Annotated in this window: 55 protein-coding genes and 1 riboswitch (1 of these 56 cut by a window edge); of the genes, 36 read left to right on the forward strand and 19 right to left on the reverse strand. The window is 74.9% G+C overall.

Annotated elements, in window-relative coordinates; all coding sequences use genetic code 11:
* The first annotated feature begins 163 nt into the window (after positions 1-163).
* The 6 genes from ACGF7U_RS21090 to araB all read left to right on the forward strand — a co-directional run bounded on the left by ACGF7U_RS21090 (position 164) and on the right by araB (position 6927).
* Positions 164-1384, forward strand: a complete 1221-nt coding sequence (locus tag ACGF7U_RS21090) for a cytochrome P450 (protein ID WP_393109037.1) — start codon at positions 164-166, stop codon at positions 1382-1384.
* The gene (locus tag ACGF7U_RS21095; protein ID WP_393109039.1) at positions 1381-2343 is read left to right on the forward strand and encodes an alpha/beta hydrolase; all 963 of its coding nucleotides are present in this window, start codon (positions 1381-1383) and stop codon (positions 2341-2343) included. The genes ACGF7U_RS21090 and ACGF7U_RS21095 overlap by 4 nt, the downstream gene beginning before the upstream one ends.
* Entirely contained in the window at positions 2336-3469 is a 1134-nt protein-coding gene (locus ACGF7U_RS21100; protein WP_393109041.1) for an alpha-hydroxy acid oxidase, read from the forward strand. The genes ACGF7U_RS21095 and ACGF7U_RS21100 overlap by 8 nt, the downstream gene beginning before the upstream one ends.
* Positions 3412-4794, forward strand: a complete 1383-nt coding sequence (locus tag ACGF7U_RS21105) for a PLP-dependent aminotransferase family protein (RefSeq protein ID WP_393109223.1) — start codon at positions 3412-3414, stop codon at positions 4792-4794. The genes ACGF7U_RS21100 and ACGF7U_RS21105 overlap by 58 nt, the downstream gene beginning before the upstream one ends.
* Positions 4795-4861: 67 nt before the next feature.
* A complete protein-coding gene (locus tag ACGF7U_RS21110; RefSeq protein ID WP_393109043.1) occupies positions 4862-5122 on the forward strand; it encodes a hypothetical protein in 261 nt (86 codons plus the stop codon).
* Between the two features lie 137 nt (positions 5123-5259).
* Positions 5260-6927 carry a ribulokinase gene (gene araB / locus ACGF7U_RS21115; protein WP_393109045.1) on the forward strand — a complete coding sequence of 556 codons (1668 nt, stop codon included), beginning with the start codon at positions 5260-5262 and terminating at the stop codon, positions 6925-6927.
* Positions 6928-6979: 52 nt separating this feature from the next.
* On the opposite strand, the gene ACGF7U_RS21120 is transcribed toward araB, so the two are convergent.
* On the reverse strand, positions 6980-8419 hold the full coding sequence (locus ACGF7U_RS21120; RefSeq protein WP_393109047.1) for a glycine hydroxymethyltransferase: 1440 nt from the start codon (positions 8417-8419) through the stop codon (positions 6980-6982).
* A 17-nt stretch (positions 8420-8436) separates the two neighbouring features.
* Positions 8437-8526, reverse strand: a riboswitch (ZMP/ZTP riboswitch).
* A gap of 256 nt (positions 8527-8782) precedes the next feature.
* Between ACGF7U_RS21120 and ACGF7U_RS21125 the strand changes: the two genes are divergently transcribed.
* Complete coding sequence (locus ACGF7U_RS21125) at positions 8783-9634, forward strand: metallophosphoesterase family protein (RefSeq protein WP_393109049.1); 852 nt, start codon at positions 8783-8785, stop codon at positions 9632-9634.
* Positions 9635-9676: 42 nt separating this feature from the next.
* On the opposite strand, the gene ACGF7U_RS21130 is transcribed toward ACGF7U_RS21125, so the two are convergent.
* From ACGF7U_RS21130 to ACGF7U_RS21145, 4 genes are all read right to left on the reverse strand, one after another.
* Positions 9677-10177, reverse strand: a complete 501-nt coding sequence (locus tag ACGF7U_RS21130; protein WP_393109051.1) for a hemerythrin domain-containing protein — start codon at positions 10175-10177, stop codon at positions 9677-9679.
* A 114-nt stretch (positions 10178-10291) separates the two neighbouring features.
* On the reverse strand, positions 10292-11758 hold the full coding sequence (locus ACGF7U_RS21135; RefSeq protein WP_393109053.1) for a S8 family serine peptidase: 1467 nt from the start codon (positions 11756-11758) through the stop codon (positions 10292-10294).
* A 146-nt stretch (positions 11759-11904) separates the two neighbouring features.
* The gene (locus ACGF7U_RS21140; RefSeq protein WP_393109055.1) at positions 11905-12774 is read right to left on the reverse strand and encodes an NAD(P)H-hydrate dehydratase; all 870 of its coding nucleotides are present in this window, start codon (positions 12772-12774) and stop codon (positions 11905-11907) included.
* The gene (locus tag ACGF7U_RS21145; protein ID WP_393109057.1) at positions 12758-13489 is read right to left on the reverse strand and encodes a histidine phosphatase family protein; all 732 of its coding nucleotides are present in this window, start codon (positions 13487-13489) and stop codon (positions 12758-12760) included. Before ACGF7U_RS21145 ends, ACGF7U_RS21140 begins: the two co-directional genes overlap by 17 nt.
* A gap of 151 nt (positions 13490-13640) precedes the next feature.
* Between ACGF7U_RS21145 and ACGF7U_RS21150 the strand changes: the two genes are divergently transcribed.
* From ACGF7U_RS21150 to ACGF7U_RS21160, 3 genes are all read left to right on the forward strand, one after another.
* Positions 13641-13847, forward strand: coding sequence for a hypothetical protein (locus tag ACGF7U_RS21150; protein ID WP_393109059.1), 207 nt, complete (start codon positions 13641-13643; stop codon positions 13845-13847).
* Between the two features lie 135 nt (positions 13848-13982).
* A complete protein-coding gene (locus ACGF7U_RS21155) occupies positions 13983-14309 on the forward strand; it encodes a hypothetical protein (protein ID WP_393109061.1) in 327 nt (108 codons plus the stop codon).
* Positions 14310-14361: 52 nt separating this feature from the next.
* Positions 14362-15333: a DNA polymerase domain-containing protein gene (locus tag ACGF7U_RS21160; RefSeq protein WP_393109063.1), complete on the forward strand. Its 972-nt coding sequence runs from the start codon at positions 14362-14364 to the stop codon at positions 15331-15333.
* A 125-nt stretch (positions 15334-15458) separates the two neighbouring features.
* On the opposite strand, the gene ACGF7U_RS21165 is transcribed toward ACGF7U_RS21160, so the two are convergent.
* Entirely contained in the window at positions 15459-15965 is a 507-nt protein-coding gene (locus tag ACGF7U_RS21165) for an Lrp/AsnC family transcriptional regulator (protein WP_393109065.1), read from the reverse strand.
* 105 nt (positions 15966-16070) lie between these two features.
* Here ACGF7U_RS21165 and pdhA point away from each other — a divergent pair, with 105 nt between their 5' ends.
* From pdhA to ACGF7U_RS21190, 5 genes are all read left to right on the forward strand, one after another.
* Positions 16071-17237, forward strand: a complete 1167-nt coding sequence (gene pdhA, locus ACGF7U_RS21170; protein ID WP_393109067.1) for a pyruvate dehydrogenase (acetyl-transferring) E1 component subunit alpha — start codon at positions 16071-16073, stop codon at positions 17235-17237.
* A complete protein-coding gene (locus ACGF7U_RS21175; protein ID WP_393109069.1) occupies positions 17237-18253 on the forward strand; it encodes an alpha-ketoacid dehydrogenase subunit beta in 1017 nt (338 codons plus the stop codon). Before pdhA ends, ACGF7U_RS21175 begins: the two co-directional genes overlap by 1 nt.
* Positions 18250-19617 (forward strand): dihydrolipoamide acetyltransferase family protein, encoded by a 1368-nt coding sequence (locus ACGF7U_RS21180; protein WP_393109071.1) that lies wholly within the window; start codon positions 18250-18252, stop codon positions 19615-19617. The genes ACGF7U_RS21175 and ACGF7U_RS21180 overlap by 4 nt, the downstream gene beginning before the upstream one ends.
* Before the next feature lie 136 nt (positions 19618-19753).
* A complete protein-coding gene (locus ACGF7U_RS21185; RefSeq protein WP_393109225.1) occupies positions 19754-21418 on the forward strand; it encodes a right-handed parallel beta-helix repeat-containing protein in 1665 nt (554 codons plus the stop codon).
* 301 nt (positions 21419-21719) lie between these two features.
* Entirely contained in the window at positions 21720-22985 is a 1266-nt protein-coding gene (locus ACGF7U_RS21190; RefSeq protein WP_393109073.1) for an Ig-like domain-containing protein, read from the forward strand.
* Between the two features lie 83 nt (positions 22986-23068).
* Here ACGF7U_RS21190 and ACGF7U_RS21195 read toward each other — a convergent pair whose 3' ends face one another.
* A complete protein-coding gene (locus ACGF7U_RS21195; protein ID WP_393109075.1) occupies positions 23069-24088 on the reverse strand; it encodes an SMP-30/gluconolactonase/LRE family protein in 1020 nt (339 codons plus the stop codon).
* Between the two features lie 154 nt (positions 24089-24242).
* Between ACGF7U_RS21195 and ACGF7U_RS21200 the strand changes: the two genes are divergently transcribed.
* Positions 24243-24614 carry an STAS domain-containing protein gene (locus ACGF7U_RS21200; RefSeq protein WP_393109077.1) on the forward strand — a complete coding sequence of 124 codons (372 nt, stop codon included), beginning with the start codon at positions 24243-24245 and terminating at the stop codon, positions 24612-24614.
* A gap of 137 nt (positions 24615-24751) precedes the next feature.
* Here ACGF7U_RS21200 and ACGF7U_RS21205 read toward each other — a convergent pair whose 3' ends face one another.
* Complete coding sequence (locus ACGF7U_RS21205) at positions 24752-25144, reverse strand: FKBP-type peptidyl-prolyl cis-trans isomerase (protein ID WP_393109079.1); 393 nt, start codon at positions 25142-25144, stop codon at positions 24752-24754.
* 191 nt (positions 25145-25335) lie between these two features.
* A complete protein-coding gene (locus ACGF7U_RS21210) occupies positions 25336-25911 on the reverse strand; it encodes a hypothetical protein (RefSeq protein WP_393109081.1) in 576 nt (191 codons plus the stop codon).
* A gap of 213 nt (positions 25912-26124) precedes the next feature.
* Between ACGF7U_RS21210 and ACGF7U_RS21215 the strand changes: the two genes are divergently transcribed.
* Together ACGF7U_RS21215 and ACGF7U_RS21220 are read left to right on the forward strand one after the other, a co-directional pair.
* A complete protein-coding gene (locus ACGF7U_RS21215; RefSeq protein ID WP_393109083.1) occupies positions 26125-26823 on the forward strand; it encodes a CBS domain-containing protein in 699 nt (232 codons plus the stop codon).
* Between the two features lie 209 nt (positions 26824-27032).
* Complete coding sequence (locus ACGF7U_RS21220; RefSeq protein WP_393109085.1) at positions 27033-27986, forward strand: TerC/Alx family metal homeostasis membrane protein; 954 nt, start codon at positions 27033-27035, stop codon at positions 27984-27986.
* A gap of 40 nt (positions 27987-28026) precedes the next feature.
* On the opposite strand, the gene ACGF7U_RS21225 is transcribed toward ACGF7U_RS21220, so the two are convergent.
* Positions 28027-28755 carry a helical backbone metal receptor gene (locus tag ACGF7U_RS21225; RefSeq protein ID WP_393109087.1) on the reverse strand — a complete coding sequence of 243 codons (729 nt, stop codon included), beginning with the start codon at positions 28753-28755 and terminating at the stop codon, positions 28027-28029.
* A 130-nt stretch (positions 28756-28885) separates the two neighbouring features.
* Here ACGF7U_RS21225 and ACGF7U_RS21230 point away from each other — a divergent pair, with 130 nt between their 5' ends.
* The gene (locus ACGF7U_RS21230) at positions 28886-29755 is read left to right on the forward strand and encodes a phytanoyl-CoA dioxygenase family protein (RefSeq protein WP_393109089.1); all 870 of its coding nucleotides are present in this window, start codon (positions 28886-28888) and stop codon (positions 29753-29755) included.
* 3 nt (positions 29756-29758) lie between these two features.
* On the opposite strand, the gene ACGF7U_RS21235 is transcribed toward ACGF7U_RS21230, so the two are convergent.
* Complete coding sequence (locus ACGF7U_RS21235) at positions 29759-30352, reverse strand: GNAT family N-acetyltransferase (RefSeq protein WP_393109091.1); 594 nt, start codon at positions 30350-30352, stop codon at positions 29759-29761.
* A gap of 142 nt (positions 30353-30494) precedes the next feature.
* On the opposite strand from ACGF7U_RS21235, the gene ACGF7U_RS21240 reads away from it, so the two are divergent.
* On the forward strand, positions 30495-31379 hold the full coding sequence (locus tag ACGF7U_RS21240) for a hypothetical protein (protein WP_393109093.1): 885 nt from the start codon (positions 30495-30497) through the stop codon (positions 31377-31379).
* Between the two features lie 268 nt (positions 31380-31647).
* Entirely contained in the window at positions 31648-32916 is a 1269-nt protein-coding gene (locus tag ACGF7U_RS21245) for a hypothetical protein (RefSeq protein ID WP_393109095.1), read from the forward strand.
* 124 nt (positions 32917-33040) lie between these two features.
* Here the strand turns inward: ACGF7U_RS21245 and ACGF7U_RS21250 are convergent, their stop codons facing one another.
* Both ACGF7U_RS21250 and ACGF7U_RS21255 read right to left on the reverse strand, forming a co-directional pair.
* The gene (locus ACGF7U_RS21250; RefSeq protein ID WP_393109097.1) at positions 33041-33604 is read right to left on the reverse strand and encodes an NADPH-dependent FMN reductase; all 564 of its coding nucleotides are present in this window, start codon (positions 33602-33604) and stop codon (positions 33041-33043) included.
* Between the two features lie 127 nt (positions 33605-33731).
* Positions 33732-34286, reverse strand: coding sequence for an SRPBCC domain-containing protein (locus ACGF7U_RS21255; RefSeq protein WP_393109099.1), 555 nt, complete (start codon positions 34284-34286; stop codon positions 33732-33734).
* Positions 34287-34428: 142 nt separating this feature from the next.
* Between ACGF7U_RS21255 and ACGF7U_RS21260 the strand changes: the two genes are divergently transcribed.
* Complete coding sequence (locus tag ACGF7U_RS21260; RefSeq protein ID WP_393109101.1) at positions 34429-34854, forward strand: winged helix-turn-helix transcriptional regulator; 426 nt, start codon at positions 34429-34431, stop codon at positions 34852-34854.
* 236 nt (positions 34855-35090) lie between these two features.
* On the opposite strand, the gene ACGF7U_RS21265 is transcribed toward ACGF7U_RS21260, so the two are convergent.
* Together ACGF7U_RS21265 and ACGF7U_RS21270 are read right to left on the reverse strand one after the other, a co-directional pair.
* Positions 35091-35438 carry an Lsr2 family protein gene (locus ACGF7U_RS21265; RefSeq protein ID WP_393109103.1) on the reverse strand — a complete coding sequence of 116 codons (348 nt, stop codon included), beginning with the start codon at positions 35436-35438 and terminating at the stop codon, positions 35091-35093.
* Between the two features lie 145 nt (positions 35439-35583).
* A complete protein-coding gene (locus ACGF7U_RS21270; protein WP_393109105.1) occupies positions 35584-36225 on the reverse strand; it encodes a response regulator in 642 nt (213 codons plus the stop codon).
* Positions 36226-36290: 65 nt separating this feature from the next.
* Here ACGF7U_RS21270 and ACGF7U_RS21275 point away from each other — a divergent pair, with 65 nt between their 5' ends.
* The 5 genes from ACGF7U_RS21275 to lon all read left to right on the forward strand — a co-directional run bounded on the left by ACGF7U_RS21275 (position 36291) and on the right by lon (position 41813).
* On the forward strand, positions 36291-37031 hold the full coding sequence (locus tag ACGF7U_RS21275; RefSeq protein WP_393109107.1) for a sensor histidine kinase: 741 nt from the start codon (positions 36291-36293) through the stop codon (positions 37029-37031).
* A gap of 84 nt (positions 37032-37115) precedes the next feature.
* A complete protein-coding gene (locus ACGF7U_RS21280; protein ID WP_393109109.1) occupies positions 37116-37985 on the forward strand; it encodes a manganese catalase family protein in 870 nt (289 codons plus the stop codon).
* A 69-nt stretch (positions 37986-38054) separates the two neighbouring features.
* Entirely contained in the window at positions 38055-39161 is a 1107-nt protein-coding gene (locus tag ACGF7U_RS21285; RefSeq protein ID WP_393109111.1) for a putative manganese transporter, read from the forward strand.
* 19 nt (positions 39162-39180) lie between these two features.
* Complete coding sequence (locus tag ACGF7U_RS21290; RefSeq protein WP_393109113.1) at positions 39181-39438, forward strand: hypothetical protein; 258 nt, start codon at positions 39181-39183, stop codon at positions 39436-39438.
* Positions 39439-39476: 38 nt separating this feature from the next.
* On the forward strand, positions 39477-41813 hold the full coding sequence (gene lon / locus ACGF7U_RS21295) for an endopeptidase La (protein WP_393109115.1): 2337 nt from the start codon (positions 39477-39479) through the stop codon (positions 41811-41813).
* 63 nt (positions 41814-41876) lie between these two features.
* Here lon and ACGF7U_RS21300 read toward each other — a convergent pair whose 3' ends face one another.
* Positions 41877-42371 carry an SgcJ/EcaC family oxidoreductase gene (locus tag ACGF7U_RS21300; protein ID WP_393109117.1) on the reverse strand — a complete coding sequence of 165 codons (495 nt, stop codon included), beginning with the start codon at positions 42369-42371 and terminating at the stop codon, positions 41877-41879.
* 55 nt (positions 42372-42426) lie between these two features.
* Between ACGF7U_RS21300 and ACGF7U_RS21305 the strand changes: the two genes are divergently transcribed.
* Positions 42427-42891, forward strand: coding sequence for a MarR family winged helix-turn-helix transcriptional regulator (locus tag ACGF7U_RS21305; RefSeq protein WP_393109119.1), 465 nt, complete (start codon positions 42427-42429; stop codon positions 42889-42891).
* 57 nt (positions 42892-42948) lie between these two features.
* Here the strand turns inward: ACGF7U_RS21305 and ACGF7U_RS21310 are convergent, their stop codons facing one another.
* Both ACGF7U_RS21310 and ACGF7U_RS21315 read right to left on the reverse strand, forming a co-directional pair.
* Positions 42949-44751 carry a DEAD/DEAH box helicase gene (locus ACGF7U_RS21310; RefSeq protein ID WP_393109121.1) on the reverse strand — a complete coding sequence of 601 codons (1803 nt, stop codon included), beginning with the start codon at positions 44749-44751 and terminating at the stop codon, positions 42949-42951.
* Positions 44752-44856: 105 nt separating this feature from the next.
* On the reverse strand, positions 44857-45732 hold the full coding sequence (locus ACGF7U_RS21315; protein ID WP_393109123.1) for a hypothetical protein: 876 nt from the start codon (positions 45730-45732) through the stop codon (positions 44857-44859).
* Positions 45733-45865: 133 nt separating this feature from the next.
* Here ACGF7U_RS21315 and ACGF7U_RS21320 point away from each other — a divergent pair, with 133 nt between their 5' ends.
* From ACGF7U_RS21320 to ACGF7U_RS21330, 3 genes are all read left to right on the forward strand, one after another.
* Positions 45866-47023 carry a sensor histidine kinase gene (locus tag ACGF7U_RS21320; RefSeq protein ID WP_393109125.1) on the forward strand — a complete coding sequence of 386 codons (1158 nt, stop codon included), beginning with the start codon at positions 45866-45868 and terminating at the stop codon, positions 47021-47023.
* On the forward strand, positions 47020-47625 hold the full coding sequence (locus ACGF7U_RS21325; protein WP_393109127.1) for a response regulator: 606 nt from the start codon (positions 47020-47022) through the stop codon (positions 47623-47625). The genes ACGF7U_RS21320 and ACGF7U_RS21325 overlap by 4 nt, the downstream gene beginning before the upstream one ends.
* 136 nt (positions 47626-47761) lie before the next feature.
* A complete protein-coding gene (locus ACGF7U_RS21330; RefSeq protein ID WP_393109129.1) occupies positions 47762-48283 on the forward strand; it encodes a 2'-5' RNA ligase family protein in 522 nt (173 codons plus the stop codon).
* A gap of 169 nt (positions 48284-48452) precedes the next feature.
* Here the strand turns inward: ACGF7U_RS21330 and ACGF7U_RS21335 are convergent, their stop codons facing one another.
* Entirely contained in the window at positions 48453-50672 is a 2220-nt protein-coding gene (locus ACGF7U_RS21335) for a family 43 glycosylhydrolase (protein ID WP_393109131.1), read from the reverse strand.
* 129 nt (positions 50673-50801) lie between these two features.
* Between ACGF7U_RS21335 and ACGF7U_RS21340 the strand changes: the two genes are divergently transcribed.
* The 5 genes from ACGF7U_RS21340 to ACGF7U_RS21360 form a co-directional block, all read left to right on the forward strand.
* Entirely contained in the window at positions 50802-51548 is a 747-nt protein-coding gene (locus tag ACGF7U_RS21340; RefSeq protein WP_393109133.1) for an ArsR/SmtB family transcription factor, read from the forward strand.
* A gap of 159 nt (positions 51549-51707) precedes the next feature.
* Positions 51708-52724 (forward strand): cytochrome P450, encoded by a 1017-nt coding sequence (locus ACGF7U_RS21345; protein WP_393109135.1) that lies wholly within the window; start codon positions 51708-51710, stop codon positions 52722-52724.
* Positions 52721-53512: an isocitrate lyase/phosphoenolpyruvate mutase family protein gene (locus ACGF7U_RS21350; RefSeq protein ID WP_393109137.1), complete on the forward strand. Its 792-nt coding sequence runs from the start codon at positions 52721-52723 to the stop codon at positions 53510-53512. The genes ACGF7U_RS21345 and ACGF7U_RS21350 overlap by 4 nt, the downstream gene beginning before the upstream one ends.
* 140 nt (positions 53513-53652) lie before the next feature.
* A complete protein-coding gene (locus ACGF7U_RS21355; RefSeq protein WP_393109139.1) occupies positions 53653-54615 on the forward strand; it encodes a DUF5715 family protein in 963 nt (320 codons plus the stop codon).
* 4 nt (positions 54616-54619) lie between these two features.
* Positions 54620-55455, forward strand: partial view of an asparagine synthetase B family protein gene (locus ACGF7U_RS21360; protein ID WP_393109141.1) — the 5' portion only. Its footprint extends 775 nt past the window's final position; 836 of the gene's 1611 nt are visible here — the first part of the coding sequence; its start codon is at positions 54620-54622; its stop codon lies beyond the right edge, outside the window.

Raw genomic sequence — 55455 nt, forward strand, 5'->3', positions numbered from 1 at the left:
GCCCGGGTTAGTCGGGGGTCCACAAACCCCCCCACCCCGCCGCCCCCACCGTGGTGTGCGCCCCCGGCGGCCCGGGGGGGGGGGGGGGCGTGGGACCGCGGGGGGGGGGGGGGGGCCCCCCCCCCCCCCCCCGCCACCGTTCCTGGGGGGAGACAGATCGACCGTGGACGTCACGCAACTGCTGACCCGGCTCTACAGCGACGAGGGCCGGCAGGACCCGTACCCCTGCTATGCGGGGCTGCACGAGCTGGGGCCGGTCAGTCCGGTGCCCGCGCGCGCCGAGCACCGGACGGTCGCCGCCGTCGCCGTCGGCTACGACCTGGTCAGCCAGGTGCTGCGGGACCCGGAGTGGTACAAGCAGGCGCCGCCGGGCTGGCAGGAGCAGGAGGTGCTGCGCACCCTGCAGACCTCGATGATGTTCGTCAACCCGCCCGACCACACCCGGATGCGGGCGGTCTTCGCGAAGACCTTCACCCCGCGCCGGCTGGGCGCGCTGGAGCCGGCCGTACACCGGGTCGTCGACGGGCTGCTGGACCGGATGGCCGACGCCGGTGACACCGGGTTCGACTTCGTCGCGGAGTTCGCGTACCCGATGCCGGCCCTGGTGATGGCGGAGTTCATCGGCATCCCCGCCGGGGAGCTGGACTTCTACCGGCAGCGCGTGGAGCGGATCGACGAGTTTCTGGACGTGGCGGGCAAGACCCCGGAGCGGCTCGCCGCCGCCAACACCGCCGCCGCCGAGCTGCGTGACTTCTACGCCGACCTGATCGCACACCGGCGCCGGCAGCCGGGCGAGGACCTGATCAGCGGGCTGGTCGAGGCGGTCGACTCCGGCGACGTGGCGCTGACCGCCGACGAGCTGATCAGCAACCTGATCGTGTTGTTCAACGCCGCCTTCGTCACCACCGTCTACATGTTCGGCAACGGGCTGCCGCTGCTGCTGGCCCACCCCGACGTGGCCGCCGCGCTGCCCGGCGACGACGCGCTGGCCCGGGGCGCCGTCGACGAGATCCTGCGGCTGGAGGCCCCGGTGCACTTCCTGGCAAGGGCCGCGCCCCGGGACACCGAGCTGGGCGGGGTGCCGGTCGAGCGGGACCAGAACGTGCTGCTGGTCCTCGCCGCCGCCAACCGTGACCCGGCGCGGTTCCCCGACCCCGACCGCTTCGACCCGCGCCGGTCCGGCCCCCCGTCGCTCGCCTTCGGCGTCGGCCTGCACTTCTGCCTCGGCGCGGCGGTGTCCCGGCTGGAGGGCCGGCTCGCGCTGCCGAAGCTGCTGGCCCGCTTCCCCCGGCTCGCGGTCGCCGAGGCGCCCACGTACAGCGGAAGCCTGTTCCTGCGCGGCATCGACAAGTTGCTGGTGCACACCGGAGGGGAGTCGGCGTGAGCGTCCACCCGCAGGTCGCGGCGTACCGGGCCGCCCGGGAGGCGGCCGGCACCCCGCCGCTGTACACGCAGACCCTCGCCGAGGCCCGCGCCGCCGACCTCGCCGCGATCCGCGCCGGCGGGGGCGCGGTCGAGCCGGTGCACGAGGTGCGTGACACGCACGTGCCCGGCCCGGCCGGCGACCTGCCGGTGCGCATCCACCGGCCGGCGGGGGAGGGGCCGCTGCCCACCCTGGTCTACTTCTTCGGCGGGGGCTGGACGCTGGGCAGCGTCGACACCGCCGACGGCATCTGCCGGCGGCTGGCCAACGCGGTGCCCTGCCAGGTGGTCACCGTCGGCTACCGGCTGGCTCCCGAGCACCCGTTCCCGGCCGCCGTGCACGACTGCCACGCGGCCACCCGGTGGATCGCCGCGCACCCCGAGGAGTTCGGCGCCGACCCGGAGCGGCTGGCGGTCGGCGGGGACAGCGCCGGCGGCAACCTCGCCGCGGCCGTCACCCTGCTGGCCCGCGACGGCGGCGGGCCCCGGCTCGCCGCCCAGCTGCTGGTGTACCCGAACACCGACCAGACCGGTGAGCCGGGCGGCGACGGCGAGGACCCGCTGCTGTTCAACCGCCGCTCGGTCGCCTGGTACCGCGGCCACTACTTCGCCGACCCCGCCGACGCTGCGCACCCGCTGGCCTCGCCGCTGCGCGCCGAGGAGCTGACCGGTCTGCCGCCGGCGCTGGTGATCACCGCCGAGCACGATCCGCTGTGCGAGGAGGGGGAGCGGTACGCCCACCAACTGCGCGACGCGGGGGTGCCGACCACCCTCACCCGGTACGCCGGCATGATCCACGGCTTCTTCGCCATGCCCGGCGCGTTCGACGACGGCCGCCGCGCCCAGGACCAGGCCGCCGCGTTCCTGCGGGCGCGCTTCGGTCTCCCGGCGCCGGCGGGAGAGGAGATCATCGATGGCTGAGACGGTGCTGCCCCGCCACGACGTGCCGGTCGGCGAGCCGGCCGCACCCGCCGGCCTGGCCGACTTCGCCGAGCGGGCCCGGGCGGTGCTCCCCGCCGACGTGTGGGACTTCATCGACGGCGGCAGCGGCACGGAGACCACCCTCGCGGCGAACCGGCGGGCCCTCGACCGGGTGGCGGTGCTGCCCCGCGTGCTGCGCGGAGTGGACGCCGCGCGCACCGACACGCGGCTGCTCGGCTCCCCCTGCGCCATGCCGGTGGCGGTGGCGCCGATGGCCTACCAGCGGCTGGTGCATCCCGACGGCGAGACGGCGCTCGCGGCGGCGGCCCGCGCGGCCGGCGTGCCGTACGTGGCCAGCACGCTGAGCAGCGTGCCCGTCGAGGAGATCACGGCGACCGGCGCGAGGGTCTGGTTCCAGCTCTACTGGCTGCGGGACCGGGCCCTCGTCGCGGACCTGCTGGACCGGGCGCACGCCGCCGGGTGCACCGCGCTGACCGTCACCGTCGACGTGCCTATCCTCGGCCGGCGGCTGCGCGACGTCCGCAACGGCTTCGCCATCCCGCCGCACGTCGTCGCCGCGAACCTGCCGGCCGGCCGGGACGCGCTCGCGCACGCCGCCACGCCGGGCGTCTCGGCCGTCGCCGCGCACACCGGTGAGGTCTTCGCGCCCGCGCTGAGCTGGGCCGACCTGGACTGGCTGCGGGGCCGTACCGCCCTGCCGCTGGTGGTGAAGGGCATCCTGGACCCGCGCGACGCGGAGCTGGCGGCGGCCGCCGGCGCGGACGCCGTGGTGGTCTCCAACCACGGCGGTCGTCAGCTCGACGGCGTGCCGGGCACCGCCACCGTGCTGCCCGAGGTGGTGACGGCGGTGGCCGACCGGTGCGAGGTGCTGCTGGACAGCGGCGTGCGCGGCGGCGTCGACGTGCTGCGCGCGCTCGCCCTCGGCGCGCGGGGGGTGCTGGTCGGCCGGCCGATGCTGTGGGCGCTCGCGGTCGGGGGCCGGGCCGGCGCGGAGAGCGCGCTGGCGCTGCTGGCCGGCGAGTTCCGCGACGCCCTGACGCTGGCCGGCTGCGGCGATCCGGCGGCCGTGCGCGGGCTGCGGGTGCTGACGGAGGCGCAGCGGTGACCGAACCGGTGGACCTGCGCGTCGCCGACCTGCACCCGGCGGTCGACGACCCGGCGCTGAACTCGATGAACTTCCTCAACGAGGTGGCGCAGCACTATCCCGACGCGGTGTCACTGGCGGCGGGCCGGCCGTACGAGGAGTTCTTCGACGTGGCCGCGCTGCACCGGCACCTGGAGACGTTCCGCCGGCACCTGGCCGACGACCTCGGGCAGAGCCCCGAGCAGGTGCACCGGACCCTGTTCCAGTACGGACGCACCAAGGGCGTCGTGCACCATCTCGTCGCCCGCAACCTCGCCGTCGACGAGGACATCACGGTCGACCCGGAGGCGATCGTGGTGACCGTCGGCTGCCAGGAGGCGATGTTCCTGGTGCTGCGGGCGTTGCGGGCCGACCCGCGTGACGTGCTGCTCGCCGTCGCCCCGACGTACGTGGGGCTGACCGGGGCCGCGCGGCTGCTGGACCTGCCGGTGCGACCGGTGGCCGGCGGCCCGGCGGGGGTGGACCTGGCCGACCTGCGCGAGCAGGTGCGCCGGGCCCGGGCGGCGGGGCTGCGCCCGCGCGCGTGCTACGTGATGCCGGACTTCGCCAACCCGTCGGGGACGAGCATCGGGCTGGCCGACCGGCGTCGGCTGCTCGACCTGGCCGCCGAGGAGGACCTGCTGCTGCTGGAGGACAACCCGTACGGTCTCTTCCCGGCCGGGGACGCGGGGCGGCTACCCACGCTGAAGGCGCTGGACACCGGGCGGCGGGTGGTCTATCTCGGCTCGTTCGCCAAGACGGTGCTGCCCGGCGCCCGGGTCGGCTACGTGGTCGCCGACCAGCGCGTCGCCGGTTCCGACGGCGCCGTGGGTCTGCTCGCCGACCAGCTCGCCAAGATCAAGAGCATGGTCACCGTGAACACCTCGGCGATCGCCCAGGCCGTCGTCGGCGGTGCGCTGCTGGAGCACGGGTGCAGCCTGGTCGCGGCGACCGCCCGGGAGCGGGCCGCGTACGGCCGGAACCTGCGCCACCTCGTCGACGGCCTGACCCGCCGCTTCCCGCCGGACGCGTCGGCGGTGCGGTGGAAGGTGCCGGCCGGCGGGTTCTTCGTGGTGGTCACCGTGCCGTTCGCCGTCGACGACGCGCTGCTGCACCGCTCGGCCCGCGAGTACGGGCTGCTCTGGACGCCGATGGCGCACTTCTACGACGACGGCGCCCCGGTCGACGCGCTGCGGCTGTCGGTCAGCGCGGTCACCCCGGAGCAGATCGACCTCGGCCTGGACCGGCTGGCCGCGCTGGTGGCCGACGAGACGGCACGACGGGGGGCGGCCGCGGCCGTGGGATGACACACCGCGTTCACCGCACGGCAATGCGCGACTGCCCGTGTTCCGCCGTCCTTCGTGGACACCCATAATGGACGCCATGGTCGCCTGGGAGTACGCGTTGCTGGTCCGCCGTTATCAGGGGCAGGGCCGCAACTTCCATGTCAGCTTCATCTGGTACGGCCCCGACGGGTCGCGCCGGGACATCACCGCGTACGGCGACACCGCGATCGCGCACCTCAACCGGGCCGGCCGGGAGGGCTGGGAGCTGGTCTCCGCCGCCGAGGACGTCAACAACGTCCAGGGCAGCACGGAGGTGCACCGCTACCACCTGAAGCGGCCCATCCCCTGATTCGCACCCCGCGCGGGCCCGGCCGCCCCGCCGGACCGCCTGCCGTTCACCCGGCGGTGTTGTTAGCGTTGCCCTCCGGCCGCCGCCGACCGACCGCCCACCCCGGGCGGCGGCGCGCCGCGGCGGAAGGAGGAGCGGTGGCGCAGCCGGCAGCGGGGACATCCCGGCACGTCGTCGGGGTCGACTTCGGCACCCTCTCCGGCCGGGCGGTCGTGGTGGACGTCGCCGACGGGGCCGTGCGCGGCGAGGCGGTCCACGCGTACCGGCACGGGGTGCTCACCGAGCGGCTGCCCGACGGGACGCCGCTGCCGCCGGACTGGGCGTTGCAGCACCCGGACGACCACCGCGAGGTGCTCCGGGTCGCGGTGCCCGCCGCGCTGCGCACCGCCGGGGTGCGCCCCGAGGACGTGCTCGGCATCGGCGTCGACGCCACCTCCTGCACGATGCTGCCCACCCGCGCCGACGGCACCCCGCTCTGCGAGCTGCCCGAGCTGGCCGGTCGGCCGCACGCGTACCCGAAGCTGTGGAAGCACCACGCGGCCCACCGGCAGGCCGCCCGGATCAACGACGTCGCCGCCGCGCGCGGCGAGACCTGGCTGCCCCGCTACGGCGGCCGGGTCTCCGCCGAGTGGCAGCTCGCCAAGGCGCTGGAGGTGCTGGAGGACGACCCGGAGATCTTCGATCGGGCGGAGCGCTTCATCGAGACGGCGGACTGGCTGGTCTGGCAGCTCTGCGGCCGCGAGACCCGCAACGTCTCCGCCGCCGGCTACAAGGGGCTGCGGCAGGACGGGCGGTACCCGTCGGCGGAGTTCCTGCGCGCCCTGCACCCCCGCCTCGACGGGCTGCTGCCCCGGATCGACGGGCCGCTCGCACCGCTGGGCGCCCGCGCCGGTGGGCTGACCGCCGAGGCGGCCCGGTGGACCGGGCTGCCGGTGGGGACCGCCGTCGCGGTCGGCTCCATCGACGCGCACGTCACCGCGGCGGCGGCCCGCTCGGTCGAGCCCGGCCGGATGCTCGCCGTGCTCGGCACCTCCACCTGCCTGATCATGAACGCGACCGCGTACCACGAGGTGCCCGGGGTGTGCGGCGTGGTCGACGGCGGCGTCACCACCGGGGCCTGGGGCTACGAGGCGGGGCAGAGCGGCGTCGGCGACATCTTCGCCTGGTACGTCCGCAACGCCCTGCCGGCCGGCTACGCCGACGAGGCGCGCCGCCGCGGGCTGACCCCGTACGAGCTGCTGGACGCGCTCGCCGCCGAGCAGCCGGTGGGCGGGCACGGGCTGCTGGCCCTGGACTGGCACAGCGGCAACCGGTCGGTGCTGATGGACCACGAGCTGAGCGGGGTGCTGGTCGGGCTGACCCTGGCCACCCGGCCGGAGGACATCTGGCGGGCGCTGCTGGAGGCGACCGCCTTCGGCGCCCGGACCGTCGTCGACGCGTTCACCGCCGCCGGGGTGGCCGTCGACGAGCTCACCGTGGCCGGCGGGTTGACCCGCAACCGGCTGCTGCTGCGGATCTACGCCGACGTGGTCGGCCGGCCGCTGCACGTGGTGGACTCCGCCCACCCGGCGGCGCTGGGCGCGGCGATCCACGCGGCGGTCGCCGCCGGGGCGTACCCGGACGTGCCGGCCGCCTCGGCGGCGATGGGCGCCGGCCGCCGCGAGACCTGGCACCCCGACCCGGCCCGGGCGGCCGCCTACGACGACCTGTACGCCGAGTACCGCGCGCTGCACGACCACTTCGGCCGGGGCGGCACCGGCGTCCTGCACCGCCTGCGCGCCCTGCGCCACCGCCGGGCGCGGTGACGGCGACGCCCCCGCGCGGCGGGGCCGGCGGGGGGCGTCGTGGTGCAGCGGTTCAGCCGAGGTCGACGGCCGGGTAGAGCGGGAAGCCGGTCAGCAGGTCGCTGGCCTGCTTGCTGACCCGGTCGGCGACGGTCGGGTCGAGGACGTACTTGGCCTTCGACGGGGTGCCGTCCGGGTTCGCGCCCGGCCGGGTCTGGCTGAGCACGGTGTGGATCAGCTCCGCGGTCTCGTCCATCTGCGCCGGGCCCAGCCCCCGCGTGGTCAGCGCCGGGGTGCCGATGCGGATGCCGGAGGTGTACCAGGCGCCGTTCGGGTCCTGCGGGACCGAGTTGCGGTTGGTGACGATGCCCGAGTCGAGCAGCGCCTGCTCGGCCTGCCGGCCGGTCAGCCCGTAGCCGGTGACGTCGATGAGCACCAGGTGGTTGTCGGTGCCGCCGGTGACCAGCTTGCCGCCCCGCCGCAGCAGCCCCTCGGCGAGGGCCTGGGCGTTGGCGACGATGCGCTGCGCGTAGTCGGCGAAGTCGGGGCGGCGGGCCTCGGCCAGGGCGACGGCCTTGGCGGCCATCACGTGCGGCAGCGGGCCGCCGAGCACCATCGGGCAGCCCCGGTCGACCTGGTCGGCCAGCTCCGGCTGGCAGAGCACCATGCCGCCGCGCGGGCCGCGCAGCGACTTGTGCGTGGTGGTGGTGACGATGTGCGCGTGCGGCACCGGGTCGAAGTCGCCGGTGAAGACCTTGCCGGCGACCAGGCCGGCGAAGTGCGCCATGTCGACCATGAAGGTGGCGCCGACCGAGTCGGCGATCTCCCGCATGATCCGGAAGTTGACCTTCCGCGGGTACGCCGAGTAGCCGGCCACCAGGATCAGCGGCTTGAACTCGCGCGCGGCCTCGGCGACCCGGTCGTAGTCGACCAGGCCGGTGGCGGGGTCGGTGCCGTAGCTGCGCTGGTCGAACATCTTGCCGGAGATGTTCGGCCGGAACCCGTGGGTGAGGTGGCCGCCGGCGTCCAGCGACATGCCGAGCATCCGTTGGTTGCCCAGCTCCCGGCGCAGCGCGAACCAGTCCGCCTCGGTGAGGTCGTTGACCTGCCGCACCTGGGCCTTCTTCAGCGCCGGGGACTCCACCCGGTCGGCCAGGACCGCCCAGAACGCGACCAGGTTGGCGTCGATGCCGGAGTGCGGCTGCACGTACGCGTGGGCCGCGCCGAACAGCTCCCGGGCGTGCTCGGCGGCGAGCGCCTCGACCGTGTCGACGTTCTGGCAGCCGGCGTAGAAGCGACGGCCGACGGTGCCCTCGGCGTACTTGTCGCTGAACCAGTTGCCCATGGCCAGCAGGGTGGCCGGGGAGGCGTAGTTCTCGCTGGCGATGAGCTTGAGCGACTCGCGCTGGTCGGCGAGCTCGGCGCCGATGGCGTCGGCCACCCGCGGCTCGACGGCGCGGATCACCTCGAGGGCGCTGCGGAAGGCGGTGGATTCGGCGTTCGGCGACGACATGCGACCTCCAGTGACGTGCGGAAGGCCCAGGCGCTCGGCATGCGTCCTCATGACGGGACCGCTTCCCGATGGTTCTCCATCCCCACGCGCCAGTCACGGCCCGGGCCGATCCTACCGGGTCGGCCCCGCACACCCCCGGCCCACCTCGCCGCCCCGCCCATCCCGCCACGTCCTCCGCCGGTAGGTCAAGATCCGCTCGCGGGCACCGGTCGCTCCACAAGATCCGCACAACATCCGGGATGTAGTGGCCACAGAGACACAAGGAGACCACTACATCCCGGAAGTTGTGCGGATCTTGACGCGGAACGCGGGGCGTGGGTGTGCGGGCTCGCGGTGGTGGTGACCGATCAATAGGATCGACGCATGGTGGCCGAGGGGAGCGCGGGCGGCAGCCTGCTCGCCATCAGCGACCTGCACGTCGGGCACCCGGGCAACCGGGCGGTGGTGGAGGGGCTGCGTCCGGGGTCGCCGGACGACTGGCTGATCGTCGCCGGGGACGTCGGCGACACCGTGGCCGACGTCGAGTGGGCCCTCGGGCTGCTCAGCGACCGCTTCGCGCGGGTCGTCTGGGCGCCGGGCAACCACGAGCTGTGGACGCCGCCGGCCGACCCGGTGACGCTGCGCGGCGTCGCGCGGTACCAGCATCTGGTCGACCTGTGCCGGCGCCTCGGCGTGCTGACCCCGGAGGACCCGTACGCGCAGTGGCGCGGGCCGGGCGGGCCGGTGCTGGTGGCGCCGCTGTTCCTGCTCTACGACCACAGCTGGCGCCCGGAGGGGTTCGACACCCCGGAGGCGGCGCTGGCCGAGGCGTACCGGACGGGGATCGTCTGCACCGACGAGTTCCTGCTGCACCCCGACCCGTACCCGAGCCGGTCGGCGTGGTCCGCGGCCCGGGTCGCCGAGACCGCCCGGCGCCTCGCCGGGCGGGCGCCGGGGCTGCCGACCGTGCTGGTGAACCACTGGCCGCTGCTGCGCGAGCCGACCCGGATCCTGCGCTACCCGATCTTCGCCCAGTGGTGCGGCACCGAGGCCACCGCCGACTGGCACCTGCGCTTCGACGCCGCGGCGGTGGTCTACGGCCACCTGCACATCCCCCGCACCACCTGGCACGACGGGGTGCGGTTCGAGGAGGTCTCGGTGGGCTACCCCAGGGAGTGGCGGTCCCGCGCCGCACCGCCGTCGCTGCGGCGGATCCTGCCCGCGCCCCCGGCATGACGACGGGCCCCGGCGCACCGGGGCCCGTCGGCGTCGTCCGGCTCAGGCCGTCACGGCGTCCAGCGACTTCTTGATCGCCTTCGGGTCGGTCGGCTTGCGCGGCGCGTCCGCGCGCAGCTCGATCATCCGCTCGCCGATCTCCTGGAGCTGCTTACGGCCGAGCGCCTCGCGCACCTTGGGGAACCACTCCTGCTCCTCCTCCTCGACGTGGTGCAGGACGTTCTCGATCAGCACCGTGGTCTTGGCGTTGAAGCGCTCGTCGTCGGCGTCCATGGTGAACAGCTCGGCGCAGAGCACGTCGGCGACGTGGTGCTCCTCGTACGACTCGAGGATGTCGTCCTCCAGGTCGGGCAGGAGCTTGCGGATCTCCGGGTACATCACCTCGTTCTCGAGGTAGGTGTGCACCGTGAGGGCCTCCAGGATCTCGCTCACCAGCTTCTGCCGCTGCGCGGCCGGCCCCTCCTCGGCATCCTGGAAGGCCTTGAACAGGCGGCGCATCTCCTTGTGGTCCTCTTTCAACAGGACGATGGCATCGGTGGACACCGTTGACCTCCTCGGCTCGTTCGACGCCTCCTCCCGTACCCCCGCCGTGAGCAGCGAAAACAGGTGGGGCCCGGCGGATCACCGCCGGGCCCCACCACGGGTCGTGCCGTGCTGCTACTTCACCACGTTGTACGCGTTGACCATGCCGGCGCCGTAGAACGAGTTGCGCTCGCCCCCGGTGCAGGTGGCCGGGAAGCCCGGTCGCGGCTCCCAGACACCCTCCTCGCAGGGGACCGACTCGGCGGTCCGCTCGAGGAAGGACGCCAGCTGGCCCGGCGCCATGCCGGGGTGGGCCGACAGGGCCAGCGCCGCGACGCCGGCCGCGTGCGGGCTCGACATCGACGTGCCCTGCTTGTAACCCCAGCCGTTGGTCTTCGTCGCCGTGTTGAAGGTGGTCGACAGGATGCCGTCGGTCGGGGTCGAGCTGGCGCCGTTGGTGCGGTACCGGGTGTCGCCGCCGGGCGCGGTCACGTCCACGACGCCCAGGCCGTACGAGGAGTAGTAGCTCTTCTTGCCGGTCGGGGCGACCGCCGACACCGTCACCACACCCGGCGCCTCGGCCGGCAGGACGAGGCAGGAGTTGGTGAGGTCCTCGCGCTCCTCGGGCGTCCCGTTGTTGGGGCTGCCGGTGTCGGTGATCTTGTGGGCGAGGTCCCAGTTCGAGTTGCCCGCGGACGCGATGTTCAGCACGCCCTTGCTCTGCGAGTAACGGATCGCCCGCTGGACGGCCTTCCACACCGGACGCTGACGCGCGTCGTTGCGGCAGTTCAGCTCCCACGGGTCGATGAAGTAGCTGTTGTTGGTGACCTGCATGCCGTGGTCGGCCGCCCACATGAAGCCGCAGAGCGCGGCCTCGGGGTAGATGAACCGGTCATCGTCGACCACCTTGACGGCGGCCACCTTGACACCCGGCGCCACACCGGTCACGCCGACGCCGTTGACGGCGGCGGCGATGGTGCCGGCCACGTGGGTGCCGTGGTCGGAGACGGTCGGGTTCCAGGCCGCCTCGGTGGTGTCCGCGACACCGCCGATGCAGGACGCGCTCCTGTCCTTGGCGATCTGGTCCTTCAGATCCGGGTGGCTGGAGGAGATGCCGCTGTCCAGCACGCCCACCACCACGCCGGCGCTGCCGGCGTTGACGGCGTGGGCCTGCGGGACGTCGATCATCGGCATGTCCCACTGCTGACCGAACATGGGCTCCTTGGTCGGGTCGGCGGTCGCGTTCGCCGCCGCGGCCGCGGAGACCTCCAGGGTCTCGCCCTCGTCGAGCGCGGTGCCCAGGCCGGCGGTGGACGCCGCCGACTCGACGCCCGCCCCCGCCACGTCCCTGACGAAGTCGGGGTTGGTCGAGCGGACGACGAGCACGCCGATCTGGTCGTAGCTGGCCACCACGGTGCCGTTGGCGGCGGCCACGCGGGCGGCCGCCTTGTCGGTCTTGGCGCCCTGCGGGGCGAGCACCAGGAACGTGGTGTCCGGCCCGGCGGCCGACGCCGCCGGGGCGAGCCCGCCGGTGACGGCGAGGCCGACACCGAGCGTCACGGCGGACGCGGCAGCCAGTGTCTTGCGACGGAGGTTCTTCACACAGACTCCCAGGGGGATGTTTCCAGCCGGGTACGCCCCCTGGCGGGGAGCGGCCGGCGGGAGGCGGGCGGGACGCCCTCCTCCGATCCACCAGCGTAGGAGCGGAGTGTGGCGTTACACACATCCGTTCGGCCAGACAGGAAGTGTCAGACGGTGGCGAGTGTGTAAGGGATCTCGTCGAGCAGCTCCCGGGCGAGGAACCCGATCCGGCCGAACCGCGGCACCAGCCGCTGGCCGCTCACCGCGTGGGCGAACGCCGCCCAGCACGCGGCCTGCGCCGGCTCGGCACCCCGGGACAGCAGTCCGGCGAGCAGTCCGGCGCGGACGTCCCCGCTGCCGGACGTGCCGAGCCCCGCGTCGCCGCTCTCCTCCCGCCAGCTCCGGCCGTCCGGTGTGGCGATGTGGCCGTAGAGCGAGACCACGGCCTCGTACCGGCCGGCCAGCTCGATCGCGTCGGCGTCCAGGTCGTCGCCGGGATCGCGGCCGAGCAGGTGCCGGGCCTCGGTCAGGTTGGGGGTCAGCACCACCGGCCGCCCGGAGCCGACCAGCAGGTCCGGGGCGTGGCTGAGCGCCCCCAGGGCGTACGCGTCGAGCACCAGCGCCGTCTCCCGGGCGGCCGCGTCGAGCACGAGGCGCAGCAGGCGCGCGGTCTCGTCGATGTCCTTGAGGCCCGGGCCGACGGCCACCACGTCGGCCTCGGCCACCAGCTCGGTCAGCCGGTCGCCGGGCCGGCCGGCGACCGCGCCGTCGGCGGTCTCCGGCAGGCCCACCACCAGCGCCTCGGGCACCTGGATGCTCAGCGCGGCGGCGGTGGACTCGGCGGCGGCGAGTTGCAGCACGCCCGCCCCGGCCCGCAGCGCGGCCACGCCGGCGAGCAGCACCGCGCCGGGGGCGAACCGCGAACCGCCGGCCACCAGCACCGTGCCCCGCGCCTCCTTGCCTCCGGTCGGCACGGGCAGCGCCCAGTCGCGCAGCAGGCCGGGGGTGATCACCCGGGTGTCAGACCGGTTCGGCATGGACCTCGTCCTCCCTGGTCGGCCGGGCACCCTGCTGGCGCAGGTGACCGACGTCGTTGAACACGTCCGGGACCAGCCGGCCGTCCGCCCCGGCGGACCAGCCGGTGACGGAGCAGTTCGCGACGACCTGCTCCCGGGTCAGCGCCATCAGCTCCGCCTCGGTGAGCCCCTCCACCAGGTAACGGGTCAGGAAGACCAGAGCGTCGTGGCCGAACAGCAGCACCCGTCGGCCCGCGTGGTCGCGGCGCAGGTCGCCGAGGAGGGCGCGCAGGCGCAGCGCCACGTCCGTCCAGGACTCGCCGCCGGGCGGCCGGTAGTAGAACTTGCCGAGCCGGTCCCGGCGGGCCGCCTCCTCGGGGTGTCGGCGGCGCACCCCCTGCCCGGTCAGCCCGTCGAGGATGCCGAGTTCCCGGTCGCGCAGCCGCTCGTCGCGGCTGAGCGGGATCCCGGTGCCGGCCAGGGCCAGCTCGGCGGTCTGGACCGCCCGCAGGTACGGCGACACCACCGCGACGTCCGGCCGGCGGGCCTCGGGCAGCCCGGCCAGCCACCGCGCGGTGGCGCGGGCCTGCTCCTCCCCGGTCGGGCTCAGCGGCACGTCCGCGTCCCGGTGGGTCAGGTCGATCAGCTCGGCGCCGGACGCCTCGGCCGCCGTGGCCGCCACGTTCGCCGTGCTCTCGCCGTGCCGGACGATCCAGAGCGCTGCCAGTTCCGCCATGCGGCACCCCCTACCCGGGGCCCGCCCCGGATAACCGCGCCGCCCACGGCGGGGCGTGAACGGGGGCAGGCCGGGTAAGCGCTGCCTCCACCTGACACCGAGACGGGGGAGGTAGTCCGTGGCCACCATGACCAAGGAACAGATCAGTCCGGTGAAGGATCAGAACTACGACCTGATCCACGTGCTGCAGATGTCGCTGAAGCACATCTGGAAGCTGGACACGTACATCGCCGACGCGGACGAGCGGGGCGACACGGAACTGGCCACCTGGTTCCGGAAGATGCAGGAGAACAACCGCAAGGCCGGTGAGCAGGGCAAGAAGATGCTCCTCGCGCGCCTGCAGGAAGACATGAGCTGAGTACGGCCGACGGTGGTCGGGCGGCCGGAGACGGGCCGCCCGACCTCCGCGCGTACGACCGGCGCCCTCAGGGGCAGCGCGGCCGGGCGTCGACGTGGAGAATGTCCATCCGGGTCGCACGGGATGGAGCCGCCGATGACGGTCGTCAGGGGTCTGCGCGAGGCGCTGGTCTTGTTCGTGATCGCGCTGGTCGTGGTCGCGGCCGCCGCCGGGCTCTGGGTCGTCCTGGGCGGCGGCGACTTCGCCTACCGGTTCGGCGTCGCCCTGGTGGTGGTCGGCGGGCTGCTCGGGGTCACCGGTGACCTCACCCTGAGCCGCGTCGGCATGCTCGGGGCGCGGGCCACCTTCGGCGCGGCGCCCGAGCGCGAGGCTGCCGGCGAAGGGCGGGTGCTCACGGGGATCGGGATCTTCCTGTTCGTCGGCCTGCCGCTCATGGCCGTGGGCATCATGCTGATCGCCTGAGCCGGCGCGACGCTGCGCCCGCCGGCCGGCCCGCCGGGTTACGGTGTCAGGCGTGGCGACGCCGGCGGAGGAGATCCGGGTGGGGGAGCGGCTGGTCCGCGTCTCCAGCCCCGACAAGCCCTACTTCCCGCAGTTGGGGCTGACCAAGCTGGACGTGGTGCGCTACTTCCTCGCCGTCGGCGACGGCGTCCTGCGCGCCCTGCGGGACCGGCCCACCATGTTGGAGCGGTGGCCGCGCGGCGTCTTCGACGGCGCGAAGATCGGCACGCGGCAGGACAACCGGGGCGACGCCTTCTACCAGAAGCGGCTGCCGGCGGGGGCGCCCGAGTGGGTGCGCACCGCACACATCACCTTCCCGAGCGGGCGCACGGCCGACGAGGTCGCGCCGAGCGAGCTGGCCGTGGTGATCTGGGCGGCGAACCTCGGCACGCTGCGGTTCCACCCGTGGCCGGTCTCCGCCGCCGACGTCGAGCGCCCCGACCAGCTGCGGATCGACCTCGACCCGATGCCCGGGGTGGGCTTCGACCAGGTGGTGCCGGTGGCCCACGAGGTGCGCGCGTTCCTCGACGAGCTGGGCCTGACCGGCTACCCGAAGACGACCGGCGGGCGGGGCCTGCACGTCTATCTGTCGATCGAGCCCCGGTGGAGCTTCGGCGACTGCCGGCGGGCGGTGCTGGCGTTGGGCCGCGAGATGCAGCGCCGGTTGCCGGAGCTGGTCACCACCGCCTGGTGGCGGGAGCAGCGGGACCGCCCGGTCTTCATCGACTACAACCAGATGTCCCGGGACCACACGATGGCCTCGGCGTACTCCATCCGCCCCACCCCGAAGGCGCTGGTCTCCGCGCCGCTGGACTGGTCGGAGCTGGGCGACGCGCGGCCGGAGGACTTCGACGTCACCACGATGCCGGCCCGCTTCGCCGAGCGCGGCGACCCGCACGCGGGCCTCGACGAGCGGCGCTTCTCCCTGGAGCCGCTGCTGGAGCTGGCCGACCGGGAGGGGCTGGAGGCCCCGCCGGAGCGCTGAGCCCGTCGCCGTCGGGCCCGCGGCTGGGCACCCGCCCGGGTGTCGGGCCGCCGGCGGCGCGTTGAGGGGCACCCGCCCGGGTGTCGGGCCGCCGGCGGCGCGCTGAGGGGCACCCGCCGCGCGGCTCACTCCCACGGGCTGCGTTCGCCGTCGAACTCGTCGAAGACCAGCCAGGTGCGGGTGGAGAGCACCCCGGCGATGCTCTGCACCCGGCCCAGCACCACGTCCCGCAGGGTGGCGTTGTCCGGTGCCCGGACCAGAGCGAGGACGTCGTGGTCGCCGCCGAGCAGCGCGGCGTGCTCGATGTAGCGCACCCGGGCCAGCTCCGCGGACACCTCCCGCCACGTGTTCTGTTCGATCTTCAACGCGACGTACGCCGAGGTGCCCAGCCCCGCCGCCTCGGGCGCGACCTGGGCCCGGAACCCGGTGATCACCCCGTCGCGCAGCAGCCGTTCCACCCGTGCGTAGGCGTTGGTGCGGGAGATGTGGATCCGCTCGGCGAGGGTGCGCACCGAGGTGCGCCCGTCGCGGACCAGCTCGTCGAGGATGCGGCGGTCGACCTCGTCCAACGGCCGGGCCGAACGTCCCGTTCCGGCCGCCGGCTCCCCGCCCGGCCCGGATTCCTGGCTCATCTCGATGCCTCCCGCATGCCATCCGTCCCGCGTTTGTCATGGATCTTGAGTCAATCATCCGACGGCAGGAGCATAGGCCCACCACACGTCCCAGGAGGTCCCGCCGTGACGACCACACCCGAGGCGGTCCGCAGGGCATCCCCGCGCAGCCGCCGGAAGGCCACCCCGCCCGACCCGGCCAAGCCGCTGCTGCCGGCCACCGCGCCGGTACGTCTGCTCGATCCCGCCGGCACGCCGCTGCCCGCCCCCGCCGACTACCCCGAGCCGCCCGTCGAGGCGCTCGCCGAGATGTACCGGCGGATGGTGATCGGCCGCCGCTTCGACGTCCAGGCCACCGCCCTGACCAAGCAGGGCCGGCTGGCGGTCTACCCGTCCTCGCGGGGCCAGGAGGCCTGCCAGGTCGGCGCGATCCTCGCCCTGCGCGAGGACGACTGGGTCTTCCCGACCTACCGGGAGTCCATGGCGCTGGTCTCCCGGGGCATCGACCCGGTCGAGGTGCTGACGCTGCTGCGCGGCGACTGGCACTGCGGGTACGACCCCGCCGCCCGGCACACCGCCCCGCAGTGCACCCCCCTGGCGACCCAGTGCGTGCACGCCGCCGGGCTGGCCTACGGCGAGGCGTACCAGGGGCGGGACACCGTCGCGCTGGCGTTCATCGGCGACGGGGCCACCAGCGAGGGAGACTTCCACGAGGGCGTGAACTTCGCCGCCGTGTTCAAGGCCCCCGTCGTCTACTTCGTGCAGAACAACCGGTACGCGATCAGCGTTCCGCTGTCCCGGCAGACCGCCGCGCCGTCGCTGGCGTACAAGGGCGTCGGCTACGGCGTGCCCAGCGAGCAGGTCGACGGCAACGACCCGGTGGCCGTCCTCGCGGTGCTCACCCGCGCGGTCGAGCACGCCCGCTCCGGCAGGGGCCCGTTCCTCGTCGAGGCGCACACCTACCGGATGGAGCCGCACACCAACGCCGACGACGCCACCCGCTACCGCGACGGCGCCGAGGTCGAGGCATGGCGGGACCGGGACCCGGTCGCCCGCCTGGAGACGTACCTGCGGGCCCGCGGCGTGCTCGACGACGCGGGTGTCGCCGCGATCGCCGAGGAGGCCGAGGCGTACGCCGCCGACCTGCGCGCCCGGATGAACGCGCAGCCGGCGGTCGACCCGATGAGCCTCTTCGAGCACGTCTACGCCGAGCCCACCCCGCAGTTGGTCGAGCAGCGCGAACAGGTCCGCGCCGAGCTGGCCGCCGCCGCAGACGAGGAGGGTGAGCGCTGATGGCCGCCCTGACCATGGCGAAGGCGCTCAACGCCGCGCTCGCCGACGCGATGCTCGACGACGACCGGGTGGTCGTCTTCGGCGAGGACGTCGGGGCGCTCGGCGGCGTCTTCCGGATCACCGACGGCCTCCAGGCCCGCTTCGGTGACAAGCGCTGCTTCGACACCCCGCTCGCCGAGGCCGGCATCGTCGGGTTCGCCGTCGGCCTGGCCATGTCCGGGCTGCGCCCGGTGGTCGAGATGCAGTTCGACGCGTTCGCGTACCCGGCGTTCGAGCAGATCGCCTCGCACGTGGCGAAGCTGCGCAACCGCACCCGGGGCGCGTTGAGCGTGCCGATCGTCATCCGGGTGCCGTACGCCGGCGGCATCGGCGGGGTGGAGCACCACTGCGACTCGTCCGAGGCGTACTACGCGCACACCCCCGGCCTGAAGGTGGTCACCCCGGCGACGGTCGAGGACGCGTACTCGCTGCTGCGCCAGGCGATCGAGGACCCGGACCCGGTCGTGTTCATGGAACCGAAGAAGCTCTACTTCTCCAGCGCCGAGGCGGAGCTTCCCGCGGCCACCGCGCCGATCGGCCGGGCCGTCGTGCGGCGGCCGGGCCGCGACGCCACCCTCGTCGCGTACGGGCCGGCGGTGCCGGTCGCGCTGGAGGCCGCCGAGGCCGCCCGCGAGGAGGGCTGGGACCTGGAGGTGGTGGACGTGCGCAGCATCGTCCCGTTCGACGACGAGACGGTCACCGCCTCGGTCCGCCGCACCGGCCGGTGCGTGGTGATCCAGGAGGCCCAGGGCTTCGCCGGGGTCGGCGCGGAGATCGCCGCCCGGGTGCAGGAGCGTTGCTTCCACGCCCTGCACGCCCCGGTGCTGCGGGTGTCCGGGCTGGACATCCCGTATCCGGCGCCGATGCTGGAGCACACCCACCTGCCGTCGGTGGACCGGGTGCTCGACACGGTGGCCCGGCTCCAGTGGGACGACCAGCCGGACGAGCGCTGGCTGACCCGGGGGAGCGCGGCGTGACCACCGTGGACGGGACGCAGGTCTTCCTCCTGCCCGACCTCGGCGAGGGGCTGAGCGAGGCCGAGATCGTCGAGTGGCGGGTCGCCGTGGGCGACGTGGTCACGGTGGACCAGAGCGTCGTCGAGGTGGAGACCGCCAAGGCCGTCGTCGACGTGCCCTGCCCGTACGCCGGGCGCGTCGTGGCGCTGCACGGCGCGGCGGGTGAGGTCCGCCCGGTCGGCCAGCCGCTGATCACCATCGCGCCGCTGGACGGTGCCGGCGGGACCGCCGACGAGCCCGCCGGGCACGCCACCTACCGCGAGGAGGAGCGCGCCGGCTCCGGCAACGTCCTGATCGGGTACGGCACCGGCCACGGCGGCGCGGGTCGCCGGCGTCGCCGACCCCGCCTCGCGGCCGCCCCGGAGCCCCGGCCGGCCGAGCCCCCGGCGCAGCGGACCGCCCCGGCGGTGGCGACGGACCGCCCGCGCGACGCGGCGCCCCTGGTCATCTCGCCGATCGTGCGCCGGCTGGCCCGCGAGCACGGCCTCGACCTCGCCGCCCTGCGCGGCAGCGGCCCCGGCGGCGTGGTGCGCCGGGCCGACGTGGAGGCCGCCCTGGCCGAGGCGTCCTCGCCGGCCGCCCGGCTCGCCGCGGTGCCGGACCAGCCCGCCGAGCCGGCCGCGCCCGGGGCGGCGGACGTGGTCGTCCCGCTGACCGGCATCCGCAAGGCGATCGCCGACAAGCTCTCCCGCAGCCGGCGGGAGATCCCCGAGGTGACCATCTGGGTGGACGTGGACGCCACCGGGCTGCTGGAGACCCGGGCCGCGATCAACGCGGCGACCCCGGACGCGCCGGTGAGCATCCTGGCCCTGCTGGCCCGCATCTGCCTGTCCGGGCTGCGCCGGTACCCGCAGCTCAACGCCCGCGTCGACACCGAGGGCCAGCGGATCGTCCAGTCGGCCGGCGTACACCTCGGCATCGCCGCCCAGACGGACCGGGGGCTGGTCGTGCCGGTGCTGCGCGACGCGCAGCGGCTCACCACCGCCGAGCTGGCCGCCGAGCTGGCCGCGACCACCACGGCCGCCCGGGCCGGCACGCTGCCCCCGGCCCGCCTCACCGGGGGCACGTTCACGCTCAACAACTACGGCGTCTTCGGCGTCGACGGCTCCACGCCGATCATCAACCACCCGGAGGCGGCGCTGCTCGGGGTGGGACGGATCGTGGACAAGCCGTGGGTGGTGGACGGGCAGCTCGCGGTGCGGAAGGTGACCCAGCTCAGCCTGACCTTCGACCACCGGGTCTGCGACGGGGGCGTGGCCGGCGGCTTCCTGCGGCACGTCGCCGACTGCGTCGAGCAGCCGGCGCTGCTGATCGCCAACGTCTGACCCGCCGCGACGGCCCCGGTCCCGCCTCCCGGCGGCGCCGGGGCCGTCGCCGTCGCGGCGGGCGTTTCCCCCGACGCGGGCCGGGAATGCCGGCCGGGCAGGCTCGCCGAGGGAGGACGAGGTGGCATACCCCGACATGCCCTCCGCCGGTGGCGTACGCCGCCACGCGGTCGCCGGCGCCCCGCTGCTCTGCGACGCCCGGGAGCACGGCCTCGTCGGCGACGGGGCGACCAACGACCAGCCGGCCCTGGCCGCGCTGGTGGACCGCCTCGGCGACGCGTACGCCGCCGACGGCCGTGTCCGGATCATCTACTGCCCGCCCGGGGTGTACTCGATGCGGGACTCCGGCACGGTCTGGCGTTCCGGGGTCTCGCTCATCGGCGCCGGCCCGGGGGCCACCCGCTTCGTGCTCAGCAACTCCGGCAACCGGGCCGACCCCGCGCCGCTGGCGTTCTACACCGAGCAGCAGCACGGGGCCGACCGGGACCGCCACCTGGCGGACTGCACCTTCGCCGATTTCGAGATCGACGGCTCCGGCGTGGCGTCGGCCGACTACAACCCGTTGGCGAAGGGACTCGGCCTGCAGTACGTCGTCCGGGGCATGTTCCGCAACCTGTACATCCACCACACCGCCGCCACCGGCCTGGGCTGCGACTTCCTCCAGGACTGCCTCATCGACGGGGTGCTGGTGGTCGGCTGCGGCCGACTGGACAACGGCACCGAGATGGGCGGCGCGGGCATCGGTATCGGCATCGGCGGCTGGGGCAGCGTCGAGCGGTTCAACATCGTCAACTGCAGCGCGGTGGCCAACGCGACCAACGGGATCTTCCTGGAGCTGCAGAAGGCGAGCCACCTGCGTCCCCGGGGGGTGCGCATCATCGGCTGCCACGCCCAGGGCAACCGCTTCGGCATCTCCGACTGGGGCGCGAACGGCCTGATCGTCTCCGCCTGCACGATGACCGGCAACCTCGAGGCGGGCTTCCACGTCTCGGCGAAGGGCACCACGCACACCGCCGGGCGGGGCGGCCTGCTCACCGACTGCGTGATCGACGGCAACCTGCGCGACGGGGTCAGCATCGGCAACACCCCCGGTCCGTACACGATCCGCGGCAACCGGATCAGCGGCAACGGCCGGCACGGCTACCACCAGCGCAACCTCGGCGGGGTGGAGGAGCAGATCGCCGAGGAGATCGTCATCGAGAGCAACGACTTCTACGGCAACAGCGCCGACGCGATCCGCATCGACCGCCCGCTGCGCGACGTGATCCTGGTCGGTAACCGCATCCGCAACAACGGGCGGCAGTGGGCGCCGGCGATGAGCGGGCACGGCGACTCGGTGCGCTACAGCGAGCGGACGGTGGTGGACCGGCGGGCGACCTGGCCGAACGACGGCCACCGGGGCAAGGTGGTACGCGTCGGCGACCGGATCGCCGTCGTGGCGGCCAACGACGACACCGAACTCACCCTCGCGCCCATCCGGCCCGACGCGTCCAGCGCGTGGAGCGGCGCCACCCCGCAGCCGGGAACGCCGTACGAGCTGCCGGCCGGGCCGCCGGTGCGGGCCGGCATCACGATCAACGCGGCGGTCGACTCGGCCACCATCCGGGGCAACCGGATCTGGGACAACAAGAACCCGAGCACCCAGAACCACGGCCTGTGGATCACCGACGAGGGTAGCTGCGTCGACTGCCGGGTGGAGGACAACGACCTCGCCGGCAACGCCGACTCCGCCATCCGCATGGACACGCCGCCCGTCGGCGGCCGGTGGGAACGCAACCACGGCGACGACGACTGGACGTGAGCCCGCGCGGCGCCCGCCCGACCTCCCGGTCTGCCGGAGCCGTGCGGCGGCGACGGGAGGCTCCTTCCCGGTGCAAGGCGCGCGGGCCGGCGCAACCGGGACAGGCCGGGACTCTCCGCTCCGGCGGTGGCGGGTCGGGCCTATCCCGGACGGACCCGGAAACCGGGCCCAGCCAACCCATTTCGCGCAGTCCGGCAAATGCTTCCCATAATTGATTTCCCATTTCGCCGAAATTGCGCCGGTCTCCGAGTCCGGTGGAGAGAATGTGGCGGAGGGACACCAATTAACGGGGGGACGCATCATGAAGTTGAGGCGGCGACTGACGGTGTTGGCCGTGACCATCGCGGCCACGCCGTTGGCCCTCGGCGGGTGCACCGCCGACCGCAAACCGGGTGACCGGCCGGCCGAGGGCCGGGCGGCGGCGCCGGAGCTGACCGTCACGCCCACCGACCGTGCCCGCGAGGTGCCGGTCAGCGCCGAGGTGGGGACCGCCGTCAGGGGCGGGCGGGTCACCGCCGTGCGGATCATCGACGACAAGGGCGCGCAGGTCGAGGCGGAGCCCCGGGAGGACGGGTCGGCCTGGGTGCCGAGTCGGCCGTTGCAGCCGCGGCGGACCTACACCGCGGAGGTGACCGCCACGGGTGACTCGGGGAAGACCACCACCCGGAAGACCACCTTCACCACGATGCCGGAATCGACGAAGCCGGAAATCACCAGCACGTTGTATTTCGCCGGCAACCGGACGTACGGCACCGCCATGCCGGTGACCGTCGCTTTCGACCCGCCCATTCCGAAAGAGGCCAGGGCGGACGTGCAGCGCCGACTGTTCGTGAAGACCGACCCGCCGCAGCCGGGCGCCTGGTCGTGGGTGTCCGACGGCAGTCAGGTCTACTACCGGGCCCCCGATTTCTGGCGCCCGGGGACAAGGATCAGCGTCCGGGCCGGGCTGGAGGGCCTGCCCATCGGCAAGGACCGCGTCGGCGACTCCGACCGGACCGCCACCTCGAAGATCGGCCAGCAGGTGGCCCTGGAGATCGACAACGCGACCAAGCAGATGTCCGTGCTGCGCGACGGCAAGGTCGTCCGCAAGATCCCGGTCAGCATGGGCAAGCCGAGCACGCCGACCTCCAGCGGCAAGATGGTGATCATGGAGAAGCACGAGTACACGACGTTCGACACCCGGGGATCGGCCGACCCCTACGTGGTCGACGTCGAGGACGCCCAGCGGCTCACCTGGGGCGGTGAGTTCATCCACGCGGCGCCCTGGTCGGTGGGGGACCAGGGCAACACCAACGTCTCGCACGGCTGCACCAACGTCTCCAACGAGGCCGCGGACTGGCTGATGGGCGTCACCCAGGTCGGCGACCTGGTCACCATCAAGGGCACCGAGGTGCAGTTGAACGAGGGCAACGGCTGGACGGCCTGGAACGTCAGCTGGGACGAGTTCGTGAAGGGCAGCGCGCTGCCCGTGCCGGCCGGGCTCCGGCCGGCCCCCTCGCAGGCCCCGCACCCGGGCGCCGTGGCCGGGGGCTCGCCGGTGCCGGCGCCGTCCGTCCGCGGCGGCTGACCCGGCGGTACGCACACCGGGGGACCGGTCCGCCGCCGTGCGGGCCGGTCCCCCCGGCGCCACCTGGCGGCGGACCGGGGCGCTCAGGCCAGCGGCACCCGGGCCACCCCGCGGCCGGTCAGGCTGCCCAGCCAGAGGCGGTCGCCGTGCTGACGCACGCCGGTGATCATGTCGTAGCTCCCACGCGGCCCGTGCAGTGTCCGCAGCACCCGCCCCTCGCCGTCCACCAGCGCGACCAGGCCGTAGCGCAGCGGCTTCGGCTGCACGGCGGCCGGCAGCACCGCCACGAGCTGGCGCAGCCGGGGGTGCGGCAGCAGCCGCTCGACGACCGGCACCCGGGGGCTGGGCAGGGCGATCCAGTACGTCCCGTCGCCGACCGGCGTGAGATTGTCCGGGTACGCCGGCAGGTCGGCCAGCACGGTCACCGCCCCGTCGGGCAGGGTGACCCGCACCAGCCGGTGCGTGGCGGTCTCCACCAGCATCAGCGCCGACTCGTCCGGGGCGAGCGCGATCCCGTTGGGGAAGTAGAGCCCCGCGCAGACGACGTCGGTGCGCCCGCTGCGCGGGTCGTACGCCAGCACCCGCCCGTTGGGCCGGTGCTCCAGCAGGTCCCGCTTCCAGTGCGACAGCGGGAAGCGGTCGGACGAGTCGGTGAAGTAGACGGTGCCGTCGCGGGCGATGGTGGCGTTGTCGACCAGGTGCGCCCGCGCGCCGAGCCCGCCCAGCTCCCGCACCGCCCCGTCGCCGGTCACCCGCAGCAGCCCCCGGTACGCGTCGCACACGACGAGGCTGCCGTCGAGCGGGTCGACCTCCACGCCCAGCGGCCGGCCACCGGTCTCGGCGAGCGGCCGGGGCCGGGTGCCCGGTGGCGCGTCCACCGGCCACCACCAGAGCCGGCCGTCCTCGGCGCCGCTGACCACCCGCCCGGACGGGTCGACCACCACGTCCTCGGGGCCGGCGACGCCGTCGGGCAGGGGCAGCAGCTCGGCGGAGTCGAGCCGACGGTCGCTCGGGGCCCACGGCCCGTCGAGCGGGGGCGGGACGGTGGCGGGCTCGCGGACGGGGCGGATGAGCCGGGGCGCGCGGGCACGGGGAGCGACCATGGCCCATTCTCGCCCGTCGCTGCCGCACCCCGCCGACCCCGGCGCCTCCTCCCTGAGGAGGATCGGGGACGCCCCCGAGGGTGACCCTGGGCGGACCCGGATCCGGTCCCTGGGCAGGGCGGAAATGTCGGTGGTGGGGGCTAGATTCGTCGGCATGAGGCAGCGTGCGGACCGGTTCCACGTCGAGATCAGCGTGGACGACCACGTGGTGGACGTGCGGGCGACCGGCGAGGTCGACATCGCCACGGTCGCCACGTTCCGTTCCGCGCTCTGGGCGGCCCCGGCCCGGCCGGTGCTCCGGCTGGATCTGTCCGGCGTCCGGGTGCTCTCCGCCGCCGGGGTGCGGACGCTGGTCGCCGCGCACCTGCGTGTTCGCGCCCGGGGCGGCGAGCTGGTGCTGCTGCACCCCGACCCGGTGGTCGCGCGGGTGCTGCGGGCCACCGGCCTGCACCGGGTCATCCCGATCGTCGACCCGTGCGCCCCGACCGCCGACCCGCGCTCAGACCGGGAGTTGGTGGCCTGCTGACGCCCTTCGAGGGCGGCGTGCGGGGGCGCGAGCGACCGAATGCCGCCCGGGCCGGCGGCAGCGTCGGGATCGATCAGATGTGGAGCCGGGGCCGACGGCGCCTGGGCGCGTCGACCCCGGTTCGTCGGCTCAGCGGCTCAGCGGACGCCGACCAGGTCGACGACGAAGACCAGGGTCTCGCCCGGCTTGATGACGCCACCGGCGCCCCGGTCGCCGTAGCCCATGTGCGGCGGGATGGTCAGCTTGCGCCGACCGCCGACCCGCATGCCCACCACGCCCCGGTCCCAGCCGGCGATGACCTGCCCGCCGCCGAGCGGGAACTCGAACGTCTCGCCCCGGTTCCAGGAGGAGTCGAACTCGCGGCCGGTGGAGTGCGCGACCCCCACGTAGTGGACGTCGGCCAGCTGTCCCGGCTGGGCCTCCGGCCCCTCGCCGACGGTGATGTCCTCGATGACGAGATCGGCGGGCGGCGCGCCCTCGATCGGGCCCACCTCGGGCTTGCCGGAGCGGGCGCCTGCTGCCTGGTTCATGCGGGAGTCTCCTGCCGTTCGGTCCTGATGTCCCGGTCACCAGAGATCCTGCCGGATGCCCCCCGCCCGGCGCGCGGCGGTCTCCAAAGCCGCCCGTGGGCCCCGGACGGACCCGGCGCGGCCAGGCGGGCGCGCACAGACCAGCGGGCGTCACCGGTGGTGACGCCCGCTGGTGGCGATGCCGGATCAGGTCACCGCAGCCAGGGGAAGCGCTGGACGAGGGGGAGCTTCGCCCACGTCGCGCCCAGGCCCAGGGTGGCGCCGGCGTTGACCAGCGCGAGACCGGCCAGCAGGGCCGCGTTGAGCAGGTGGTCGTCCATGAAGGGGTTGTTCTCGGGAGGCAGGACGACCGTCCACATCATCACGTAGAGCACCGTGCCGGCGACGGCGGCCACGCGCATCCCGATGCCCAGCAGCAGCGCCACGCCGATCGCGGCCAGGCCGGTCATGAAGAGCACGTCCGCCCAGGCGGCTCCGGCGATGCCCTGGTAGAAGCCCTTGAACGGGCCGGCCGCGCCGAAGGTCAGGAAGCCCTTGGTGGGGCTGCCGCCGTTGACCCAGGCGTTCTTCGCCTCGGTGGCGTGTCCCAGACCGAAGACCTTGTCCAGGAACGCCCAGAGGAAGGTCCAGCCGAGGGCGATGCGGATGCCGGCGAAGACGTACCGGGTGGCACGCTCCCGGGCGGTCTCGCCGGTGTACCGGGTCTGCGCCGCCGGTGCGGTGGTCTCTGCGGTGATCCGCTTGGTTGTCGCGGTCATTGTCTCCACGTCCCTTCGTGTGCCTCGCACCGCGCTTCCCGGTGGCATCTCCATTGGACGCCCGTCGGCGGGCGGCGGGCAGGGCCGACCGGGCCCCGTCGGGCCGGGACCTTCGACCTCTTCCACACCGGTCCACCCGGCCGTGCCGACTTGGTCCCGTGGCCCTGCCCCAGGGACCGTCGCGGCCATACCGTCGCAGGTGACAACGGCAGGGAGGTCGTGATGAGGACGTGGCAGGTGAGCGACGTGATGACGCGAGACGTCGCGACGGTGGGGGAGGAGACCCCGTACCGCGAGATCGTCGACGCGCTGGTGCGCCGGGGCATCAGCGGCGTGCCCGTGGTGGACGGGTTCCGCCGGGTGCTCGGTGTGGTGTCCGAGTCGGATCTGCTGCACAAGGTCGAGCGGGCCGGCCACCCCGACGAGCGGCGGATCTTCGAGGGGCGGCGGCGCCGCACCGCCCGGGAGAAGGCCGACGCGCTGCTGGCCCGGGACCTGATGACCGCGCCGCCGGTGACCACCTGGCCGGAGGCGACCGTCTCCGCCGCCGCCCGGCAGTTGGACCGGGAGTCGGTGAAGCGGCTGCCGGTGCTCGACGACCTGGGCCGGCTCGTCGGCATCGTCACCCGGGGCGACCTGCTGCGGGTGCACCTGCGCACGGACGCGGAAATCCGCGAGGACGTCGTGCAGGAGGTGCTGCGCCGGGTGCTCGGGGTGCGGGACGGCCTGGTCACCGTCCAGGTGCGCGACGGTGAGGTGACGCTCGACGGCCGGCTGGACCGGCGCAGCGCGGTCGAGCTGGCGGGCCGGCTGGCCGGGCAGGTCAGCGGCGTGGTACGGGTGACCAGCACCATCGCGTACGACGTCGACGACAGCGCCCTCGCCGGGGTGGACGCGGGCCGGGCCACCCCGGTGGCCTGACCCGTGACGCTCCTCCCGGCCGGCGGCGGCGGCCGACTTGGCCGGACCGCCGTCGGCCGGCGGGCGGCTCGCCTAGGCTCGGGGGCGGACGCGGTCCGGTTCCGCCGCCCGGCCCCGTGTTGAGGTGACCGCGCCCGCGCCGGAGCCGCACGGGCGCCACGTCGCGCGTGGGGAGCGGAACCACCTGTCGTGGATGCGGAGGGCGCCGGGTGGACGAGGCGACGTTCGCGGCGCCGCTGTGGGCCTGGGCGGCGGTGGGCGCGGTCATCGCCGTCATGCTGGCCGTGGACATGCTCTCCCACCGTGACAACCACGTGATCGAGCTGCGCGAGGCGCTGGTGTGGAGCGGCGTCTGGATCACCGCCGGGCTCAGCTTCGGTCTGGTGGTCTGGCTCTGGCGGGGCGGCGAGCCGGCCGTGGCGTACTTCTCCGGCTACCTGCTGGAGAAGGCCCTCTCGGTCGACAACGTCTTCGTCTTCGCGCTGCTGTTCGGCTATTTCCGGGTGCCCGCCGCGTACCAGCACAAGGTGCTCTTCTGGGGGGTCGTCGGGGCGCTCGCGTTCCGGCTGGCGTTCATCTTCGCCGGCGCGGAGCTGCTGGAGCGGCTGGCCTGGGCCGGGGTGGTGCTCGGCGCCTTCCTGATCTGGACCGGGTGGCGACTCGCGGTGCGCGGCGAGCCGGACGTCGCGCCCGACCGCAACGTGGCGGTCCGGTTGTTCCGGCGGATGGTCCCCACCGAGCCCCGCTACCACGGCGGGCGGTTCACCGCCCGGGTCGACGGCCGGCGCAGGGCGACGCTGCTGCTGGTGGCGCTGGTCGCGATCGAGGCCACCGATGTGGTATTCGCGATCGACTCGGTGGCGGCGATCCTGGCCATCACCACCGACACGTTCCTGGTCTGGACGGCGACGGCGTTCGCCGTGCTCGGGCTGCGCAGCCTCTACTTCTGCCTGGCCGGGCTGCTGCGGCACTTCGGCTACCTGCGGTACGGGCTGGCCGTGCTGCTGGCCTTCGCCGGGGCGAAGCTGATCCTGGCCGAGACGCCGGTGGGGAAGCTGCCGGTCTGGCTCACCCTCGTGGTGGTCGTGGTGACCCTGTCGGCCGCGATCGGTTGGAGCGTGCTCGCCGCCCGTAGGGAACGACGCCGGCACGCGGGCGGCTGACCCCACCGTCCCGCGCGTGGGACCGCCGCCCCGGCGGCGGTCAGCCCGGCCGGACGACCGGGTCGGCGAGCTGGGCGGAGAGCACGGCGGGCGCCGCCGCCAGGGACGGGCCGTACCAGGTCAGGTGCCGCCCGGAGAGCAGGGCGCAGGGGACGCCGGGGAACGCCTCCGGCCCGTCGTCGGCGGTGAACCGGTACGGCTCGTCCGGCAGCACCACCAGTTCCGGCTCCCGGGCGCGCAGCTCGTCGAGGTCCGGCCGGGGATAGCGCTCGGCGTCGTCCGCGTACAGGTTGGTGACGCCGAGCCGGCGCAGTACGTCGCCGGCGAAGGTGTCGCCGCCCAGCACCACCCAGGGGCGGCGCCAGACCGGCACCACCGCCCGGCGGGGTGGTCGTGCCGCCGGCACGTCGGCCCATGCCCGGCGGGCCGCCGCCAGCCACTCCGGTTCGGCCGGTGCGCCCAGCTCGCGCAGCAGGTCGGCCAGCTCGGTCAGCGCTCCGTCGACGGTCCGCGGGTAGGTCACCCGCACCGGTACGCCGGCCGCGACGAGGGCGTCGGCGTCGGCGCGGCGGTTCTCCTCGACGTTGAGCAGGACCAGGTCCGGTCGCAGCGCGAGCACCCGGCCGAGGTCGGGGTACTTGCTGCCGCCGACCCGCGCGACGTCCAGCCCCTCCGGGTGGGCGCACCAGTCGGTGGCCCCGACCAGCAGGCCGGGCAGCGTCAGCGCCACGGCCTCGGTCAGCGACGGCACCAGCGACACGACCCGCACCCCACGCACCTCCCGTCGGCCGACCGCCGGCCCGGGTCGATCATGCCTCGGCCGTGGCCCGGTCGGCCGGGCGACCCTTGCGACGTGTGTACAACGTTGTAATACTCGCCTCATCCCCTCAGGAGGTGCGATGAGGTCCCACGCCACGCCGCCCGCGCCGCCCACCGGCCGGCCCCCCGTACCCGCCGACGACGAGGTTCCGGTGGAGGCGCTCGGCGACCTCTACCGCGACGGCATCACCGCCTGCCGCGGCGCCTTCGCCGTGGAGTGGGTAGACCGCGTCGGCGAGGACATCGACGCGGCCTTCCGGGAGGCCCGCTCCCGCCCGGACGGCGCGGTCGGCCGCGGCCCGCAACGGTGGTACGTGGAGATCCACCCCGAGCAGCTGCGCGGCTTCGTCGACCTGGTCACCCACCCGTGGGTGGTCTCGGTGTGCCGGGCCGTGCTCGGCCCCGACTACGAGATCGTCGAGCTGGGTTTCGACATCCCGTTCCCCGGCGCGGCGATGCAGCCGTGGCACCGGGACTTCCCGATGCCGGAGGACACCCGGCGGCAGCGGCGGCTGACCTCGCTGGCGTTCAACCTCACCACGGTCGACACGGTGGAGGAGATGGGGCCGTTCGAGATCGCGCCGGGCACCCAGTGGGACGACGGCCGCGACTTCGACCACGAGATGTTCCCGCCCAGGGAGCGCTACCCCCGCTACGAGCAGCGGGCGGTCCGCAAGTACCCGAGGCGCGGCGACATCTCCGCCCGCTCGGCGCTGACCATCCACCGCGGCACGCCCAACGTCTCCACGCTGGCGCGTCCGGTGCTGGTGCTCGGCGTCGACGCGCCCGGCGCGGGCAACGCCGGCCACCACGACATGGCGGTGACCCGGGGGTACTGGGAGAGCCTGCCCGAGCTGGTGCGCGCGCACCTGCCCTGCCCGGTGGTCGACGCCCTCACCCCGATCCGTCAGAAGCACACCATCGAGGGCCTGGTGATGGGTGCCGGGTGACCGTCAGGCGGGGCGGGGCTCGCGGCGTACGTCGTCGCCGTCCGGCCGCAGCCACTGCTGGCGGGTCAGCGCGTACTCGACCTCGCCGTGCTCCGCCCCGTCGATCATCTCCGGCCAGTCCCCGACGTACGTGCGCACGTAGCGCAGCCCGGCCTTCTCCATCACCCGGCGGGACGGCGTGTTGACGGTCATCGTGTTCGCGGTGACCCGTTCCACGCCCAGCTCGGTGAAGCCCTTGTCGATCAGCGCCCGGCAGCCCTCGGTGGCCAGGCCGCCGCCCCAGGCCGCCCGGCGCAGCCGGTAGCCCAGCTCCACCTCGCGGGCGTCGCCGTCGCGCGTCGGGCGGAACTCGAACCAGCCCAGGAACTCGCCCGACGCGCGGCTCAGCGCCGCCCACCAGCCCAGGCCCGGTGGCCGCCGGTAGTGGGCGAGGATCCGGGGCAGGGTGCGCTCGCGGACCACCTCGGGCGGGGTGGGCCGCCCGCCGGTGAGGTACCGCATCACGTCGGGGTCGCCGTCCAACTCGACGAGCAGGCCCGCGTCGTCGGGGGTGAACTCGCGCAGGACCAGCCGGTCGGTGCTCAGGAAGATCGCCACCGGCCCATCCCAGCGTCGAGATCCGGGCGGCTCAACCGGATTTCCCGCCGCACCACCGCGGCCCCGGCCATGATCGACGGCCTAGACTCGTCCCGGCCGACGGGTCGGCCCGGGTCGACGGCAGGACGGACGGATCAGGCGCATGACGAGCACCGGTGGCGGGGACGGTTCCTGGCTGCGCGCGGTACCGGGGGAGGGCGGGCGGGGCCCGCTGCTCACCCGGGCCGGCCAGCTCGTGCACGGCGCCCGCCGCCTTGGCGAACTCGCGCACCGGCGCCCGACCGGCATCACCGGCCACCAGTGGAGCACGGCCACCCGGGAGGGCTACGACTTCGTCGTCTGCGCCGCCGACACGGCCCGGCCGGTCTTCGCCGTCGAGATCGGCCCGGTCGCGCCCGCCGGGTCCGCCGGGCAGCGCTCCGAACGGATGAAGAACGTGGTCGCCGAGGCGGTCGGCCTGGCGGTGCTGCGGATCGGGTCGCCCACGCTGCGGGCCGAGGAGCACGGGCGGCGGATCGTGGCGTACGTGATCGACGCCCGCGCCTACGCGACGCTCGGCGCGGGGGAGCCGGAGGCGGGGGACGCGCCCGCGGTCGGGTTCCGCGACATCCTCGGCCGGCTTCCCGACGGGCGGACCGGCCACGTCAACGACCTCGGCGCCCTGGCCCGGGCCGCGGCGGTCGACGCGTACGTGTCGCGACGGTTGGTGGACCCCATCGTCCGGGGGCTGCACGTGAGTTGGCGGGGCGGGCCGGCCGAGGGGTGGAGCTGGGTCGAGGTGCGTCCCGGTGCCTGCCTGGTGGAGCGGGTGACGGTACGCGAGGAGCGCCTCTCCGTCGGCGTGGACCCCGCCCGGCTGGCCGAGGACCTGGCGGCGATGGCCGTCGGCGAGCGGCTGCGCCACCTGGAGACGGCCGAGCCGGCCCTGACGCCCCGCGACGAGTTGCTCGCCGACATCCGCCGGCTGGAGTCGCGGCGTGACGAGATGGCGAACGGATTCGCCTTCGCGCACCTCTGCGCGGACTGAGCCGCCGGTCGTCACCGACCGCCACGACTGCCTCGAATTCTCCGGGCCGCGTTGAACCCTCGCGGCCGTCGTCCCGTACTCCTGCGGGAATGGACAGGATCTCCCCGTCCGCGCCCGGCGGCGCGGAAGACGGTGCGGAAAGGGCATCGTCGGTCATCGACGTGCCAACGGTCCGCCGCGACGACCTCCGTCGGGGTGTGCCATCCCAATTCCGTCGGTCCGCCCGAGGTCTCGAATCAACCACCGGATCGAGAAGGAGAGCAATTCGATGCGCAGGTCCACACGGGCGCTCCGGTCATCCGGTAACGCGCGGAGCAAGCGGCTGCTGGCCGTGGTCGGCACCCTCGCGGTCTTCGGCGGAGTCGTCGCCGTCACCCAGATCTCGTCGGCCCAGGACCGCCGGTCGGCCTCCACCCGGCCGGCCGCCGCGGCCTGCGTGGAGCCGAGCCCCGGCGCGACCGCGCCGAGCGGGCGTGGCACCACCCGGACCTGGCAGGACGGCCGGTGGGTGCGCAACCACTGGGGTGACGGGCAGCAGTCGGTCGCCGAGTGCCAGCAGGACCGGGCCGGCGGCGCCGACAACGGCGGCTCGGCGATCGCCTGCCCGGACGTGGCCGGCCGGCTGCCGCGGGTGCCCGACCGCGCGCGGGCCGAGGTCGACCGGAACCTGAGCCTGTTGCAGACCCAGATCGCGGAGGCCGACCGGCGGCTGGCCGCCGAGGGCCGCCGGGGAGATGCCTTCGTCCGCAGCGCGATCCTCCAGCCGCTGGCCGGGAAGCGTCGGGCCACGCTGGAGCGGATCACCATCGCCATCGACCGGGTCGGCCCCCGGCCGCAGGGCCTGGCCCGGCTCGCCGAGTGCCAGGTCGCCCCGACCGGCGGAAACAACAGCGGCGGTGGCAACAACGGTGGGAACAACGGCGGCAACACCGGCGGCGGAAACAACGGCGGTGGCAACAACGGCGGCGGAAACAATGGTGGGCCGGGCGCCGGACTGGGTGTGATAGCGAACGACTGCGACGAGAGCCGGTTGCCGCCGCACGACGGTTTCCAGAACGGCAACCGCTGCGTCAGCACCGCGTTCGGTGAGGTCGGCGCGGCGGCCAACAACCCGTCGCTGCTGATCACCGACTTTCCCGGCGAGGTGAACGCCAACCAGCCGTTCACCCTCCGGGTGGCGACGCGGAACCTGGTCCGGGACCGCTTCCTCGCCGCCGGTCAGGGCGGCTACTACGTGGAGAGTTCCCTGCTCAACGAGCAGGGGTTGGTGCGGGGCCACTTCCACACCGCCTGCCGCATGCTGGACAGCCTCCAGCAGCCGCCGGAGCCCCAGGAGGTCCCGGCGTTCTTCGTCGCCACCGAGGACAGCCGCGGTGGCGCCGAGCCCGACGAGGTGACCATCCAGATCCCCGGGCTGCCCGAATCCGGCGTCGCCCAGTGCGCGGTCTGGGCCGGCGACGGCTCGCACCGGGTGCCGATGATGGAGCGCGCCAACCAGACCCCGGCCTTCGACGTGGTGCGCATCGAGGTGAACTGAACGCGCGCGGGGCCGTCCGGGACGTACCCCGGACGGCCCCGGCCCGGCCCGGCCCGGCCGGGCCGGCCCGGCGGAGGCCGGAGCGGCACCGCGAGCGGTCAGGACGCCCCGGCCGGCGTTGCCGTCAGCGCCGGCGCAGTGGTGCGAGCGCCTCGGCCCACGCGACCACCTCGGTGAAGAGTTGTTGCAACGCGGCGTCCTGGCGCTCCCCGGGCGTGAAGGTCGTAAATGCTTCGAAGTCCGTTCCGAGCGAGAGACTGACCTGCGTGCGAACGCCGGCCAGCTGAAGCGACGCCGCGATGAGCCGGAGATGCTCCACCGCACGGGCGCCGCTCACACTGCTGCCGTAGGAGACGAATCCGGCGGCCTTGTTGTTCCACTCGCCGTAGAGGTAGTCGATGGCGTTCTTCAATGCCGAAGGGATCGACCGGTTGTACTCCGGCGTGACGAAGACGTACCCGTCGAAGTCAGCGATCTTGCTGCTCCACGCCCGCGTGTGGGCGTGCGCGTAGTCGCCGAGCAACGGGGACCGCGGTTCGTCGAACACCGGTAGCCCGTAGTCCTCGATGTCCACCAGTTCGACGTCGATGCCGTCGCGCTTCCTGCCGTGCTCGGCGACCCACTCGGCTACCTGGCGGCCCACCCTGCCGGGACGGGTGCTGCCGACGATGATTCCAATGTCTGTCACGTTGTTCCTCTTCCGCGCTCGTGAGCGCCTGCGGGCCGCTTCGGCGGCCGACCCGATCGTTGTCGAAGGCGGAAACGAACCGCGAACGCGCTCTACTCCCACCTCGCGAAACGCACTTTCGCCGCCGCTACTGACGACGGAGGAAGCGTTGCGAACGCCGACCGGACCCGGCCGGTGGCGTCAGGACCGCGTCGAGACCGTTCAGGCGGAGCCGGGTCGCGCCGCGCAGGTGCGCCAGGTCGGTGTCGCCGTTCCCCGTGTACGCCAGGAACGCCACCTGCTCGGTCCAGTCCAGGCGGGTCCCCTCCGACTCGGCGCGCAGGTGAACCGTCACCAGGGAGGTCCACCGCAGCACCTCGTCGACGATCGCCTTGTAGGCGTAGACGATCCGGTGCGGTGCCGCGATGTCGACGTACCAGGACCGGTACTCCAACCGCTCCGGCGCGGTGTCCAAGGCGGTGAACGTGCTGCGCGCCGTCTCGCCGCCCCCCACCCGGAAGTCGTGGTCGTACGACGCGTCGGCGCCGGGGAGCCGGAACCATCGCCGCCGGAGCGCGGGGTCGCCGAACGCGGCGGCGACATCGACCGGCGGCGCGTCGAGGTGGCGCGAGACCGTGAATGTCTCGTGCCGGACGCCCGGACCGCGTCCCGCCGTACCGTGGTCGTCATTTGCTGTGACCATGCGTCCTCCCATGGCGTCGCGCCACCCGAAGGGGTGGCCGCCCGTCACTTACCATCAGTAAGAAACGTGCGGGGGCGGGGTTTACTCCGGCCCGGCGATACGCACTTTCAGGTCAGCTACGCACGTGGGAGGAAGAAAGAGCATGGACACCGCGCTGCGCGCCGAGCTCGAATCGCGTGGAGTCGCCCCGGACTGCGTGGCAACCATCGTGCTCGTGCGCGACGTGCTCGCTCGCGTGGGTGACAAGTGGACCGTCTTGATCATCACGGCCCTGGCGTCCGGGCCGTTGCGCTTCACCGCCCTGCACGAACAGGTCGTCGGCATATCCCAGCGGATGCTGAGCCAGACGCTGCGCGCCCTGACCCGTGACGGCCTGGTGACGAGGACCGCGTACGCGGAGGTGCCACCCAGGGTCGAGTACGCGCTGACCCCGCTCGGCCGCTCGCTGAGCGAGGCCGTGGACGGCCTCGTGCGCTGGGTCCAGGATCACCAGGCCGACATCGTCGGCAACCGGGACGAGTTCGACCGGGCGCCCACACCGGCAGCAGCCGCGCCACCCGGCGCGTAGACCGGACGGCGTGCGCCCCCACGCGCCGAGCTGTGGTGGCGGGGTGGGTTCGTGCCGCCATCGCAACGTCGTCCGGCAGCCGGTCGACGGCCGGACCGAGGAATGCGTCGGCCGCTGAATGCGCCCGCTGCCGGACGCGGACCGAGGGAATGGCCGGCCGTGGGAAATGACCGGCGGGGCCCCGCTGATACCGCAGCGTGACCCCGCGGGAACGCGAGCGTGAACCGGTCGGCCGGTCAGCGGTTCTTGTAGGCCTCGACGACCTCGACCGGGATGCGACCGCGCTCGGAAATCTTGTAGCCGTTCTTGACGGCCCATTCGCGGATGGCCCGGTTCTGCTCCCGGTCCATTCCCGAGCCGCCCGGGGCGCCCGCCCGACGGGGTGCCCGGGTGGCGTCGATCGCGCCGCGACCGATCCGCCGGCCAGCGCTGATGTACGGGTCGAGGGCCTTGCGCAGCACGCCCGCGTTCTCGTCGGAGACGTCGATGGTGTATGCCACGCCGTCCAGGCTGAACTCGACGGTCCGGTCGGCCTTTCCGCCGTCGAGGTCGTCGGTCAGAACCGTGATTACTTTTCTCGCCATCGCCGATTACTCCCTGTGTGGGGCGGGGTGTGGTCAAAGTTTGACCTATGCCGCAGCAATTGCGCAACAATACGCGTCGTTTTCATTTCGGCGGGTCGCGTTATCGCGGGAAAACCGCGTGGGCGGCGCGCAAAGGCAGGGCAGTTCAGTCGCCCAGCAGGCCGGCCTGGCCGGCGAGCGCCGCGGCCTCGGCCCGGCTGGACACCCGCAGCTTGCGCAGCAGCGCCGCCGTCATCCGCTTCACGGTGCGCTCCGAGACGTGCATCCGCTCGGCGATCTCCACGGTGCTGTGACCTCCGGCGATCGACCGGAGCAGGCGCTGTTCCTCGACGTCGAGGTCGACCGGGCTCGCCCGGCCGGGTCGCAGCAGCGCGCGCAGCAGCTCCGCCGGCAGCACCGCCCAGCCCTCGAGGACGGCCAGCAGCGGAGGCAGCAGCTCCTCCGGCTCGGCGGTCTTCGGCAGGTACGCCTCGGCGCCGGCCCGCAGCGCCTCCAGCGCGGGCTGGGGGTCCGTCCCGCCGGACATCGCCACCACCCGCACCCGGGGCGTGGTCCGGCGGATCGCCGCCACCGCCCGGATCCCGCCCGGCGGGGGCATGTGCAGGTCCACCAGCACCAGGTCGGGCAGGCACCGGCTGACCAGCGAGGCGGCGGACGAGGCGTCGCCGGTGGACCCCACCACCTCCGCCCGCCCGTCCGTCGTGGCCGGCAGCAGCAGCTCCAGCCCGCGGACGAAGAGCGGGTGGTCGTCCACGACGGCCAACCGGACGACGGGGGGAGCGGGCATGTCTGGACCCTTCCCGAGCGGGTACCGATCATGCGGCGACGCGCCGAACGAGGGGGGACGGGCGGATGCGGGGACGGCACGGGTTCCAGGGACCGCGGCGAGGGCTCCGACGGGCGGGGCCGGGCCCGGACGCCGGGGACCCGGCGCTCGCCGACGCCGACCCGGACCTGCTGCTGCGCGTGCTCTGTCACGAGTTCCGCACCCCGGTCGCCACCCTCACCTCGCTCACCCGCGCCCTCGCCGACGACCGGAGCCCGCTGACCGGCGACGACCGGCGGGCCGTCACCGCGCTCGCGCACGACCAGGCCGTACACCTGGCGGACCTGCTCCGGGTCGCGGTGGCCGGCAGCTCGGCCCTCGCGCCGGCCACGCGGCCGGCCGAACCGGCGGCACCACTGGCGGAGATCCTGCGCGCGGCGGCGGTCCTCGTGCCCCGGCACCGGCGCCGGATCCGGGTGACCCGGCGGGCCGGCGGCTGTCCCGTGCCCGAGCGCCGGACCCGGCAGGTGCTGACCAACCTGGTGGAGAACGCGCTGCGCCACGGCCCGCCCGAGGGCCAGGTGGGGATCCACGCCGCGCTGCGCGGCTCCGGCCTGAGCATCCTCGTCGTCGACGAGGGGCGTGTCGACGCGGCGCTGGTCGAGGCGCTGCGCCGGCCCGCTCCCGCCCCGGGGGTGTCCGGCCTCGGGCTCTGGATCGTCCGGCGGCTCCTCGCCGCCGACGGCGGACGGCTGCACCTGCACCGGCTGCGGCCGCGCGGGGTGGCCCTCGAGGCGGTGTTCCCCCGCGCCGCTCCGACAGGTTGACCCCGCCGGGTCACCGGTCGGCCCGGACGGGCCGCCGTCCCCGGGAACCTCCTCGGCGACAGCCGACCAGACCGAGGAGGACAGGTGTTCAGCCACATCAAGGACCTGCAGTTCGAAGCCAAGCCGGACGGCCCCGACGCCGCGTTCGCCCGCCGGCTCCAGGAGATTCTGGGCGGCAAGTGGGGCGAGATGACCGTCGCCAACCAGTACCTCTACCAGGGCTGGAACTGCCGGCTGCCCGGCAAGTACAAGGACCTCTTCCTCGACGTGGGCACCGAGGAGATGGGCCACGTCGAGATGATCGCCACGATGATCACCCGACTGCTGGAGAACGCGCCGCTCTCACTCCAGGAGGCCGCCGACGACAACCCGATGGTCGGGGCGATCTACGGCGGGTCGAACCCGGCGCACTTCATCCACGGCGGCGGCGGGGCGCTGCCGACCGACAGCAACGGCGTGCCGTGGAACGCCGCCTTCATCACCGCCAGCGGCAACCTGATGGCCGACTTCCAGCTCAACGTCACCGCCGAGGCGCAGGGCCGGCTCCAGGTGGCGCGGTTGTTCAACATGACCGACGACCCCGGGGTCAAGAACATGCTGCGCTTCCTGCTGGCCCGCGACACCATGCACCAGAACATGTGGATGGCGGCGATCGAGCAGCTCAAGGAGGACGGCCTGGAGGAGATGCCGGTGCCCGACGCGTTCCCGGACTCCAAGGAGTTCACCGAGAAGTTCAGCTACACGTACCTGGACTTCTCGCCGGGCACGGACGCGTCCGAGGGGCGCTGGGCGTCCGGGCCGGCGCCCGACGGCAAGGGCGAGTTCCGCTACGACCACAGCCCGCGCGCGCACGCGCCCGAGCCGGTCCTGCCGCCCGGCGACCCGCGCCTCTACGGCACGAACCCGAGCCTCGCCGGGGGAGTCGTCAACAAGGTCAAGAGCAAGATCACCTGACGTCCTCGCGCCGGGCCGTCCGCGAGCGGCGGGCGGCCCGGCGACGCCCGTACCCGGAGGAGGTGTGCCGTGACCGAACTCGTGCTCCGCCCGCTCGCGGACGCGTTCATGCAGGTGGGTGTCTACGTCGCCGTCATGGTGGCGCTCTTCGGCTGGCTGCGCTGGCGCTACGGCGACCGGGTCACCGACGGGCTCACCAACCGGCCCCGGCTCGGCCCGCTGGTCGGCGCGCTGCTGGGCGTCAGCCCCGGCTGCGGCGGGGCGATCGTCCTGATGCCGCTCTACGCTCGGGGGAAGGTCTCCTTCGGCACGGTGATCGCCGCCCTGGCGGCCACCATGGGTGACTCGTCCTGGGTGGTGCTCGCCTGGAACCCGCTGTTCGCCCTCCAGATCCACGCGCTGCTCTTCGCGGTGGGCCTGGTGACCGGGTACGTCGTCGACGCGCTCGGCATCGACCCGGCCCGCGCGGCCGACCGGCGGGCAGCCGGCCCCGGCCCCGCGCCGGTCGGCCTGGCCGCCGCCGGCGGGCCGGACCTCGCCGGATCGCGGCGGCTGCTCGGCGGGCTGCCCCGGGTGCCCGCGTCCACGGCGTTCTGGGGGTTGACCACGCCCGCGTTCGCGGTGTCGGTGCCGGTGGTCTTCCAGATGGTCGACCCGGCCGCGCTGACCCGTTCCCTCGGGGGCGTCGACCCGTACCTGGCGCTGGGGATACTCGGCACGCTGACCGCGGCGCTGATCTTCGCGGCCGGCCGGGGACGGCTCGCCGACGACACCCTGGAGACCGCGCAGCCCCGCTCGCTGCGCCAGACGCTGCGGCACAGCGCCCACGAGGCGTCCTTCGTCACCGTCTGGGTCGCCGTGGCGTACCTGGGCTGGCAGGTGGTGACCACCGCGACCGGCTTCGACGGCTCGCAGCTCGCCCTCACCGGCCTCGCCGGCGTGCTCGTCGGCGCGGGGATCGGCCTCATCCCCGGCTGCGCCGTGCAGATCGTCTTCACCGGCCTGTACGTCAGCGGCGGGCTGCCGCTGCCCACGCTGGTCGCCAACGCGATCAGCCAGGACGGCGACGCGCTGATCCCGCTCGCCGCGCTGCGCCGGCACTCGGCGGCGCTGGCCACCGTCATCACCACCGTCCCCGCGGCGGCCGTCGGCGCCGCCCTGCTCGTCCTGCTCTGACGACCGGAGGGAGATCCCGATGTCCGTGGCGGTCCCGATGCCCCGCGTGCGGCGCAAGCTCGTCGTCTTCGCCGCGCTGACCGGTGTCGCGGCGCTGGCCGGGCTGCCCGGCTGGACGGTCGCCGCGCTGGCGCTGACCAGCCTGGCGATCCCGTTCGCCGTGGCGGTCGCCGGGGGCGGCGCCCAGGTGCGTGAGCTGCTGTTTCCCTCGCGGGCCGCGACGCGGCGCAGTGGTGTGGGTCACAGTCCGGAACAAGGGGAACGCTTTGTTACTTGAGTTGGACACGCTCAACTCAACGCGATAGCAGGTGTTCGATGGCAACTCTCCCGGTACTGCCCCTGACCGACGCCGTGCTGCTGCCCGGCATGGTCATCCCGGTGACCCTCGACCCGACCACCCAGGCCGCCGTCGACGCGGCCCGCGCCACGGGTGACCACAAGCTGCTCGCCGTGCCCCGCCTCGACGGCGAGTACGGCCCCGTCGGCGCGGTCGCCACCATCGAGAAGGTCGGCCGGCTGCCCAGCGGCGAGCCGGCCGCCGTCGTGCGCGGCCTGTCCCGCGCCCGGATCGGCTCCGGCGTCCCCGGACCCGGCGCCGCCCTCTGGGTCGAGGCGACCGAACTCGACGAACCCGCCCCCGCCGGCCGCGCCCGCGAGCTCGCCCGCGAGTACCGCGCCCTGATGACGTCCGTGCTCCAGCAGCGCGGCGCCTGGCAGGTCATCGACGCGATCGAGCGGATGACCGACCTCTCCGAGCTCGCCGACTCGGCCGGCTACGTCTCCTGGCTCAGCCTCGCCCAGAAGACCGAGCTGCTCGCCGCGCCGGACGTCACCGCCCGGCTGGAGCTGCTCGTCGGCTGGGTGAAGGACCACCTGGCCGAGCAGGAGGTCGCCGAGCAGATCAGCACCGACGTCCGCGAGGGGCTGGAGAAGTCCCAGCGGGAGTTCCTGCTGCGCCAGCAGCTCGCCGCCATCCGCAAGGAACTCGGCGAGGACGAGCCGGACGGCTCCGCCGACTACCGCGCCCGCGTCGAGGCCGCCGAGCTGCCCGAGAAGGTACGCGAGGCGGCGCTGCGCGAGGTCGGCAAGCTGGAGCGGGCCAGCGACGCCTCCCCGGAGGCGGGCTGGATCCGCACCTGGCTCGACACGGTGCTGGAGATGCCGTGGAGCACCCGTACCGAGGACAACACCGACCTGGCCGCGGCCCGCGCGGTGCTCGACGCCGACCACGCCGGCCTGGCCGACGTGAAGGACCGCATCCTGGAATACCTGGCGGTGCGCAACCGCCGCGCCGAGCGCAACCTCGGCGTCGTCGGCGGTCGCGGCTCCGGCGCGGTGCTCGCCCTCGCCGGCCCGCCCGGCGTCGGCAAGACCAGCCTCGGCGAGTCGGTCGCCCGCGCGCTCGGCCGCAACTTCGTGCGGGTCTCCCTCGGCGGTGTCCGCGACGAGGCCGAGATCCGCGGCCACCGGCGCACCTACGTCGGCGCGCTGCCCGGCCGGATCGTGCGCGCCCTGCGCGAGGCCGGCTCGATGAACCCGGTGGTGCTCCTCGACGAGGTGGACAAGCTGGCCGTCGGCTACTCCGGCGACCCGGCCGCCGCCCTGCTGGAGGTGCTCGACCCGGCGCAGAACCACACCTTCCGCGACCACTACCTGGAGGTCGACCTCGACCTCTCCGACGTGCTCTTCCTGGCCACCGCCAACGTGGTGGAGACCATCCCCGGCCCGCTGCTGGACCGGATGGAGCTGGTCACCCTGGACGGGTACACCGAGGAGGAGAAGGTCGCCATCGCCCGGGACCACCTGCTGCCCCGGCAGCGGGAGCGGGCCGGGCTGACCGCCGAGGAGGTCAGCGTCGACGACGAGGCCCTGGCCCGGATCGCCGGCGAGTACACCCGGGAGGCCGGCGTCCGGCAGCTCGAACGCTCGCTCGCGAAGATCCTCCGCAAGGTCGCCGTGGCCCTGGCCACCGAACCGGGCCCGGTCCGCGTCGACACCGGCAACCTCGCCACCTACCTCGGGCGGCCGAAGTTCACCCCGGAGTCGGCGGAGCGGACGGCCGTGCCCGGCGTGGCCACCGGCCTGGCCGTCACCGGCGCCGGCGGCGACGTGCTCTTCATCGAGGCCACCAGCATGGAGGGCGAGCCGGGGCTGACCCTGACCGGTCAGCTCGGCGACGTGATGAAGGAGTCCGCGCACATCGCGCTGTCGTACCTGCGCTCCAACGGGCGGCGGCTCGGGCTCGACCCGAACGCCCTCGCCGGGCGGCGGATCCACCTGCACGTGCCGGCGGGCGCGGTGCCGAAGGACGGCCCCAGCGCCGGCATCACCATGGTGACCGCGCTCGCGTCGCTGGCCAGCGGTCGGCCGGTGCGGCCCGAGTTCGGGATGACCGGCGAGGTGACCCTCTCCGGTCGGGTGCTGCCCATCGGCGGGGTCAAGCAGAAGCTGCTCGCCGCCCACCGGGCCGGCCTGACCGAAGTGATCATCCCGGCCCGCAACGAGCCGGACCTCGACGACCTGCCCACCGAGGTCCGCGAGGCGCTGACCGTGCACACCCTGGCCGACGTCGCGGACGTGCTCGCCCTGGCACTGCGGCCGGCCGAGGCCGACACCGAGTCGCTGGACGGCCCGGCGCTCGCGGCCGTCTGAGCCTGCCGGGCGCTCCGGCGTGCTGGGGCCCCTGTCGTCGGGACGGACGACAGGGGCCCCGTGCTAGGCGGCGGCGCGGGTGCGGCCGAGCCCGAGCCGGCGCGCACCACGCCCCATGGCCCGCGACAGCCGGGCGGGCGCCGAGCCCGGCGCGGGGATCCGCACCGGCCGGACCCGGCCGTTGTGCAACGCGGTGAACCGCCACCCGTGGGCAGTCCGCACCACGACCAGGGTCTGCCGGGACAGCCGGCGGCGCGGCAGGCGCGAACGCCAGGGCATCAGCACCGAACCGGTGCCGTGCACGATCGCCACGTCGGCGGTCACCGCCCGGATCGACTCCACCTCGCCGACCAGCGCGGAGCCGGCGAGCACGCCCCGGAAGAGCCGGTCGTGCGCGTCCTGCATCGGCGCCCGCCCGGCCGCCCGGGTGCCGTCGTACGACACGTAGTCGGAGTCCTCGGTGAAGCAGGCGCCGTACGCGATCGCGTCGTTGTCGGTCCACGCCCGCAGCAGCCGGTCGAAGAGGTCGCGGATCTCCCTGTGGTCGTTCTCGGTCATGGTCGCCCCCTGCTAAAGTTCGACTGTCGAAATCTAAGCTAGCAGGAAGTTTCGAATGTCGAAAGATGAGCTGATCCGCCAGGTGGCCGGAGAGATCCGGCTGCTGCAGCAGAGCTTCGACGCCTTCGACGAGGCGGCCGCCGGCCGGCTGGGCATCAACCGGACCGACCTGCGGGCGCTGGACGTCGTCCTCGGCCGCGGCCCGGTGACGGCCGGCGAGTTGACGACGGCGCTGCGGCTGAGCCCGGCGGCCACCACGACGGTCATCGACCGGCTGGAGCGGGCCGGCCTGGTGGCGCGCACCCGGGACGCCGCCAACCGGCGTCGGGTGCTGGTCGAGGCGACCGAGGCGGCCCGGGCGGCCGAGCGGAGCATCTACCGGCCCGTCGGGGAGGCCGGCCTGCGCGCCCTGGCCCGCTACGACCAGCGGCAACTCGAAACGATCATCGACTTCCTCGGCACCGCCCGCGCCGTGCAGCAGGAGCACACCGAACGGGTGACCGGGGAGCCGGCCGACTGACTCCCGCCCGGAAACGGGCGTGGCCCCCGCCGCAACGGCGGGGGCCACGTCGGTGCGTCAGCGCCGGTTGCGCCGGTCACCGAAGTCGCGGTCGCGGCGCTCGCGCCGGTCGGCCCCGTCGAAGCGGCGCTCGCCGCCCCCGTCACCGTCACCGTCACGGTCCCGGCGTACGGTCGCCTTGCGGCCCTTGATGGTGCTGCCGCGCAGCCCCGCGATCACCTCGTCGGCGACGCCCTGGGGCACCTCCACCAGCGAGAACCGGTCGGCGATCTCGATCGACCCGATGTCCCGGCCGCTGACGCCGGTCTCGCCGGTGATCGCGCCGACCAGGTCCTGCGGGCGGACCCCGGCGCGCCGGCCCAACCCGATGAAGACCTGGGTGGTGCCGCCGGTACGGGGCCGGGCGCCGCCGCGCCGCTCGCCCCGGCCGCCGCCCTCCGGCCGCCCCTCGCGCGGACCCCGGACCGGGACCTGCGGGATCTCCTCCTCGTCGTCCGAGCCCGGCGAGGTCGCCTCGTGCGCCAGCTTCACCGCCGCGAGCGCCACCTCCACCAGGTCGAACTCGTCGGTCAGCGACTCCACGATCGCCCGGTACGGGTCGAGGTCGTCCTCCAGCAGGCTCTCCCGCAGCGCCCCCTGGGTCAGCTCCAGCCGCCGGGTGCGCATGTCCGCCACCGTCGGGATCTTGTCGATGGTGATCCGCTGGCCGGTGACCCGCTCGATGGTCTTGAGCATCCGGTGCTCGCGCGGCTCGGCGAGGGTGATCGCCACGCCCTCCCGCCCCGCCCGGCCCACCCGGCCGATCCGGTGCACGTACGACTCGGGGGCCGACGGGACGTCGTAGTTGACCACGTGGGTGAGCTGCTCGACGTCCAGCCCGCGGGCGGCCACGTCGGTGGCGACCAACAGGTCGGCGGTGCCCGTGCGCAGCCGGCCCATCACCCGGTCGCGCTGCTCCTGGCTCATCCCGCCGTGCAACGCCTCGGCCCGGTAGCCCCGGCCGTTCATGGTCTCGGTGAGCCGGTCGACCTCCTCCCGGCTGCGGCAGAAGACGATCGCCGCGGTGGGCGACTCGACGTCCAGCACCCGGCCCAGCGCCGCCGGCTTGTGCCCCCGGGCGACGATGTACGCGCTCTGCCGCACCCGGGGCGCCTCGCCGGCGACCGGCTGCTCCCGGGCGATGAGGATGCGCACCGGGTCGGTCAGGTGCTGGCGGGCCAGCCCGTCGATGCGCGCCGGCATCGTCGCCGAGAAGAGCACCGTCTGCCGCTGCGCGGGCGCGTGCTCCAGGATCGCCTCGATGTCCTCGGCGAAGCCCATGTCGAGCATCTCGTCGGCCTCGTCGAGCACGACCGTGGCCAGCGAGCCCAGGTCGAGCGTGCCCCGGGCAATGTGGTCCAGCGCGCGGCCCGGGGTGGCCACCACGACGTCCACCCCCGCGTCCAGGGCGCGCAGCTGCCGGCCGATCGGCTGCCCGCCGTAGATCGGCAGCACCCGCGCGCCGAGGTCCTTGCCGTAGCGGTGGAACGCCTCGGACACCTGCACCGCGAGCTCGCGGGTCGGCACCAGCACCAGCGCCACCGGGGCGCCGGGCCGGTCGTCGGGCATCCGCTGCAGCAGCGGCAGGGCGAATGCGGCCGTCTTGCCCGTACCGGTCGCGGCCTGACCGAGCAGGTCCCGGCCGGCCAGCAGGGGCGGGATCGCCTCCCGCTGGATCGGCGTGGGCTCCTCGTAGCCGAGGGCGGAGAGCGCGCCCAGCAGCTCGGCGCGCAGCCCGAGATCCGCGAAGGCGGTCGCCTCGTCGGGGGCGTCCGGGGAGGGGTCGGTCGGTGGGTCGTGCCGTACGGGTGCGGAACTCATACGACAAGTTTTTCATCACCACCGGCCGGTGGTTTCGCCGACCGGCACAACAGCCCGCCCGGGGTGGGGCGCCGCCCCGTGCCGGCGACCCACCCCGGGCGGGGGTCAGCGGGTCGACAGGGCCAACACGACGGCGAGCCCGATGACCGTGTCGAAGACCGCGCACCACTCGGCGTAGCCGCGCGGGACGACCCTGTCGCCGCGGTGGTGCGCCACGTCCCAGACCGCGTGGCCGAGCCAGCCGGCGGCCACCAGCCAGCCGGCCAACTCACCGTCGACCGTCATGGCGGCCAGGACCAGTGCCGCCCAGGCGACCAGGCCGGCCAGCTGGAGGGCGAGCGTCCGGCGCTCGCCCAGCCGCCCGCGCGCCGCGCCGATGACCAGGTAGGCCGCCGGCAGCGCCAGCAGGAACAGCGCCGGGGGCACCAGCGGGAAGAGGAGCATGTCCAGCGTCATCAGCAGCGCGAGCCCGGTCGGCCAGCGGCGCGCCAGCGCCGCGACCAGCCGGTGACGCCGGACGGCGGGGGCGGCGGCCGGGTGCCGGGCGTACTCGGCCCGCCGGTGCAGCACCGCGAGCGCCATCGCCGGGACCATCAGCAGGTGGCTGCCGAGCAGCAGGGCGTCCGCCCCGAGCAGCCCGGCCTCGAACGGTACGAGCAGCACCAGGACCGGCAGGTACATCGCCGCGGTCATCTCGCCGACGGCGGCCCAGGAGTGGCGCCGATACCGCATCCACACCGCCATGCCGATGCTCATGTCCGTCGCCATCAGCACGGCGTCGACGTCGGCCCGCCCGAGGAGGGCGGACAGGCCGAGCGAGGTGCCCACGTTCGTCCGGAGCGGCCCGAGCAGCAGCATTCCGGCGACCATCGCCAGCGCCATCTCCAGCAGGTGCCGCAGCAGCGCGGCGTGCGGCCGCGCGGTACGGGCGTGGCCGGCGTGCGGCGCCGTAGGGCAGGTGTTCGTCGTCATCTCCGTCATGCGTTCGAGCCTGCTGGCGGGTGGGCGCGGAGAACACCCGCGCGGTGTCACCCGTCGACGGTGCGGAACGCACGGCCGATCCGTGCGTCCGGCGGTACGGCGGTGGGCCGGTGTCGCCCCTACCATTCGGACCGTGGCGTTCGACCCGACGGTGTCCGGACCGGACCGGCACCTGCGTCGGGCCCGGGCCGGCGCGCTGGTGTCCCTGGCGGTCGGGGCGGCCTCCGCCCTGGCCCTGCCGGCGGTCGGGCTGGCCCGGGAGCCGGCGGGCCTGCGGGTGGCGCTCGGTTCGGCGGGGCTCGCCGCGGTCGCCGTGGTGCTGGCCGGGGCGTTGTACGCGGCCGTCACGCCGGACGTGACCGACCGGGTCCGCCGCCGGTGCCGCGTGGCGTTCGCCGTGGTGGCGGTGCTGAGCGTGCCGCTGGTCGCGCCGGTCGCCGCCGGGACGTGGCCGACGTGGGCCTGGCTGGGCGCGTCGATCGTCGGCGCGGTGCCGCTGGTCGCCCGGCTCCGGGCGGTGCTTCCCGTGGCGGCGGCGACCGTGGCCGTCGCCGCGGCGGTGGCGGCGGCCACCGGGACGTCCGTCGGCCGGTCCCTGGTGGTCAGCGGCGGCGTCGGCCTCGGCCTCGCCGCCGTGACCGGGTTCCAGGTGTGGTTCTGGGACCTGCTGGTGCAGGCGGGCCGGGGGCAGGTCGCCCAGGCCCGGCTCGCGGCGGCGCAGGAGCGGCTGCGCTTCGCCGGCGACGTGCACGACCTGCTCGGGCACCATCTCACCGTCATCGCGCTGAAGGCGGAACTCGCCGCCCGGCTCGCGGCTACCGACGCCGAGCGGGCGGGCCGGGAGGCGGCCGAGGCGCAGCGGCTGGCCGCCACCGCGCTGACCGAGCTGCGCCGCACCGTGCACGGCTACCGCCGCGTCGACCTGGCCGAGCAGGTCACCGCCGTCGGGCAGGTGCTGCGCTCCTCCGGGGTGCGCTGCACGGTGGTGCCGCCCGCCGGCGAGCTGCCGGCGGAGGCGGCCGCCCAGCTCGCGGCGGTGCTCCGCGAGGCCGGCACCAACGTGCTGCGGCACAGCCGGGCCGGCTGGTGCCGGATCGAGATCGACCAGGAGGCGGACGTGGCGCGGATGACGGTGACCAACGACGGCGCGGGCGCGGCCACCGCGCCCGACCGGCACAGCCACGGGCTGCGCGGGCTGGCCGAGCGGCTGGCCGTCGTCGGCGGTGAGCTGCGGACCCACCAGGAGGACGGCATCTTCACCGTCGAGGCGACCGTGCCGACGGCGTCATGATCCGGGTCCTGCTCGCCGACGACGAGGAGCTGATCCGGGCCGCCCTCGCCGCCCTGCTGGACCTGGAGGAGGACCTGACGGTGGTGGCGCAGGCGGCCGACGGCGCCGCCGCGGTGACCGCCGCCCTGGCCCACCGCCCCGACGTCGCCGTGGTCGACCTGACGATGCCCGGCCCGGACGGCTTCCAGGTCGCCGCCGAGCTGACCCGGGTGCTGCCGTCCTGCGCGGTGGTGATCCTCACGGGCCAGGGCCGCCCCGCGCACCTGGCCCGTGCGCTCGCCGCCGGGGCCCGTGGGTTCCTGCCCAAGGGCGCGCCCGGCGGGGCCCTGGCCGACGTGATCCGGCGGGTGCACGCCGGCGGCCGGTACGTCGACCCGGCGCTGGCCGCCGACGCGCTGACCATCCCGCCGTGCCCGTTGACCCCGCGCGAGCTGGACACGCTGCGGTTGGCCGAGGACGGCGCCCCGGTGGCGGTGGTCGCCCGCCGGGCCCACCTGTCCAGCGGCACGGTCCGCAACTACCTCGCCGCGGCGGTGCAGAAGCTCGGTGCGACGAGCCGGGCGGAGGCGACGCGGACCGCCCGGGACAACGGCTGGCTCTGACCGGTCCGCGCCCCGACGTGCCCGGGGCGCGGACCGGTCGGGGACGACGGCTGGCGCGGGGCGGGCCAGGCCCGCGCGCCGGGCGCAGACGGCGCCGAGCGGCTCGCGCGGGCAGGCCGCCGGCTAACCTGGCGGCGTGCGTACGGTCGAACTGCTCTGCTCGCCGGGCCTGGACGCGGCGGTACGCGGGGCGTGGGCGCGGCTGGCCGCGGCGGGGCTGCCCAGCCTGGCCCGCAACGCCCACCCGACGAACCGGCCGCACCTGACCCTCGCCTCGGTGGACGAGTTCCCGCCCGGCGCGCGGGAGCGGCTGACGGCCCTCATCGACGCGGCGGTGCCGCTGCCGGTGCGGCTGGACCGGATAGCCGTCCTCGACGGCAGCGCCCCGCTGGTGTGGCTGGTCCACCCGTCGCCGGCGCTGAGGGCGCTGCACGCGGCGGTCTGGGACGTGCTCGCCGGGGCGACGGGGCAGCATCCGTGGCACGCCCCGGGGCGGTGGCTGCCGCACCTGAGCCTGGCGCTGCGCTTCCGCGACGCCGACCGCCGGCTCGCCCGCGCCGTGGCGGGCGTCGACCGCCCGGTCGGCGCCTTCGTGGCCGGGCGCAGCTACGACGGGGAGAGCCGGACGGTCAGCCCGCTCGGCGGCGCCGAGGGGTGACCGGTGGCATCGTCGTGACCGGCGCCGGCGGGTCCACGCTGCTGCCGTCCGACCGCGCGGCATCGGCACCTGGCCCGGCGGCTCCCGTCACCTCGGTCACGGGAGCCGCCGGGCGTCCGGCGCCCTGCCTCGTCGCGGTCTCACCCGTCGGACGGCGGGCAGGCCCTGCTCAGCGGTGGAAGCGGACGTAGTCGAACTGCGCGGTGAGCGCCGGGTCGGCGCCGCCGTGCGCGACCAGCCCGATGCGGGGGGTGGTGTCGGCCGGGAAGGTCCACACCCCGCCCCACGTCCAGTTCCGCCCGTCCCGGCTGGAGCCGGCCCGGAACTCGTGCTCGCCGGTGGCCGGGTCGACCCGGTGCGCCAGCCGCAGCCAGGTGGTGGTCGCCGGGGTGCCGACGATGTTGCCGCCGTACACCGGCTGGCCGGCGAAGGGCAGCTCGTAGCCGTACTCGACCTGCCGGGTGTTCCAGATGGCGACCTGCGCCAGCCGGGCGAAGCGGTCGTCGTCGACGTAGGCGACCAGGCCGGCCTGCTGGTAGTTGCGCACGGTCTCCTCGCCGAGGTCGAGGGTCACCTTCGTCTCCACCACGTAGTCGCCGGTCGGCGCGTCGCGCAGCAGCACGCCGGCGGTGTTGCCGGTGCCGGTCAGGTCGGCGCCCTGCACCGGCCAGCGCAGCGCCCCGCCGGAGACGGTGGCCGCCGGGTCCGGCCGGACCCACCGCCACGCCGGGTCCAGCCCGTCGGTGAACTCGTCGGAGAACGCCGGCAGCAGGCCGCCGGCCCGGGGCCCGGGCACGGTGTGCCGCACGGGCCGGTGCAGCCGGGCGACGCTGACGTTGTCGAACCCGGCGTCCCCGCCGGTGGCGGTCAGCGCGATCCGGCCGACGACCGGCCGCTCCAGCCGCAGCGAGACCACGGCCACCTGGTCACCGAGCCGCGCCGGGCTCAGTTCGGCCGTGAGCTGCCGGCCGCGTACCTCGACGGCGAGGTTGTGTCCGGCCGCCGCGTCGAAGCCGGCGGGCAGCGGCGCGCTCGCCGTGCGGGCGCCGTCCCGGGCGACCAGCCGCCCGGCGGCGGCGTCCACCCGCACCGCGACGCGCTCGCCGAGGGTGAGCCCGGCCGCGCCGGTGGCGGCCGGGCGCAGGTCGGCCTCCGCCCGCACGTCGCCGCCGACGGTGGTACGACCGGACAGCGTGCCGTTGCCGGTGAGCCGGCCGTCGGTGACCCGCCAGTCCCCGGCGGTGCCGTCCCAGCCGGCGAGGCCGGCGTCGAAGCGCTCGTCCACCCGGCCGGTGGTGACCGGTGCGGGCCGTGCGCCGTCCGACGGGCCGGCGCCGGCGTTCACGGTCGGCCAGCCGTCGATCCAGTCGAGGCGGTCCAGCAGCATGGGCCGCTCGTTGATGCCGAACGGCTCGTCCAGGTACGGGTCGGCGCGGTCGATGGCGTGGTAGACGATCCAGTCCTGGCCGGACAGGTCGGTCAGGAAGCCGTTGTGGCCGGTGCCGATCCAGCGGTTGCCGTTCTGGGCGAGCACGGGGGTGCCGCCGGCCCGGGACGCGGTCAGCGGGATGCCGTCGCGGTCGACGAACGGTCCGCGCGGGCTGCGGGACCGGCCGACGTGCACGGAGTAGCCGGTGGCCGGGCCGGCGCAGCAGTTCGCGGTCGACGCGAACAGGTAGTACCAGCCGTCGCGGCGCAGCACGTAGCTGCCCTCGAACTTGTTGTCGATGGCGACCAGGGTCGGCGTGCCGACGGCGCGCAGCCCGTCGGGGGAGAGTTCGGTGACCGAGATGCCGCCGTAGTAGCTGCCGTAGTAGAGGTAGTGCCGGCCGTCGACGTCGGTGAACTGGCTCGGGTCGATGGTCCACAGCCAGCCGCCGCCACCGCCGGGGCGGGGCGCGACGACGGGTTCGTCGGCGAAGGTCCAGGGGCCGGTCGGGGTGGGCGCGGTGGCCGCGCCGACGGCGAAGTCGCCGCCGTCGGGGGAGACGGTGGTGTCGGTGACGGTCACGTACATGACCCAGCGGTCGCCGACCCGGCGTACGTCGGGGGCCCAGAAGCCGGCGCCGGGCGCCGCGTACGCCGGGCGCTGGTCGGCGCCGAAGGCGTCCCCGACGTACGTCCAGTCGACCAGGTCGGCGGAGCGCGCGGTGGGCACCCGGTGGAAGGTGCCCTCGCCCTCGCGCAGCGGGTCGGTGGTGCCGTACGCGTACCAGAAACCGTCCTCACCGCGGACGATGACCGGGTCGGCGAAGGTGTCGGCGAACCCGGCAGAGACCGGGTTGCGGTAGCGGGGGTCGGGGGCGGCGGCGGCCGGCGCGGACGCCGTCCCGGCCAGGACCAGACCGATGACGGCGGCGAGCGCGCCGGCGCGGCGGAGATGTCGCATCAGACCTGCCTCGGGTGGGGGATGTCGACCAGGATCAGTGCGTCCGTTTCTACAACGTTGGATACAACGTTGTAAAGACTCGCTGAACCTTCGGTGGGCGCCGGAGAGTGCCCGTGTCAGCATGGGCCGGTGACTACCGCCGCCACGGATGGCCCGGCTCTGGCCCGGCTCGCCGCCCTGCTCGCCGACGACACCCGAGCCACCATCTGCCTGGCCCTGCTCGACGGCCGGGCGTGGACGGCCGGGGAGCTGGCCCGGCTCGCCGGGGTGGCGGCCTCCACCGCCAGCGACCACCTCACCCGCCTGGTCCGGGGCGGCCTGCTGGTCGAGCAGCGGCAGGGGCGGCACCGCTACGTCCGGCTCGCCGACCCCTCGGTGGCCCAGCTGATCGAGGACCTGGCCGGCCACACGCCGGCGCGGCCCGAGCCGGCCCGGTCACTGCGCGCCGCCCGCGCCGGCGCCGCCCTGGCGTACGCCCGCACCTGCTACGACCACCTGGCCGGCCGCCTCGGGGTGCTGCTGCGCGACGCGATGCTCACCGGCCGGCTGCTCGACGGCGCCGACGGGCTGGCGCTGACGCCGGCGGGGCTCGGCTGGCTGGACGGGCTGGGGGTGCCGGTCGCGCCGCTGCGGGCCGCCCGCCGCCCGCTGGTGCGCGACTGCCTGGACTGGACCGAGCGCCGCCCGCACCTGGCCGGGACGCTGGGTGCGGCGCTGTGCGACCGCTTCTTCGAGGTGGGCTGGCTGACCCGGGGCGGTGGCCGCGCCGTCCGGCTGACCCCGGCCGGCGCTCCCGCGCTGGCCGCCGCGCTCGGCCTCGCCCCGGCCGACCTCGCGCCGGACGCCGCACCGGACACCGGCGGGGGCCGCGCCTGACCCGGCAGCCCGGCATGCCGGCGGTCGTCGGTTCCGATCACCGACGGGTGCGCGGTTGCGCTGCACCGGCCGCCGCCACCGCGACCGACCCCGGCAGGGCCACACCGTCCGGCCGACAGTTCGGCGGGCGCCGAAGGAACCCGGCCCTACCGTCGTGGCGTGACCGTCAACGACCTCGTCATCGCGCCGGCGCCCGGCACGCCGCCCTGCGCCCCGCCCGCCTTCGACCCGGACACCGGCTGGACGGTGACCCGGCACGCCGACGTGCGGGCGGTGCTCGCCGACGCGTCCTGCCAGGTGCCTGTCGCCCCGGACGGAGCGCCGGGCACCCTGGCCTGGCTGCGCGGCTCCGTCAGCCGGTTCAGCGCCCCGCACCGGCACCCGACCCGCCGGGCCGCCGGCGTCGCCGTCCTGGCCGCTCTCGACCCCGACGGGCTGCGCGCCGCGGCGGCCCGGCTGACCGGGGACGCGCTCGACCGGGCCGGTGACCGGCTGGACGTGATGGCGACCCTCGCCCGGCGCGTACCGCTGTCGGTGCTGGCGGCCCGCCTGGGGCTCGCCGACCCGGACGCGGCCGTGCCGGCGGTGACCGCCGTGGCGGCCGCCTACCACCCGGGTGCGGACGCCGCCCGGGTCGCCGTGGCCGACCGGGCGGTGGCGGCGCTGGTGGCGATGACGCCGCCGGGCCCGCCCGAGGAGGTGGCGAACCGGGTCGGCCTGCTGGTCCAGGCGTGCGACGCCACCGCCGGACTGATCGGCGCGGCCACCCGCCACGGACTGCCGCTGCCCTCGACCGTGCCGACCGGCGACCTGCTCGCCGAGGTGCTCCGGCTCGACCCGCCGGTGCGCGGCACCCGGCGGGTCGCGGTCGCGCCGGTCCGGCTCGCGGGCCGCGACCTCGCGCCGGGCGACGAGGTGCTGCTGCGCTTCGACGCGGCCAACCGGGATCCCGCGGCGCACGCCGACCCCGACCGCTTCGCGCCCGGCCGGCCGGGCGTGGCCCTGACCTTCGGCGCGGGACCGCGGGGCTGCCCCGGCGAGCGGCACGCGCTGGCCCTGGCCGCCGGGGTGGTGCAGGTGCTGCGCCACCGCTGCCGGACCGTGCCCGCCCCGGTGACCCACGAACCACACGCGCTGCTGCGCGTCGCCACGAAGATCGAGGTGGAGAACCGATGAACGAACGCCGCGCCGCCTTCCACGCCCTGCACCACACCGGCCGGCCGCTGCTGTTGCCCAACGCCTGGGACCACGCCAGCGCCGCCGCGTACGTCGCGCGGGGATACCGTGCCGTCGGCACCACCAGCCTGGGGGTCGCGGCGGCCGCCGGCCTGCCGGACGCGGCGGCGGCGACCCGGGCGGAGAACGTCCGGCTGGCCCGCGCGCTGCGCGGGCTCCCGGTGCTGCTGACCGTCGACGTGGAGGCGGGCTGCGCCGACGACCCGGCGGCCGTCGCCGACCTGGCCGCCGAGCTGGCGGCGCTCGGGGTGGTCGGGATCAACATCGAGGACGGCCGCGGCGACGGCGACCTCGACCCGCCGGAGCTGACCGCGGCCAAGGTGGCCGCCGTCAAGGCCGCGGTGCCGGACCTGTTCGTCAACGCCCGCACCGACACGTGGTGGCTCGGCGTGCCCGACCCGCTGCCGGAGACGTTGCGCCGCGCCCGCGAGTACCGCAACGCCGGCGCCGACGGGATCTTCGTGCCCGGGACGCCGGACGCCGGCACGATCGCCACCCTCGTCGCCAGGGTCGACGCGCCGCTGAACGTGCTGCACCGGCCCGGCGGGCCCACCCTCGACGAGCTGCGGTCGCTCGGCGTGGCGCGGGTGAGCACGGGCTCGCTGCTGTTCCGGGTCGCGCTCGGCGCCGCCCTGGACGCCCTGGACACCGTCCGGTCGGGTGCCGCGCTGCAGGAACCGCCCTCGTACGCCGAGGTGCAGCGGTTGAGCGGGGAGTCCCGGCCGTAGCGGTTCGTGCCGGCCGCGCTTTCACACGGCCCCTTAGGAGGAGATAAGAGGATTGTTCGGACTCATCCCGTCCCGCCTGATTACGGTGTGCCCAGGGGCGATGCACACAGTGATGTCGTGACGGGAGAGAGGACCCGACCATGCGAGTGCCCAGCCGAAGTCCGGGACAGCAGCCCGGTCCCTCCGTCACTCCCGCGGCCCGCACGCGCCGACGCGTGCCCGGCACGCCGCCCCGTGCGGCCACCGCGCCGGACCTCGACGCCTACCGGGCGGCCGTCGCCGACCTGCTGGTCGAGGTCGGCGCCCTGGCCGGGGCGTCGTGCACGGCAGCCCGGCAGGTGCTGATCGACGACCGGCTGCGCGAGCCCGCGATCGCCGCGGTGCTCGACGCCACCCCACAGGGGCTGATCGGCGCCCGCGAGACGCTGCTGCTGGAGATGGCCCGCTACCAGCCCAACGCGCGCAGCTCTGCCGCCGACCTCACCGCGCTGGTCCGGATCTACCTGCTCTCCCGCGTCGACGTGATGTGGTGGCGCCACGCCCCGACCTTCCTCACCGACGCCCAGGTCGACGCCAGTCCGGACCTGGTGGACCTGGAGTGGCTGCGCCGCCGCGACCTGCTCCGCTTCCGCTACACCGAGCAGCCGGAGACGCTGCTCGGGCGGGGGGTGCGGGCCGTCGGGCGCCGGCTGCGGCCGCACGCCACGCCCCGCACCGCCGGGCTGCGGTTCCGGCGGGCGCGGCGGGAGGTCGTGGCGCTGCTCAACGACATCGGCCGGGAGTTCGCCGCCACCACCCCGCCGGCCACCCCGCCGCTGTGGGTGACCAGCCTGGTCCGCAGCGCCGAGCACCAGCACCGGCTGCGCCGCCTCGGGTACGCCGCGATGGTGCCCAGCGGCCACTGCCTGGGCTGGGCGGTCGACGTCGAGCTGGAGTGGTTCGGCCGCTTCGGTGTCCGGGACACCCTCGCCGAGCTGTTGCTGGCCCGGCAGCGCGCCGGAGAGGTCAACGTGGTCGACGAGGGGCAGGCCTGGCACCTGTGCCTCGCGCCGAGCGCGAGCCGGCGGCTGCGCCGCGCGTACGAAGCCGAGATGGGGGTCTGAGCCGATGTGCGGCATCGCGTTGAGCCTCGGCCCCGAGGCCGACCCGACGACCTTCCGGCGGATGCTCGCCACCCTCGTCCCGCGCGGCGAGGTCACCGAGACCCGCTACGAGAACGGCCTGCTGACCGGCACCCGCCGGCTGCGGGTGGTGGACCGGGACCGGGCCGTGCAGCCCTGGACCTCCGCCGACGAGCGGTGGCTGCTCTGCTACAACGGCGAGGTCTTCAACCACCACGAGCTGCGCGCCGAACTGGTGCGGCTCGGACACCGCTTCCGCACCGCCGGCGACACCGAGGTGGTGCTCGAGGCGTTCCTGCGGTGGGGCGAGGGCATCGTCACCCGGCTGCGCGGCGAGTACGCCTTCGCGGTCGTGGAACGGGCCACGGGCCGGGCCTACCTGGTCCGGGACCCACTCGGCGTGAAGCCCCTCTACTGGGCCCGCACGCCCGGTTGCCTGCACGTCGCCAGCGAGGTGAAGGCGCTGGTCGGGCACGGCGCCCCGATCGCCGAGGTGCCGCCCGGGCACCACGGCTGGGCCGAGCCGGACGGGCAGGTCCGGCTGCGCGCGTACGTCGACCTGCTCGCCCTCGGCGACGGGCTGCCGGTGGTGGACGACCCGGACGAGGCCGCCCTGCTCGTCCGTGCCGCCCTCACCGACAGCATCCGGATGCGGGTGGACACCGACCTGACCGTCGGGGTGGTGCTCTCCGGCGGGCTGGACAGCTCGCTGGCCCTGCTGCACGTACGCGAGATGCACCCCGACTGCGTCGCGGTCACGGTCGGGGTGCCGGACAGCCCCGACGTGGCGTACGCGCGGCGATTGGCGCGGGACCTCGGGGT

Origin of the sequence: Micromonospora sp. NPDC047670 (assembly GCF_043204915.1) — a bacterium.
Classification (GTDB): Bacteria; Actinomycetota; Actinomycetes; order Mycobacteriales; family Micromonosporaceae; genus Micromonospora.

What these genes read in the sequence shown, in the direction of transcription:
- ACGF7U_RS21100 (WP_393109041.1), top strand. Translation starts at nt 2,336, where the DNA reads ATGGCTGAGACGGTGCTGCCCCGCCACGACGTGCCGGTCGGCGAGCCG.
- ACGF7U_RS21110 (WP_393109043.1), top strand. Translation starts at nt 4,862, where the DNA reads ATGGACGCCATGGTCGCCTGGGAGTACGCGTTGCTGGTCCGCCGTTAT.
- ACGF7U_RS21120 (WP_393109047.1), bottom strand. Translation starts at nt 8,419, where the DNA reads ATGTCGTCGCCGAACGCCGAATCCACCGCCTTCCGCAGCGCCCTCGAG.
- ACGF7U_RS21125 (WP_393109049.1), top strand. Translation starts at nt 8,783, where the DNA reads ATGGTGGCCGAGGGGAGCGCGGGCGGCAGCCTGCTCGCCATCAGCGAC.
- ACGF7U_RS21140 (WP_393109055.1), bottom strand. Translation starts at nt 12,774, where the DNA reads ATGCCGAACCGGTCTGACACCCGGGTGATCACCCCCGGCCTGCTGCGC.
- ACGF7U_RS21145 (WP_393109057.1), bottom strand. Translation starts at nt 13,489, where the DNA reads ATGGCGGAACTGGCAGCGCTCTGGATCGTCCGGCACGGCGAGAGCACG.
- ACGF7U_RS21155 (WP_393109061.1), top strand. Translation starts at nt 13,983, where the DNA reads ATGACGGTCGTCAGGGGTCTGCGCGAGGCGCTGGTCTTGTTCGTGATC.
- ACGF7U_RS21165 (WP_393109065.1), bottom strand. Translation starts at nt 15,965, where the DNA reads ATGAGCCAGGAATCCGGGCCGGGCGGGGAGCCGGCGGCCGGAACGGGA.
- ACGF7U_RS21175 (WP_393109069.1), top strand. Translation starts at nt 17,237, where the DNA reads ATGGCCGCCCTGACCATGGCGAAGGCGCTCAACGCCGCGCTCGCCGAC.
- ACGF7U_RS21185 (WP_393109225.1), top strand. Translation starts at nt 19,754, where the DNA reads ATGCCCTCCGCCGGTGGCGTACGCCGCCACGCGGTCGCCGGCGCCCCG.
- ACGF7U_RS21190 (WP_393109073.1), top strand. Translation starts at nt 21,720, where the DNA reads ATGAAGTTGAGGCGGCGACTGACGGTGTTGGCCGTGACCATCGCGGCC.
- ACGF7U_RS21195 (WP_393109075.1), bottom strand. Translation starts at nt 24,088, where the DNA reads ATGGTCGCTCCCCGTGCCCGCGCGCCCCGGCTCATCCGCCCCGTCCGC.
- ACGF7U_RS21200 (WP_393109077.1), top strand. Translation starts at nt 24,243, where the DNA reads ATGAGGCAGCGTGCGGACCGGTTCCACGTCGAGATCAGCGTGGACGAC.
- ACGF7U_RS21205 (WP_393109079.1), bottom strand. Translation starts at nt 25,144, where the DNA reads ATGAACCAGGCAGCAGGCGCCCGCTCCGGCAAGCCCGAGGTGGGCCCG.
- ACGF7U_RS21215 (WP_393109083.1), top strand. Translation starts at nt 26,125, where the DNA reads ATGAGGACGTGGCAGGTGAGCGACGTGATGACGCGAGACGTCGCGACG.
- ACGF7U_RS21230 (WP_393109089.1), top strand. Translation starts at nt 28,886, where the DNA reads ATGAGGTCCCACGCCACGCCGCCCGCGCCGCCCACCGGCCGGCCCCCC.
- ACGF7U_RS21240 (WP_393109093.1), top strand. Translation starts at nt 30,495, where the DNA reads ATGACGAGCACCGGTGGCGGGGACGGTTCCTGGCTGCGCGCGGTACCG.
- ACGF7U_RS21245 (WP_393109095.1), top strand. Translation starts at nt 31,648, where the DNA reads ATGCGCAGGTCCACACGGGCGCTCCGGTCATCCGGTAACGCGCGGAGC.
- ACGF7U_RS21255 (WP_393109099.1), bottom strand. Translation starts at nt 34,286, where the DNA reads ATGGTCACAGCAAATGACGACCACGGTACGGCGGGACGCGGTCCGGGC.
- ACGF7U_RS21260 (WP_393109101.1), top strand. Translation starts at nt 34,429, where the DNA reads ATGGACACCGCGCTGCGCGCCGAGCTCGAATCGCGTGGAGTCGCCCCG.
- ACGF7U_RS21265 (WP_393109103.1), bottom strand. Translation starts at nt 35,438, where the DNA reads ATGGCGAGAAAAGTAATCACGGTTCTGACCGACGACCTCGACGGCGGA.
- ACGF7U_RS21270 (WP_393109105.1), bottom strand. Translation starts at nt 36,225, where the DNA reads ATGCCCGCTCCCCCCGTCGTCCGGTTGGCCGTCGTGGACGACCACCCG.
- ACGF7U_RS21275 (WP_393109107.1), top strand. Translation starts at nt 36,291, where the DNA reads ATGCGGGGACGGCACGGGTTCCAGGGACCGCGGCGAGGGCTCCGACGG.
- ACGF7U_RS21290 (WP_393109113.1), top strand. Translation starts at nt 39,181, where the DNA reads ATGTCCGTGGCGGTCCCGATGCCCCGCGTGCGGCGCAAGCTCGTCGTC.
- lon (WP_393109115.1), top strand. Translation starts at nt 39,477, where the DNA reads ATGGCAACTCTCCCGGTACTGCCCCTGACCGACGCCGTGCTGCTGCCC.
- ACGF7U_RS21300 (WP_393109117.1), bottom strand. Translation starts at nt 42,371, where the DNA reads ATGACCGAGAACGACCACAGGGAGATCCGCGACCTCTTCGACCGGCTG.
- ACGF7U_RS21305 (WP_393109119.1), top strand. Translation starts at nt 42,427, where the DNA reads ATGTCGAAAGATGAGCTGATCCGCCAGGTGGCCGGAGAGATCCGGCTG.
- ACGF7U_RS21310 (WP_393109121.1), bottom strand. Translation starts at nt 44,751, where the DNA reads ATGAGTTCCGCACCCGTACGGCACGACCCACCGACCGACCCCTCCCCG.
- ACGF7U_RS21315 (WP_393109123.1), bottom strand. Translation starts at nt 45,732, where the DNA reads ATGACGGAGATGACGACGAACACCTGCCCTACGGCGCCGCACGCCGGC.
- ACGF7U_RS21325 (WP_393109127.1), top strand. Translation starts at nt 47,020, where the DNA reads ATGATCCGGGTCCTGCTCGCCGACGACGAGGAGCTGATCCGGGCCGCC.
- ACGF7U_RS21335 (WP_393109131.1), bottom strand. Translation starts at nt 50,672, where the DNA reads ATGCGACATCTCCGCCGCGCCGGCGCGCTCGCCGCCGTCATCGGTCTG.
- ACGF7U_RS21350 (WP_393109137.1), top strand. Translation starts at nt 52,721, where the DNA reads ATGAACGAACGCCGCGCCGCCTTCCACGCCCTGCACCACACCGGCCGG.
- ACGF7U_RS21355 (WP_393109139.1), top strand. Translation starts at nt 53,653, where the DNA reads ATGCGAGTGCCCAGCCGAAGTCCGGGACAGCAGCCCGGTCCCTCCGTC.